Source organism: Aureimonas phyllosphaerae, assembly GCF_900113065.1.
Taxonomy (GTDB): domain Bacteria; phylum Pseudomonadota; class Alphaproteobacteria; order Rhizobiales; family Rhizobiaceae; genus Aureimonas; species Aureimonas phyllosphaerae.
The window spans coordinates 56666-112123 of record NZ_FOOA01000011.1 but is presented as its reverse complement, the minus strand read 5'-3'; the positions used below and the strand labels follow the sequence as shown (position 1 = coordinate 112123).

The 55458-nt window shown below is 66.9% G+C and carries 53 protein-coding genes and 2 pseudogenes (1 of these 55 running past the window's edge); 23 read left to right on the top strand and 32 right to left on the bottom strand.

What is annotated here, in order from left to right; translation table 11 throughout:
* Positions 1-32: 32 nt before the first annotated feature.
* Positions 33-1169: a siderophore-interacting protein gene (locus tag BM175_RS14295; RefSeq protein ID WP_090964141.1), complete on the top strand. Its 1137-nt coding sequence runs from the start codon at positions 33-35 to the stop codon at positions 1167-1169.
* A gap of 3 nt (positions 1170-1172) precedes the next feature.
* On the opposite strand, the gene BM175_RS14290 is transcribed toward BM175_RS14295, so the two are convergent.
* The 6 genes from BM175_RS14290 to BM175_RS14265 form a co-directional block, all read right to left on the bottom strand.
* Positions 1173-2207 (bottom strand): L-idonate 5-dehydrogenase, encoded by a 1035-nt coding sequence (locus BM175_RS14290; RefSeq protein ID WP_090964139.1) that lies wholly within the window; start codon positions 2205-2207, stop codon positions 1173-1175.
* Positions 2204-3610 (bottom strand): TRAP transporter large permease, encoded by a 1407-nt coding sequence (locus tag BM175_RS14285; protein WP_090964138.1) that lies wholly within the window; start codon positions 3608-3610, stop codon positions 2204-2206. Before BM175_RS14285 ends, BM175_RS14290 begins: the two co-directional genes overlap by 4 nt.
* Positions 3611-3613: 3 nt before the next feature.
* Positions 3614-4186, bottom strand: a complete 573-nt coding sequence (locus BM175_RS14280) for a TRAP transporter small permease (protein ID WP_090964137.1) — start codon at positions 4184-4186, stop codon at positions 3614-3616.
* Positions 4187-4290: 104 nt separating this feature from the next.
* Positions 4291-5214 carry a sialic acid TRAP transporter substrate-binding protein SiaP gene (locus BM175_RS14275; RefSeq protein ID WP_244546015.1) on the bottom strand — a complete coding sequence of 308 codons (924 nt, stop codon included), beginning with the start codon at positions 5212-5214 and terminating at the stop codon, positions 4291-4293.
* 47 nt (positions 5215-5261) lie between these two features.
* On the bottom strand, positions 5262-6050 hold the full coding sequence (locus BM175_RS14270; protein WP_090964134.1) for a FadR/GntR family transcriptional regulator: 789 nt from the start codon (positions 6048-6050) through the stop codon (positions 5262-5264).
* 90 nt (positions 6051-6140) lie between these two features.
* On the bottom strand, positions 6141-7181 hold the full coding sequence (locus BM175_RS14265; RefSeq protein WP_090964203.1) for an Ldh family oxidoreductase: 1041 nt from the start codon (positions 7179-7181) through the stop codon (positions 6141-6143).
* Positions 7182-7350: 169 nt separating this feature from the next.
* On the opposite strand from BM175_RS14265, the gene BM175_RS14260 reads away from it, so the two are divergent.
* The 3 genes from BM175_RS14260 to BM175_RS14250 all read left to right on the top strand — a co-directional run bounded on the left by BM175_RS14260 (position 7351) and on the right by BM175_RS14250 (position 10711).
* Entirely contained in the window at positions 7351-8376 is a 1026-nt protein-coding gene (locus BM175_RS14260; RefSeq protein WP_090964132.1) for a hydroxyacid dehydrogenase, read from the top strand.
* Between the two features lie 9 nt (positions 8377-8385).
* Positions 8386-8832, top strand: coding sequence for an RbsD/FucU family protein (locus BM175_RS14255; protein WP_090964130.1), 447 nt, complete (start codon positions 8386-8388; stop codon positions 8830-8832).
* A gap of 124 nt (positions 8833-8956) precedes the next feature.
* Positions 8957-10711, top strand: coding sequence for an ABC transporter ATP-binding protein (locus BM175_RS14250; RefSeq protein ID WP_090964201.1), 1755 nt, complete (start codon positions 8957-8959; stop codon positions 10709-10711).
* Between the two features lie 17 nt (positions 10712-10728).
* On the opposite strand, the gene BM175_RS14245 is transcribed toward BM175_RS14250, so the two are convergent.
* From BM175_RS14245 to BM175_RS14230, 4 genes are all read right to left on the bottom strand, one after another.
* The gene (locus tag BM175_RS14245) at positions 10729-11760 is read right to left on the bottom strand and encodes a carbohydrate kinase family protein (RefSeq protein WP_090964128.1); all 1032 of its coding nucleotides are present in this window, start codon (positions 11758-11760) and stop codon (positions 10729-10731) included.
* 4 nt (positions 11761-11764) lie between these two features.
* Positions 11765-12769 carry a beta/alpha barrel domain-containing protein gene (locus tag BM175_RS14240; protein WP_210185795.1) on the bottom strand — a complete coding sequence of 335 codons (1005 nt, stop codon included), beginning with the start codon at positions 12767-12769 and terminating at the stop codon, positions 11765-11767.
* A 43-nt stretch (positions 12770-12812) separates the two neighbouring features.
* On the bottom strand, positions 12813-13862 hold the full coding sequence (locus tag BM175_RS14235) for an ABC transporter permease (protein WP_090964127.1): 1050 nt from the start codon (positions 13860-13862) through the stop codon (positions 12813-12815).
* 114 nt (positions 13863-13976) lie between these two features.
* Entirely contained in the window at positions 13977-15017 is a 1041-nt protein-coding gene (locus BM175_RS14230; RefSeq protein WP_090964199.1) for a substrate-binding domain-containing protein, read from the bottom strand.
* 506 nt (positions 15018-15523) lie between these two features.
* Here BM175_RS14230 and BM175_RS14225 point away from each other — a divergent pair.
* Positions 15524-16501 carry a malate dehydrogenase gene (locus tag BM175_RS14225; protein WP_090964125.1) on the top strand — a complete coding sequence of 326 codons (978 nt, stop codon included), beginning with the start codon at positions 15524-15526 and terminating at the stop codon, positions 16499-16501.
* A 228-nt stretch (positions 16502-16729) separates the two neighbouring features.
* Positions 16730-17071 (top strand): annotated as a pseudogene (locus BM175_RS23090) (cell wall hydrolase); the annotation flags it as partial.
* Positions 17072-17321: 250 nt separating this feature from the next.
* On the opposite strand, the gene BM175_RS14215 reads toward BM175_RS23090, so the two are convergent.
* Entirely contained in the window at positions 17322-18170 is an 849-nt protein-coding gene (locus BM175_RS14215) for an oxidoreductase (protein ID WP_090964122.1), read from the bottom strand.
* 172 nt (positions 18171-18342) lie between these two features.
* Here BM175_RS14215 and BM175_RS14210 point away from each other — a divergent pair, with 172 nt between their 5' ends.
* Positions 18343-19257, top strand: a complete 915-nt coding sequence (locus BM175_RS14210) for a D-alanyl-D-alanine carboxypeptidase family protein (RefSeq protein ID WP_244546011.1) — start codon at positions 18343-18345, stop codon at positions 19255-19257.
* 4 nt (positions 19258-19261) lie between these two features.
* On the opposite strand, the gene BM175_RS14205 is transcribed toward BM175_RS14210, so the two are convergent.
* Positions 19262-20053 (bottom strand): SDR family NAD(P)-dependent oxidoreductase, encoded by a 792-nt coding sequence (locus BM175_RS14205; RefSeq protein WP_090964120.1) that lies wholly within the window; start codon positions 20051-20053, stop codon positions 19262-19264.
* Between the two features lie 94 nt (positions 20054-20147).
* Positions 20148-20813 (bottom strand): sulfite oxidase-like oxidoreductase, encoded by a 666-nt coding sequence (locus tag BM175_RS14200; protein ID WP_090964118.1) that lies wholly within the window; start codon positions 20811-20813, stop codon positions 20148-20150.
* An 83-nt stretch (positions 20814-20896) separates the two neighbouring features.
* Between BM175_RS14200 and BM175_RS14195 the strand changes: the two genes are divergently transcribed.
* The 4 genes from BM175_RS14195 to BM175_RS14180 all read left to right on the top strand — a co-directional run bounded on the left by BM175_RS14195 (position 20897) and on the right by BM175_RS14180 (position 22960).
* Positions 20897-21316, top strand: coding sequence for a hypothetical protein (locus BM175_RS14195; protein WP_090964116.1), 420 nt, complete (start codon positions 20897-20899; stop codon positions 21314-21316).
* 71 nt (positions 21317-21387) lie between these two features.
* Complete coding sequence (locus BM175_RS14190) at positions 21388-21726, top strand: four-helix bundle copper-binding protein (protein ID WP_090964114.1); 339 nt, start codon at positions 21388-21390, stop codon at positions 21724-21726.
* Positions 21723-22139, top strand: a complete 417-nt coding sequence (locus BM175_RS14185) for a DUF305 domain-containing protein (RefSeq protein WP_090964112.1) — start codon at positions 21723-21725, stop codon at positions 22137-22139. Before BM175_RS14190 ends, BM175_RS14185 begins: the two co-directional genes overlap by 4 nt.
* A 158-nt stretch (positions 22140-22297) precedes the next feature.
* A complete protein-coding gene (locus BM175_RS14180) occupies positions 22298-22960 on the top strand; it encodes a phosphatase PAP2 family protein (protein WP_244546010.1) in 663 nt (220 codons plus the stop codon).
* 85 nt (positions 22961-23045) lie between these two features.
* Here BM175_RS14180 and BM175_RS14175 read toward each other — a convergent pair whose 3' ends face one another.
* The 10 genes from BM175_RS14175 to BM175_RS14130 all read right to left on the bottom strand — a co-directional run bounded on the left by BM175_RS14175 (position 23046) and on the right by BM175_RS14130 (position 33043).
* The gene (locus BM175_RS14175) at positions 23046-24149 is read right to left on the bottom strand and encodes an autoinducer 2 ABC transporter substrate-binding protein (protein ID WP_090964108.1); all 1104 of its coding nucleotides are present in this window, start codon (positions 24147-24149) and stop codon (positions 23046-23048) included.
* Between the two features lie 69 nt (positions 24150-24218).
* Complete coding sequence (locus BM175_RS14170) at positions 24219-25163, bottom strand: ABC transporter permease (protein WP_090964106.1); 945 nt, start codon at positions 25161-25163, stop codon at positions 24219-24221.
* 14 nt (positions 25164-25177) lie between these two features.
* Positions 25178-26131, bottom strand: coding sequence for an ABC transporter permease (locus BM175_RS14165; RefSeq protein ID WP_090964104.1), 954 nt, complete (start codon positions 26129-26131; stop codon positions 25178-25180).
* Positions 26128-27636 (bottom strand): sugar ABC transporter ATP-binding protein, encoded by a 1509-nt coding sequence (locus BM175_RS14160; protein ID WP_090964102.1) that lies wholly within the window; start codon positions 27634-27636, stop codon positions 26128-26130. The genes BM175_RS14165 and BM175_RS14160 overlap by 4 nt, the downstream gene beginning before the upstream one ends.
* On the bottom strand, positions 27626-28351 hold the full coding sequence (locus BM175_RS14155) for an SDR family oxidoreductase (protein ID WP_090964101.1): 726 nt from the start codon (positions 28349-28351) through the stop codon (positions 27626-27628). The genes BM175_RS14160 and BM175_RS14155 overlap by 11 nt, the downstream gene beginning before the upstream one ends.
* A gap of 39 nt (positions 28352-28390) precedes the next feature.
* Positions 28391-29476 (bottom strand): NAD(P)-dependent alcohol dehydrogenase, encoded by a 1086-nt coding sequence (locus tag BM175_RS14150; protein WP_090964099.1) that lies wholly within the window; start codon positions 29474-29476, stop codon positions 28391-28393.
* A gap of 110 nt (positions 29477-29586) precedes the next feature.
* Entirely contained in the window at positions 29587-30522 is a 936-nt protein-coding gene (locus tag BM175_RS14145) for an AraC family transcriptional regulator (RefSeq protein WP_090964097.1), read from the bottom strand.
* Positions 30519-31925 carry an FGGY-family carbohydrate kinase gene (locus BM175_RS14140; protein ID WP_090964095.1) on the bottom strand — a complete coding sequence of 469 codons (1407 nt, stop codon included), beginning with the start codon at positions 31923-31925 and terminating at the stop codon, positions 30519-30521. The genes BM175_RS14145 and BM175_RS14140 overlap by 4 nt, the downstream gene beginning before the upstream one ends.
* Positions 31926-31929: 4 nt before the next feature.
* Positions 31930-32259: an L-rhamnose mutarotase gene (locus BM175_RS14135; RefSeq protein ID WP_090964093.1), complete on the bottom strand. Its 330-nt coding sequence runs from the start codon at positions 32257-32259 to the stop codon at positions 31930-31932.
* On the bottom strand, positions 32243-33043 hold the full coding sequence (locus BM175_RS14130) for a DeoR/GlpR family DNA-binding transcription regulator (RefSeq protein WP_090964091.1): 801 nt from the start codon (positions 33041-33043) through the stop codon (positions 32243-32245). Before BM175_RS14130 ends, BM175_RS14135 begins: the two co-directional genes overlap by 17 nt.
* A gap of 200 nt (positions 33044-33243) precedes the next feature.
* Between BM175_RS14130 and BM175_RS14125 the strand changes: the two genes are divergently transcribed.
* The 4 genes from BM175_RS14125 (at position 33244) to BM175_RS14110 (ending at position 37607) form a co-directional block, all read left to right on the top strand.
* Positions 33244-35331, top strand: coding sequence for a bifunctional rhamnulose-1-phosphate aldolase/short-chain dehydrogenase (locus tag BM175_RS14125; RefSeq protein WP_090964089.1), 2088 nt, complete (start codon positions 33244-33246; stop codon positions 35329-35331).
* A gap of 35 nt (positions 35332-35366) precedes the next feature.
* Positions 35367-36656, top strand: coding sequence for an L-rhamnose catabolism isomerase (gene rhaI, locus BM175_RS14120; protein ID WP_090964087.1), 1290 nt, complete (start codon positions 35367-35369; stop codon positions 36654-36656).
* A gap of 11 nt (positions 36657-36667) precedes the next feature.
* Positions 36668-37222, top strand: coding sequence for an SIS domain-containing protein (locus BM175_RS14115; RefSeq protein ID WP_090964085.1), 555 nt, complete (start codon positions 36668-36670; stop codon positions 37220-37222).
* Positions 37223-37286: 64 nt separating this feature from the next.
* Positions 37287-37607: a plasmid stabilization protein gene (locus BM175_RS14110; protein ID WP_090964083.1), complete on the top strand. Its 321-nt coding sequence runs from the start codon at positions 37287-37289 to the stop codon at positions 37605-37607.
* A gap of 66 nt (positions 37608-37673) precedes the next feature.
* Here BM175_RS14110 and BM175_RS14105 read toward each other — a convergent pair whose 3' ends face one another.
* Positions 37674-38027: a hypothetical protein gene (locus tag BM175_RS14105; protein WP_090964081.1), complete on the bottom strand. Its 354-nt coding sequence runs from the start codon at positions 38025-38027 to the stop codon at positions 37674-37676.
* A gap of 236 nt (positions 38028-38263) precedes the next feature.
* Between BM175_RS14105 and BM175_RS14100 the strand changes: the two genes are divergently transcribed.
* The 3 genes and pseudogenes from BM175_RS14100 to BM175_RS14090 all read left to right on the top strand — a co-directional run bounded on the left by BM175_RS14100 (position 38264) and on the right by BM175_RS14090 (position 42047).
* Positions 38264-39406: an acyl-CoA dehydrogenase family protein gene (locus BM175_RS14100; protein ID WP_090964080.1), complete on the top strand. Its 1143-nt coding sequence runs from the start codon at positions 38264-38266 to the stop codon at positions 39404-39406.
* Between the two features lie 35 nt (positions 39407-39441).
* Positions 39442-40359: pseudogene (mmsB, locus tag BM175_RS14095) on the top strand (3-hydroxyisobutyrate dehydrogenase); the annotation flags it as partial.
* The gene (locus tag BM175_RS14090; RefSeq protein WP_090964077.1) at positions 40356-42047 is read left to right on the top strand and encodes an AMP-binding protein; all 1692 of its coding nucleotides are present in this window, start codon (positions 40356-40358) and stop codon (positions 42045-42047) included. The pseudogene mmsB and the gene BM175_RS14090, both read left to right, overlap by 4 nt.
* A 13-nt stretch (positions 42048-42060) precedes the next feature.
* Here BM175_RS14090 and BM175_RS14085 read toward each other — a convergent pair whose 3' ends face one another.
* The 7 genes from BM175_RS14085 to BM175_RS14055 form a co-directional block, all read right to left on the bottom strand.
* Entirely contained in the window at positions 42061-42447 is a 387-nt protein-coding gene (locus BM175_RS14085) for a response regulator (protein ID WP_175526860.1), read from the bottom strand.
* A 179-nt stretch (positions 42448-42626) separates the two neighbouring features.
* Complete coding sequence (locus tag BM175_RS14080; RefSeq protein WP_090964073.1) at positions 42627-43610, bottom strand: ABC transporter permease; 984 nt, start codon at positions 43608-43610, stop codon at positions 42627-42629.
* An 11-nt stretch (positions 43611-43621) separates the two neighbouring features.
* Entirely contained in the window at positions 43622-45169 is a 1548-nt protein-coding gene (locus BM175_RS14075; RefSeq protein WP_090964071.1) for a sugar ABC transporter ATP-binding protein, read from the bottom strand.
* A gap of 110 nt (positions 45170-45279) precedes the next feature.
* Positions 45280-46260, bottom strand: a complete 981-nt coding sequence (locus BM175_RS14070; protein WP_055883711.1) for an ABC transporter substrate-binding protein — start codon at positions 46258-46260, stop codon at positions 45280-45282.
* Between the two features lie 125 nt (positions 46261-46385).
* A complete protein-coding gene (locus tag BM175_RS14065) occupies positions 46386-46808 on the bottom strand; it encodes an RbsD/FucU family protein (RefSeq protein WP_090964069.1) in 423 nt (140 codons plus the stop codon).
* 11 nt (positions 46809-46819) lie between these two features.
* Positions 46820-47563 carry an SDR family oxidoreductase gene (locus BM175_RS14060; protein WP_090964067.1) on the bottom strand — a complete coding sequence of 248 codons (744 nt, stop codon included), beginning with the start codon at positions 47561-47563 and terminating at the stop codon, positions 46820-46822.
* A complete protein-coding gene (locus BM175_RS14055) occupies positions 47560-48414 on the bottom strand; it encodes an IclR family transcriptional regulator (protein ID WP_090964065.1) in 855 nt (284 codons plus the stop codon). The genes BM175_RS14060 and BM175_RS14055 overlap by 4 nt, the downstream gene beginning before the upstream one ends.
* Before the next feature lie 51 nt (positions 48415-48465).
* Here BM175_RS14055 and BM175_RS14050 point away from each other — a divergent pair, with 51 nt between their 5' ends.
* Positions 48466-49764 (top strand): L-fuconate dehydratase, encoded by a 1299-nt coding sequence (locus BM175_RS14050; RefSeq protein ID WP_090964063.1) that lies wholly within the window; start codon positions 48466-48468, stop codon positions 49762-49764.
* On the opposite strand, the gene BM175_RS14045 is transcribed toward BM175_RS14050, so the two are convergent.
* Positions 49754-51151 carry an MATE family efflux transporter gene (locus tag BM175_RS14045; RefSeq protein ID WP_090964061.1) on the bottom strand — a complete coding sequence of 466 codons (1398 nt, stop codon included), beginning with the start codon at positions 51149-51151 and terminating at the stop codon, positions 49754-49756. The genes BM175_RS14050 and BM175_RS14045 overlap by 11 nt on opposite strands.
* Before the next feature lie 273 nt (positions 51152-51424).
* Here BM175_RS14045 and araD1 point away from each other — a divergent pair, with 273 nt between their 5' ends.
* The 4 genes in view from araD1 to BM175_RS14025 are tightly spaced (at most 49 nt apart) and all read left to right on the top strand, a layout consistent with a single transcriptional unit that may run on beyond the window.
* Complete coding sequence (gene araD1, locus BM175_RS14040) at positions 51425-52423, top strand: AraD1 family protein (RefSeq protein ID WP_090964059.1); 999 nt, start codon at positions 51425-51427, stop codon at positions 52421-52423.
* 8 nt (positions 52424-52431) lie between these two features.
* Positions 52432-53358: a Gfo/Idh/MocA family protein gene (locus BM175_RS14035; protein WP_090964057.1), complete on the top strand. Its 927-nt coding sequence runs from the start codon at positions 52432-52434 to the stop codon at positions 53356-53358.
* A 3-nt stretch (positions 53359-53361) separates the two neighbouring features.
* On the top strand, positions 53362-54432 hold the full coding sequence (locus BM175_RS14030) for an aldose epimerase family protein (protein WP_090964055.1): 1071 nt from the start codon (positions 53362-53364) through the stop codon (positions 54430-54432).
* Between the two features lie 49 nt (positions 54433-54481).
* A protein-coding gene (locus tag BM175_RS14025) for an IlvD/Edd family dehydratase (protein ID WP_425285276.1) crosses the window boundary here: on the top strand, positions 54482-55458 show its 5' portion. The gene runs 883 nt beyond the window's last position; the window shows 977 of its 1860 coding nt (coding positions 1-977); it begins with the start codon at positions 54482-54484; its stop codon lies beyond the right edge, outside the window.

The following is a 55458-nucleotide window of genomic DNA, read 5'->3' as shown; positions in this document are numbered from 1 at the left end:
ATCGTAGGCCGGGGCATAGTAGAGGAGCCGGCATGGACCATATCGAGACGAGCGCTTCGTCGGACACGTCACGGGGACACGTGCGTCCGCTGGTTTCGCGCCTGTCGGCCCCGGTTGCGGATCGCGAAGGCTTCCTGCGCCACCTACTCGAGCATCTCGACGAGGACATGGCGGGCTCGGTCGATCCCGAGGGTGAAACGACGCTCACGATCTACGACTGCGACACGCGGCTGCGGTTCACCGGTGAAACCCTGTCGGTGACCGTCGAGGGGCGCGAGGCTGGGCAGCACGGCGTCGCCAAGGGCGTCGTCGCCTATTACATCCAGCATATCCTCGGCGACGCTTGTCCGCCGCTGGTTTGGTCCGGCGATGGAGCGGATACACGCGAACTCGCCCACTTCCGAGCCCTCCGTGTGGTCTCTGCCCGGCAGATCACACCCCACATGCGCCGCGTCCGACTGTCCGGGCAGGACCTCTCGCGCTTTGCGACCGGGGGCCTCCACATCCGTCTGCTCTTTCCGCCCAAGGGTCGTGTGCCGGTTTGGCCCCATGCGGGTCCCGCAGCGCTGCCGGTTTGGCCGCAGGGCGAGGATGAACTCGTCACCCGCGTCTACACGATCCGCAGCATCGATCCGGCGGCGGGGCATCTCGATGTCGATGTCGTCCTGCATGATCCGCCGGGTGTCGGCTGCCGATGGGCCCGCGAAGCGCAGCCCGGCGATCCCGTCGGGATGCTCGGTCCGGGCGGCGGGGAGGTCCGGTCGCTGGAGCGGCTGCTCCTCCTGGGCGACGAGACGGCGCTGCCCGCCATCGCCCGCACGCTCGAGGAACTCCCCCGAACCGCGATTGGCCATGCCATCATCGAGGTTGATGGACCTGCGGAAGAGCAGCCGCTCCTTCATCCTCCCGGCGTGCAGCTGCGCTGGCTGCACCGGAATGGCGCCCCGGCGGGGACGACGACGCTTCTGCAGGATGCGGCGCGCGCCGCAGCCGATACTGTCGCTTCCGCACCGTTCGTTTGGGCGGGATGCGAGTTCGAGGCCTTCAAGGCGATCCGCCGGTTCTGCCGCAAGGATCTTGGCCTGAAGAAGAACCAGCACCTCGTGGTGGCCTATTGGCGACGGGGTCGCCGGCAGGACGACGAGCCGGCCGGCGACGAAGAGGGTTGAGGCTCAGGCCGTCAGGACGACCTTGACGCTCTGGCTTCGATCGAGCGCCAGTCGGAAGGCATCCGGCGCATCGGTCAGCGGCCGCCGCGCGGTGACGATCGACAGGACGTCGACCTTGCCCTCTGAGATCAAGCCGACCGCTTCGGCAAACTCCACGTCGAAACGGAACGAGCCGAGAAGGTCGAGTTCCTTCGACATGACCGAGTTCGCCGGGATCGGCAGCGGTCCGGCGGCGAGATTGCCGACCTGGACCACCGTTCCGCCGCGCCGCACGTTCTGGATCGCCGAAGACAGGCCCGCCGGCGTGCCGGACACCTCGAACACAACGTCGGGCGGCGTGATCTTCGAGAAGCCCTCGGCATCCTTCGACAGATCAATCACCTCGTCGGCGCCGAGCTTGGTCGCGAAGGCGAGGGGGGCGGCCGCCATGTCGACGACGGTGAGCCGGCCCGCGCCCTTCAGGCGTGCCGACAGGAGCGTGAAGAGGCCGATGGGTCCCGCGCCGACGATCGCGACCGACTTACCCGTCAAATCACCCGCACGCTTTACCGCATGGAGACAGACCGCAAGCGGTTCGGCCAACGCGGCGGCCTCGATCGCGACGTGGTCGGGCACCGGCACGCACTGGCCGGGCGTCGTGTCGAAATAGCTGGAGAAGCCGCCCTGCATGTGCGGGTTCTTCGAGGCGGAGCCCATGAAGAAGACGTTTTCGCACAGGTTCGCCCGTCCCTCGCGACAGCGCGGGCAATGGCCGCAGGGGCGGAACGGGTTCACCGCGACGCGCGTGCCCGGCTGGAGACCGGTCACCTCGGAGCCAACGGCCTCGACGATTCCGGAAATCTCGTGGCCGAGCACCAGCGGCTCGCGCACGACGTAGTCGCCCGTCTTGCCGTGGCGGAAGTAGTGCATGTCCGAGCCGCAGATGCCGCCGGCACCGAAACGGATGCGCACGAGGCCGGAGGCGAGGTCTCCGAGGTCGCGGTCCACGACCCGAAGGTCCTCTGCGCTGAAGATGGTCGCTGCGCGCGCGGTCGTCATTGGATCAGTCCCATCTGAGTCGGAAGCCAGAGCGTTACTATGGGGAAGAAGGTGATGACCAGCAGGGCAAGGAACAATGGCACGAGCCAGGGCAGGATCGCCATCGTCGTCCGCTCGACCGAGAGCTTCGCCACCCGCGACAGGACGAAGAGCACCATCCCAAGCGGCGGGTGAAGCAGCCCGATCATCAGGTTCAGCGTCAGGATCAGCCCGAAATGCACAGGGTCGATCCCAAGGCGGAGCGCGATCGGCAGGAGGATCGGCACGACGATGGTGATGGCCGCGATCGTGTCGAGGAAGCAGCCGATCACCAGAAGCAGGATGTTGACCAGGATCAGAAAGACGAGCGGATTGTCGGTGATGGCGAGGATCGCGTCCGACATCAACTGCGCCGCCTGGCTGACCGTCAGAAGCCACGCGAAGACGGACGCCGCCGTCACGATGAAGAGCACCGAGGCCGTCGTCTCGATCGTGTCGAAGCTTGCCTTGGCCAATGTTCGGAAGGTCATCGTGCGGTAGCGCACGAGGCCGAGGAACAGCGACCAGATCACGGCCGCAACGGCCGCCTCCGTCGGCGTGAACCAGCCCATCGTCATGCCGCCGATCAGGATGACCGGGGTCATCAGCGCCATGACGGCGGAGAAGTCGTAGTACCAGTCGAGCGCCACCAGGGCGGCGAGCGCGATGAGAACCGAAAGGTTCAGTGACAGGCCGAGATGCACGAGGACGTAGACGGAGATCGGGAAGCTCGCGACGACCAGGATTTCGAACGAAGCGGACAGCAGCCGTCGCATCTCGAACGGCGTGTCCGACCCCCAGCCCTTGCGATAGGCGAAGATCGCGACCGTGATCATCATCAGGACGGTCATCACGACGCCCGGGATGATGCCGGCCATGAACAGCGCGCCGATCGAGACATTCGCCATCATGCCGTAGATCACGAAGGGCAGGGACGGCGGGAAGATGGGCCCCAGGGTCGCCGAGGCCGCAGTGACGCCGACGGCGGCCTCAACGGGATAGCCGTGGTCCTTCATCGCCTTGATCTCGATCGTGCCGATGCCGGCCGCGTCCGCGAGTGCGGTGCCCGACATGCCCGAGAAGATCACCGAGCCGATGATGTTGACCTGCGCGAGGCCGCCTTTCATCCAGCCGACGAGAGCCACAGCGAAGGCATAGATGCGGCCGGTGACCCCGGCGATGTTCATCAGGTTGCCGGCGAGGATGAAGAAGGGGACCGCCAGCAGCGGAAAGCTCTCGACGCCCGCCATCATGCGTTGGGCGATGATGATGTCAGGCGCGACGCCGTAGATCGCCAGATAGAGGCCCGAGGCGACGAACATGGATACGGCCACTGGCACGCCGACGACCATAAGGATGAGAAAGGCACCGATCAGGACCAGCATGGCCTACTCCCCCAAGCCGTCGAATGCGCCGGGGCGCTCAAGCACGGAATAGCCCCGCCGCCAGTTGCCCCAGGCGACCTGGATTGCCCTCAGGAGCATGAGCACGAAGGCGGCGAACACGGTCCAGAAGATGATGGAGCGCGGCAGGTCGATCGTGACCATCCGCTCCCGCGAGACGATGTTGACGTAGCGCCACAAGAGGTAAGACGCGTAGGCGAAGAACGCGATGCGCAGGACGTCAACGAAGGTCGACAGCCCGCGCGCCAGCGCCGCGGGAATGTAGTGGTAGAGGACGTCCACCTGGATGTGGCGCGACATGCGCACGCAGGCGACGGCACCCAGGAACACCACCACGATCAGGCAATTGATCGCGATCTCCTCGGTCCAGGCGAGAGAGTTGTTCAGGACGTAGCGCGTGAAGAACTGCAGGAAGACGCAGACCGCCATGCCCCAGAAGACCAGCAGCGTCACCCAGTCTTCGAAGGCATAGGGGCTGAGATCGGCGCTCGGGCCTTCATCCTCAAAGGCGTGCGCGATCTCTTCGGGGGTGGTCTGGGTATGATGCTCGGTGGCCATGACGGTTCCTCGGCGAGCGCTCGGGCCCGGCCTGACGTTCGGCTCTTCGGGAAAGGAGATGGTCCGCCGCGCTCCGGTCGGGTGGCGCGGCGGATCGATGCGGTTTATTGAACGGCGCGGATCGCGTCGTAGTCGGCCTGCCGGTAGCCGTAGCTTTCCAGCGGCGACTTCTCCTTCACGTTCTTCTCGAAGTCGGCCTTGTCGACCTCCACCACGTTCAGCCCCTTGTCCTTGAAGGTCTGAACGAGGTTCGCCTCGCGCTGCTGAACGATCTTGGTGGCGCGCTCGGCGGCCTCGAGCATCACGTCGGTGAAGATCTTCTTGTCCTCGTCGGACAGCGAAGCCCAGCGGCTCTGCGAGACGACCGTATTGAGATGGTCGACGATGTGGCCGGTCAGCGCGATCGTCTTCTGAACCTCGTAGAACTTCTTCGCCTCAATGGCGGTCAGCGGGTTCTCCTGCGCCTCGACCGTGCCGTTCTGGAGCGCGAGATAGACTTCGGCGAAGGCGATCGGCGCGGTGTTGGCGCCGCAGGCGCGCGGCATCGCGAGATAGGCCGGCACGTCCGGCACGCGCATCTTGAGGCCCGCAAGATCGGCGCAGGACTTGATGTCCTTGTTCGCCGTGGTGTGGCGCGTGCCGTAGTAGGTCACGGCGGTGATGTGGTGGCCGGACTCTTCCTCGTAGCCCTTGGCCAGTTCGCGGAAGATGTCGCTCTTCGTGTAGGCGAGAAGATGCTCGGGATTGCGGAAGATGTAGGGGTAGTAGGTCACCCCGATCGGCGTGAACTCGCGCGAGGCGAAGCTCGACCCCGAGATGATGATATCGACCGTGCCGAGCGTCAGGCCCTGGTTGAGATCGGCCTCCTTGCCGAGCTGCGAGGCGGGGAAGACATTGATCTCGTAGCGACCGTCGGTCCGCTTCTTGATCTCCTCGGCCGCCCAGACGGACTCGGTGTGGAAGGGCTCGGTCACCTCATAGACGTGCCCCCATGTCAGCTTGGTCTGCGCGAGCGCCGTGCCCGACATCAGCGTAGCCACGGCGAGGGCGGCGAGCGCCCAGGGTGTCTTCGTCTTCATGCGTCGTTCCTCCCGTTGGACCCGGCGCCGGCTTTCGTCGCGCGCCGCGTTGCAGGCGTGGCCGGCGTCCTCCCGCCGGCCTTCCCGATACCGGCGTCCTCGCCGAAACTGTGCTGGAAACGGATCTGCGACTGGCGAAGGTGCTGTCGCATCGCGGCCTCGGCCGCCGCAGGATCGCCGCCTGCGATCGCATCGCGAACGGTGCGATGCTCGGCATAGGCGACCCGCCACGTCTGTCCGGTCTCGAAATACTCTGACAGCCGGGCGAAGTACGGCGTCATCCGCTGGTCGAAGAGTTCACCGATGAAGCGCGTGATGACCGCGTTGCCCAGGATACCGGCAACGGCTACGTGAAATTCGCGGTCCACGGCGATCGTCTCGGGCGACGGGTGGTTGCCGTTCTCCATGCGGCCGAGGATCGCGTCGAGGGCGTCGACATCCGCGGCCGTCGCCTTGGCTGCGGCCTCGCGAATCAGCGCGCTCTCGATCAGTTCGCGCGCTCGCAGGAGCTCGAACGGCCCCTCGATCTCGGCCGCAACCGGCTCGGTCACTGGCGGCGCCGTGACGTAGATACCCGAGCCGACACGGATCCGGATGCGCCCTTCGACCTCGAGCGCGATCAGTGCCTCGCGCACCGTCGGGCGCGAGATGCCGAGACGTTCGGCCAACTCGCGCTCGGTCGGAAGGCGATCGCCGACCCGGTACTCGCCGGACTCGATCAGGTTTCGCAATTGATCCGCGACCTGACGGTAGAGCCGGCGCGGTTCGATGGTCTCGAGGGGCATGATGCGATGCCCTCCCAAGCCTCGCGCTGGCCAATTGATCTGACCAATTTGCCAGAGTGTGGCCGTGAGCGCTTGTCGCGTCAAGTCGCGTTAGGCCGGATCGCTCAAGCCGAGGAAACGCGCCGTATCTGGATCGACCGGAATGCCTTCCGCCGCGCGACGTGTCTCGACGTCCCATTCGCGATCGCCCGGCGCCATGACTCTGCCGCCTTCGACCGGCGGGACGGACCGCAGGGCATCGAGATAGCGGCGCATTCCGTCGGCGAAGAGCGCGGCGCCGGCAAAGCGCTCCGGGTCGATCGCGAGGAAGAAATGGCCCATGTTGCGCGGCGTCGAGACATCGACGTCGCCGACCATCGGAATGAACTCGTGGTCCAGCGTCGTGCCGTTGAGAATGCCGGTGAAGAGCGTTGCGACTCCTGCCAGCGCGGCGCCCTTGAAGCCATATCCCTCTCCACCGAGGGGCAGGAGCATCTCGGCCGCGTGCGGATCGCGCGTCGCGTGTCCGGATGTGTCGGCCGCGACGCCCTCGGGCAGGGTCTGCGCCAGCGACCGATAGAGGAGCACTCGGTTCATGGGGATCGACGAGGTCGCCATGTCGAGGAGCCACGGCTTCTCGCCGGCGACGGGCGCTGCGAAGGCGAGGGGGTTCGTGCCGTGGAAGGCCTTCGTTCCGTCGAACAGACCGACCACCGAGTCCGTGTTGGTGGTCGCGAATCCGATCATCCCGGCGTCCGCGATCGCCACTGCATAGGCACCCGCAGCGCCGAGATGTGAGGAACGGACCGCCCCCACGGCGCCGATCCCGCCTTCACGCGCGAGTTCGACCGCGAAGGCGGCGGCGCGGTAGCTGGTGAGATGTCCGGGTCCGTTGTCGCCGTCCACCGTTCCGGTTGCCGCCGCCGTGCGCTTGACCGTCACGTTGGGGCGCGGGTTGACCCGGCCGCCCGCCATCACCTTGCAGTAATGCGGGACCAGGCGGACGCCGTGGCTGTCCACACCGACGCGCGAGGCGTGCATCAGCGCGCGGGTCGTGGCGTCGACTGATTCGTCCGATGCGCCGGCGTTTCGGAGTGCCGCCCTCACGCTGGCCTCGAGTTGGGTTGCGTCGACCAGAATGGCGCTCGTCATGTCCGTATCCTCCCGATGGTGCCGAAGATTCCCGCGTAGCGCGATCGCCCGGCGCAGCGCAAACGCTGCGATCATGGGGACGAGCGGAGAAGACGTTTGAGATCATGTGCGTTCGCCGCTATCGGAAGCACGAAGAGGCCGCGCCGTTGCCGGGCCTCCGGGAGGACGAATGAGCGAACGGCCCCTGGTGATCGTCGCGCCGCATCCGCGCGATCTCGACATGATCTTCACGCTGGACGCGCTGTCGGAGTTCCGCGAGCGCTACGAACTCGTCGAGACGACAAGCGGGGAGATCGACGCGTTGCCCACCGACGTTCTGGCACGCGCGCGATACCTCGTCGGTCAGCCCGACATTTCGGATGCTTTGCTGGCGGCGATGACGAACCTTCGGGCCATCGTCAACGTCGAGGGCAACTTCACCGACAACATGCCTTATGCCACCTGCTTCGAGCGTGGCATCCACGTCCTGATCACCAGCTCGGTGTTCGCCGAGCCGGTGGCCGAGATGGGCCTCGGCATGGCGCTCTCGCTGCACCGGCAGATCGCAAAAGCCGACGCGGATTTCCGTCGCGGCGAGGAGGTGTGGGGCCTCGACGGCAACGGTTCGGCCCAGCTCCTGACCGGCTCGCGCATCGGCATCGTCGGTTTCGGCGATCTCGGCCGCTGCCTCAACCGGCTGCTCGCCGGCTTCCGGGCGAAGGTGCGCGTCTATGATCCCTGGCTGCCCGCTTCCACGATTACCGATCACGGCGCCAAGGCGACCGCGCTCGATGATATTCTCGCCAAGTCCGACACGGTGTTCGTGACGGCTTCGGTCACCGCCGACAACCAGCACCTCTTCGACGCCAGGGCCTTCGCCTCGATGAAGCCGGGTGCAGCGTTCGTCCTCCTCAGCCGCGCCGGGATCGTCGATTTCGACGCGATGCGCGAGGCGGCCGCGAGCGGACATATTAAGGTCGCGACCGACGTGTTCCCCGAGGAGCCGCCGGCGGCGGACGATCCGGTCCGGAGTACGCCGAACATGATCCTGTCCGCCCATCGCGCCGGCGCGCTCGATCGGGTCTTCAAGCGGATGGGCGATATCCTTCTCGATGATCTCGAATTGATGGACGCAGGCCTGCCCCCGGTGCGCGCCCGCCGCGCCGAGCGCGAAACCGTCCGCCGCATGCGCTCCAAACCCGTATCGAAAAGTTGAGGTGCTTCCATGCTGAAGAACATTCCGTCCATCATCACGGCCGAACTCCTCACCATCCTTGCCGAGATGGGACACGGCGACGATCTCGTCCTGGTCGATCGTAACTATCCGGCCGAATCGACCGCTGCCGAGACGGTGACAGGCACATGCGTCCAGCTGTCCGGCATCGGCACGACGGAAGCTGCACGCGCGATCCTGTCGCTGCTCCCGCTCGACTCCTATGTCGACGCGCCGGTGCGCCTGATGGCGGTGGTCGGCGATCCCGACGCCGTGCCTGAGGTGCACAGCGAGATGCAAAAGGTCGTCAACGCGGCCGAGGGGAAGGCGATCACCATCGAGCGCGTCGAGCGCTTCGCCTTTTACGAAGCGGCCAAGAGCGCCTACGCCGTGGTGCGGACCAGCGAGGCGAGGCCGCACGGCTGCTTCATCTTCAAGAAGGGCGTCATCTTCGACTGATGCCATCCGCGGAAATTTGACGCCGAGAGTCAGGTTTCCTACAGCAAGCGCGAGGGGCCTTCGGGTCCGCAATAAGGAGACCGGGCGTCGGCCAACCATGGTGCGCCCGGCTCATGAGGATGCCATGCTCGCGCGTTTCTTTTCCTACTACGCCCCCTGGCGCGGGCTTTTCCTGCTCGACTTCTCCTGCGCCGTGCTGGCCGGTCTTCTCGAACTCGGCTTTCCCATCGCGGTGAAAGTTTTCGTCGACGACCTTCTCCCCAGCGGCAACTGGGGGCTGATCGTCCTCGCCTCGGCTGGACTGCTGGCGATCTACGTCCTCAACACCGGTCTGATGGCGGTGGTCACCTACTGGGGCCACATGCTCGGCATCAACATCGAGACCGAGATGCGGCGCAAAGCGTTCGAGCATCTTCAGACGCTGTCGTTCGGCTTTTTCGACAACCAGAAGACCGGCCATCTCGTGGCCCGCCTGACCAAGGATCTCGAAGAGATCGGCGAGGTGGCCCATCATGGGCCGGAAGACCTTTTCATCGCCGTGATGACCTTCATCGGCGCCTTCTTCCTGATGCTCGCCGTGCATGTCGAACTGGCGTTGATTACGGCCGTCGTGGTGCCGGTCGGCTCCTGGCTCACGACGCGCTACGGCAGCCGCATGACGGCGACCTGGCAGGCGATCTACGGCTCGATCGGCGACTTCAACGCACGTATCGAAGAGAATGTCGGCGGCATCCGCGTCGTGAAGAGCTTCGCCAACGAGGAGCACGAGCGCGCGCTCTTTGCCCGCAACAACGTGGGCTATCGCGCCCGAAAGCTCGACGCCTACCGGATCATGGCGATCAGCCAGTCGCTGAACTACCTGACCATGCGCCTGACGCAGGTCATCGTGATGCTGGCCGGTACCTGGTACGTCATGAAGGGCGAGCTGAGCTACGGCGGCTTCGTCGGCTTCCTGCTCCTCGTCGGCGTCTTCTTCCGCCCGGTCGAGAAGATCGCGGCCGTTCTGGAGACCTATCCGAAGGGCATCGCGGGCTTCCGCCGCTATACCGACTTCCTCGACACAAAGCCCGAGATCGCCGATGCGCCGGGTGCGCGCACGCTGACGGGTGTCACTGGAGCGATCGCATTTCGGGACGTCCGTTTCGCGTACAAGGACTCCCGTCCTGTCCTGAAGGGAATCGACCTCGAAATCCGAGCCGGCGAGACGGTCGCCTTCGTCGGTCCGTCCGGCGCCGGCAAGACCACGATCTGCTCGCTGGTCCCGCGCTTTTACGACGTCAGCGCCGGCGCGATCCTCGTCGACGGTCAGGACATTCGCTCCCTGACGCTCGCCTCGCTGCGCCGTCATATCGGCATCGTGCAGCAGGATGTCTTCCTGTTCGGCGGGACGGTGCGCGAGAACGTCGCCTATGGGCGTCTCGACGCCGGCGAGGCGGAGATCGCCGACGCCGTCGAGCGCGCGCACCTCACCGAGACCATCGCGGCTCTGCCGGACGGGCTGGACACGGTCGTCGGCGAGCGCGGCGTCAAGTTGTCGGGCGGACAGAAGCAGCGCCTGTCGATCGCGCGCATGTTCCTGAAGAACCCGGAAATCCTCATCCTCGACGAGGCGACCTCGGCGCTCGACACGGAAACCGAGCGGGCGATCCAGGCCTCGCTCGCCGAACTCGCCGAAGGGCGGACGACGCTCGTCATCGCCCATCGCCTGTCGACCATCCGCCATGCCGACCGCATCGCCGTGGTCATCGACGGACGGATCGCGGAACTCGGCAGCCACGCCGAACTCATGGCCCTTGGCGGTGCCTATCGCCGCCTGAACGATGCGCAGGAGCGACTGCACGGCGGCGTAGGACTTGGAGAGCGCCCGGCGGCCGAGTAGCCGCCGGGGCATGGCTCTCAGGTGTTCGGCATCGCGCGCCAGCCCCAGCCTTCAGCGAGAGCGAGACACCGCTCGGCCGTCTCGACGCTGCCCGTCGTTCCAACGCTGCGGAGCGAGGCGGCGGCGCTGGCATGGGCCAGCTTGAGGCAGTCCGGCACCGGTCGGGCCTCGTGGTAGCCGTACATGAAGCCTGCGGCGAACGCGTCGCCCGCGCCGTTGGCACCGCGCACCTCCGATTGCGGCACGTTGACGGACGGGTGGCGGTAGACCGCTCCGTCCCGCGTGAAGGCGATGGCCGCCCGCGGGAAGTGGATGGCCAGCACCTTGACCGCGCTGCGCTCCATGATCTGGCGCCCCGCCGCCTCGCAGGCCGCAATGTCGGTCTCGCCGTCGCGCGTCGTCTGCGTGCCGGTGATCGCGCCGATCTCGTAGTCGTTGATGACGAGCGTATCGAGATGGGGCAGGCACGGCTCGGCGAGTTCGCGCAGGCGCTCCGGCGCGATCTGCAGGAGTTCGAAGTTGGTCTCGAGACCCGCCGCGCGCGCCGCCTTCAGCGTCGCCACCCAGCCGTTCACCTCGCCCTTCCAGGCATTGTCCATCACGTCGTGGATGCCCGGCAGCCCGAGATGGAAGATCCGCGCCGTCGTACCTGCGAAGTCGAAGTGGTCGGGCGAGAGGAGGGCGCTCGTGCCCTGGTGAAAGATATGCGTGCGCTTGCCGGTGTCGCGCGCGCTGTAGGCGTCGGTGTAGTTGGTGCGCCCGCCCGCGATCACCCGCATGCCTTGGCGATCGATGCCGTTGTCGTCGGCGTAGCGCAGGAGGATGCGGCCGTCCTCGTCGTCGCCGACGCAGCCGATGGTCGCCACCGGCATCGACGGGTCGAGCCGGCGGATGTCGATGCCGAAGTTGCAGGCCGAGCCGCCGCCCTCGACGCTCTCCTCGAGGATGCGCGTCACGGTTTCCTCGACCGGCCAGCGGTCGAGAAGCTTGTTGTGGTCGGCGCACCAGGTTCCCCCGGTCAGGAAGCCGCGCCGCTGCCCTGCGGACATGGGGTCAGGCTCCCATCTTCAGCGACGGATCGGTGATCTCGAGATCCTCTTCGAGCGACTTCTTCGGCCGGATGCCGTTCTTCTGCAAGTGGTCGTGGTAGGCCTTCGTCGCCTCTTCCGACGAGACGTCGTCCTCGATCACCGAGCGCATGGCGCGCACGATGGCCTTGGAGTCCTCGGCGAAGAAGATCTTGCGGCCGAACAGGGCGACCCGCGCGCCGTACTTCTCGGCCTGCTTCACCATCTCCAGCGTATCGCGGTTGGTGGACGAGGCGCCGCCGAGAATGCCGACGATGAGGTTGCCGGGATCGAACGAAGCGAGCTCCTCCGTCGCCTTCGGGCCGTTGTAGACGACCTTGAGGAACTCCGGCCGGTCGTGCTTCGAGACGCCGGCGAGGATCTTGGCGATGAAGTCGTTGTTGTAGGTGTAGAAATCCGAGCCCGGCGCCTTCACCTCGAACTGTGGGTTGAACACTTCGAGGAAGTGCCGCACACCGGCCGCCGACGCCTCGTCGCGGAACTTCGAATAGGCTTCGATCGTGCGCAGGTCCTGATCGAGGTCGTTGAAGAAGGTCACGGCATAGAGGCCGAGGTCGGAGACCGGCTTCACGCGGTCGAGGCGCGCCGTGCGGAAGGGCACGGTCGGAAGATGCTTGTAGTTGGCGCCGCGCCAATGCCAGATGTCGCTGCCGTCGTTGAGGCGTACGGCGGACGTGACGTCCGTATCGGCATAGACCCCGCGGGATGCCAGATGCTCGGCCGAGGAGAGCGAGGTCAGCATGATGTCGACGAGGCCCGACTTCACCATCTCTTCCATCGCGTCGCGATAGACCTTGAGCGGGCGCATCTTGCCCGTCGGCTTGCCGTCGGCATCGTGCTCCGGGCCGGAGACGCCGACGCCGAGCGCCATGTCGCCGTCCTTGGCGTCGGCGATGATGAAGTCCTTCGGCGTGTATTCGCCGCGCCGGATGCGGGCGAGCTTGAGGTCCATGGTCTTGGCGGTGGTCATGGGGATGGGCTCCGAGGAATGCAAATGAGCGGGCGAGGGGCGGTCAGGCCGAGACCTTGCGGATCCACTGATCCAGGCCGACGGCGACGATGATGAGGATGCCGACCGCGAACTCCTGCCAGAGGGCGTCGAGACCGGAGAGGGCGAGGCCGTTGCGGAAGACGCCGACGATCAGCGCGCCGATGAGCGTGCCGACGATCGAGCCGCGCCCGCCGAAGAGCGAGGTGCCGCCGATCACCACGGCGGTGATGGAATCGAGGTTCGCCTGTCCGCCCGAGGTCGGGCTGATGGCGCCGACGCGCCCGATGAGCACCCAGGCCCCGAGGGCGCAGATGACGCCGGACAGCGAGTAGACGGCGAGGAGAACGCGGCGCGTGTCGATGCCCGAGAGACGCGCGGCTTCCGGGTCGTCGCCGGTCGCGTAGACGTGGCGGCCGAAGGCGGTGCGGTTGAGAATGTACCAGGCCACCGCGGCGACGAAGAGCGTGAACACCGTGCCGAATGTCAGCCGGGCCCCGCCGCCCTGGATGGCGGTCGCGGTGAGCTGAAGGAACGGCGCTTCGGCGGCCACCTCCTGCGCGCGGATCGTCTGCGAGCCGCTGTACCAGAGGAAGACGGCGCCGAAGATGCTCCAGGTGCCGAGCGTGACGATGAAAGGCGGCAGCTTGACGTAGGTGATCAGGAGGCCGTTCAGGAAGCCGCAGGCGAACCCGACGCCGAGGCCGATGCAGAACGCGAGTTCCGCCGGCACGCCCATCATCACCGCCAGCCGGCCCATGACGACGGTCGCAAGGATCATGATCGCGCCGACCGACAGGTCGATGCCTGCGGTGAGGATCACCAGCGTCTGCGCGATGCCGATCACGGCGATGATCGTGACCTGCTGCATGATCAGCGACAGGTTGAACGGCTGGAAGAAGCGCGGGCCGACGATCGCGCTGAAGATCAGGAGACCGACCACCAGCACCACGAAGGGCACGATAGTCGGATACTGGTGGAGGAGGTGCTGCAGCCGCCGCAGCGGCGAGCGCCGACCCTCGGCGAAATGGGCCACGGCGTCCGCGTTGTTCGCGGTCGGTTCGACGCTGGACATGATTTCCGACCCTCTCTGTGCGCCTGTCGATGCGGTCGGTGCGAAAGGGGTTTTCGCACCGACCGCGGATGGCGGCGCCGCGAGCGGCGCGCGCTTGGTCTCAGCGGGCGGCGATCAGCCCCAGCACTTCTTGAGGGCTTCCTCGGAGGTGATCGACGGGACGCCGTCCACCGGCTTGTCGGTGACGAGATCGACGCCGGTGTTGAAGAAGTCGAGGCCCGGCGTCACCGCCGGCTTCTCGCCCGTCTTCTTGAAGTTGACGATGGCCTCGACGCCCTTGGAGGCCATCAGCAGCGGATACTGCATCGAGGTCGCGCCGATGACGCCCGCCTTGACGTTCTGGACGCCCGGGCAGCCGCCGTCGACCGACGTCACGACGACGGAACCTTCCTTGCCGGCCGCCTTGATCGCCTCGTAGGCACCGGCCGCCGTCGGCTCGTTGATCGTGTAGAAGACGTTGAGGTCGGGGTCCTTCTGGAGGAGGAGTTCGGCGCCCGTGCGCCCGCCTTCCTCGGAACCCGCGCCCCACTGGTGGCCGACGATGCGCGCGTCGTCCTCGTCGAGGTAGCGGCTCATGTCCTTCGGATCGATGCCGAAGCCCTTCATGAAGCCCTGGTCGCGCGCGACGTCGACGGTCGGCTGCGTCTCGATGGCGTCGAGGAAGCCGACCTTCGCGGTCTTCGGATCGGACACCGTCTTGGCGGCCCACTGGCCGATCAGCTCGCCGGCCTTCACGTTGTCGGTGGCGAAGGTCTGGTCCGCCGAGTTGGCGGGGTCGAGCGGCGTGTCGAGGGCGATCACGAGGATGCCGGCCTGACGGGCCTGCTCGAGGACCGGTACGATGGCCTTAGAGTCGCTGGCGACGATGAGGATGCCGCTGGCACCGGCCGAGATGAGGTTCTCGACGGCCGTGACCTGGCTGTCGTGATCACCGTCGAACTTGCCCGCGAAGCTCTGGAACTTGACGCCGAGCTCGGCGGCCTTCTCGCTGGCGCCCTGGCGCATCTTGGCGAAGAAGGGGTTGGCTTCGGTCTTGGTGACGAGGCCGATCAGGATGTCGTCCTGGGCGCGGGCGGGCGCGGACGCCATGAGGCAGGCTGCGATGGCGGTGCTGGCGACGAGGCCGGCGATGCGGTGGACGGTGCTGCGCGACATCATGTTCCTCCCGTTGATGTTCGGCGGGCCCTCCTGGCCGACGCCGTTTCGCTGGCCGGGCGATTCGCCCCCGGCGATCCCTCGAGGCGGCGATCGGGCCGATCGATGCCTCGTTTCTCTTCCCCGCCGGTTCGCACCGGACGGTTTCGGCGTCTCTCTCCCCAGAGGCGCCGCGTTCGAACGGAGTAAAAGCGCGATCGATCGAAAACACAATCGTCCGATGCGCGTCGTCAGAACTTTTTGCGCAGAATTGGAAGATGATGGACCTAAATCGATATGGCAGTCATACGAACCGATCCAATCCGGGGTTGGTCCGTTATCGAACTGCGCAAAATCTTCCGACCGGCGTCAGCATTCCCAGAAGCCCGATGATCGAGCCCCTCCACAGACCGGCCGAAGCCGAAGTTCGGATCGTCGCGCGCAATTTCGCCGTGGATTGCCGGACCGGATCGCGCTAGGGCAGGGCCGCATGCTCGCCTCGACCGCAAGGTAGGAAAGGTTATTCCATGAAGCAGCCCAAACGCATCGCCGTCACCGGCGCGGCCGGCCAGATCTGCTACTCGCTCCTGTTCCGCATCGCCAACGGCGACGTCTACGGCAAGGACACCCCCGTCGCGCTTCAGCTTCTCGACCTGCCGCAGGCCCAAAAGGCCGTGAAGGGCGTCGTGATGGAACTCGAGGACTGCGCGTTCCCGCTCCTGCAGGACGTCGTCATCACCGACGATCCGAAGGCGGCCTTCCGCGACATCGACGCCGGGTTCTTCGTCGGGTCCCGCCCGCGCACGCAGGGCATGGAGCGCCGCGACCTCCTTAATGCCAACGCCGAGATCTTCCGCACGCAGGGCCAGGCTCTCAACGAGGGCGCCAAGCGCGACGCCAAGGTGATCGTCGTCGGCAATCCGGCCAACACCAACGCCATGATCCTGGCCGCCAACGCCAAGGACTTCCCGACCGAGAACATCACCGCGATGCTCCGGCTCGACCACAACCGCGCCCTCACGCAGTTCGCGCAGAAGGCCGGCGTCTCGGTCGACGCGATCAAGAAGTTCGTCGTGTGGGGCAACCACTCGCCGACCATGTTCGCCGACTGGACCAACGCCACGGCGGACGGCCGCAAGCTCTCCGAGGTGATCGGCGACGAGACCTGGTACAAGGAGACGCTGATCCCGACCGTCGCCAAGCGCGGCACGGCGATCATCGAGGCGCGCGGCGCGTCGTCGGCCGCCTCGGCTGCGAACGCTGCGATCGACCACATGCGCGACTGGATCCAGGGCTCGGACGGCGACTGGGTGTCGATGGGAGTGTCGTCGGACGGTTCCTACGGCATCCCCGAAGGGCTGATGGCCGGTGTGCCGGTCATCTGCGAGGGCGGCTCCTACAAGCGCGTCACCGGGCTCGAGATCGGCGACTTCCAGCGCCAGATGATCGATCGCACGGTGGCCGAGCTGTCGGAAGAGCGCGAAGCCGTTTCGGCGCTCCTCTAGTCTCTCGCCTCGTTCAGGGTCTCGAAGGGCCGCCCCGCCACCCGGCCGGGCGGCCCTTTCGCATCCGAAAGGTCTAACGCCTTCTTAAGCTTCCCGCGCGAAATTCGACCGACGTTGCAAGCGGGCCGCAGGATGTCTCGGAGCCGAAGCCTTTCCCTCATCCTCGCCCTTGGCGCGCTCGGCGTGGCCGGCGGCTGCGCGCGGATGGAGCCGCGGATGAGCGCCGAAGAGTGCCTCGCGCGCGCCATGTACTTCGAATCCAATCGCTCGTCCGAAGCCGGGATGCTGGCGGTCGGAACGGTGGTGATGAACCGGCTCGAGTCCGGCAAGTACCCGAAGTCGGTCTGCGGCGTCGTCGGGCAGAAGAACCAGTTCGCGCCCGGTGTCCTGTCGAAGCCGATGGGCAAGGGCCGGGACCTTGCGACGAGGACCGCGCGTCAGGTCCTGCGCGGGGCTCGGCATGCCGAGGTGCAGAAGGCGATGTTTTTCCACACGGCCGGTTACTCCTACCCCTACTCGAACATGCACTACGTCACGATCCAGGGCGGCAACTCCTTCTACGAGAAGCGCAAGAACGCGACGTCGACGCAGTCGATGGTGGCCGAGCGGATCGCGGCCGAGAAGGAAGGCCGTCTGCCGTTCACGCCGCCCGAGCGGACCCTCGCCGCGGCGCAGGCACCGGCGCCCGCCGTGATGCGCGCGCCGGTTCGCGAAAGCCGCATCGCGCGGCAGATGGCGCAGCCGGCCCCGGCGTCGCCGCCTGCTCTCGACACGATGAGCATCGAGGATCTGATCCGCCAGAACGGCGGGTGAGCCGCCCTCAGGCGTCCGGAAAGTCGGCGGACAGGCTGAGGTCCTTTAGCCCTTCGATTTCGGCAAGCCGCTGCTTCAGCTTCGCCGTCACGCCGTCATAGGCGATCTTGCCGAGAACGAGGTGCCGCGGCGCCTTGTCCATCTCCGTGATGCGGATCATGGCTTCGCCCGCGCGCACGGGATCGCCGGCCTGCTTGCCGCTGATCTCGGAGGTGGACTTCAGGCGGGCGCCGGCCGTGTCGGCATATTCGGCGATCTCGTTCGGGGTCTGGCGCAGCGAGCGACCGGCCCAGTCGGTGCGGAACGGACCGGGTGCGACGCACGTCACCTGAATGCCGATCGGCGCACCTTCGGCCGCCAGCGCATCGGAGAAGCCCTCGACCGCGTGCTTCGTCGCGGCATAGTAGCCCGAACCGGGGAAACCGATGAACCCGGCCTGCGAGGTGAGGTTGAGGATCCGGCCGGACCGCTGACGGCGCATGATCGGGAGGACCGCGCGCGTCATCGCGAAGAGGCCGAACACGTTGGCGTCGAACTGCTCGCGGATCTCGGCGTCGTCGCCTTCCTCGATCGAGGCCTGGTAGCCGTAGCCCGCATTGTTGACGAGGACGTCGATCCGCCCGAACCGCTCTTCCGTCGCTTTCACGGCGGCATCGATCGCCACGCGATCGGTCACGTCGAGCGACAGGGCCAGGACACGGTCCTCGGCGAGATCGGTCAGGCTTTGGAGGCGCGCCTTGTCGCGCGCGGTGGCGACGAGGCGCCAGCCGCGCGCGATCACCAGCTTGGCGAGTTCATGGCCGAAGCCGGTGGAGCAGCCGGTGATGAACCACACGGGGGACTCGATGGAGGACATGGGCGGGTCTTTCGATCGCGAAAAATGAAAACCGTTCGTTCGATGCCGGTATCTGGGACCACCGTGCGCGACGGCCAGCGGCATCGGGTCATCCGGCTGCTACGGCAAGCTTACTGAAACGTTTGCCGTGCTACTCGATATCGAAAGATTGGATTCAGCCGGATTTCCGCCCTTGTCGTCGAACCGTTCCGGCCGCCCGGCCTTCGTCCGCCGCCTGCGCATCGCATCCGCCCTCGTCCTGTCCGTCGCGCTGGCGTCGTGCCAGTCGATGGACCTGTCGCGCAGCGACGTGCGCGCCGGTCTCATTCCGCCCACCAAGGCTCCAACCCTCATGGTCGGCGCGGAGGCCGTCGCCGAGCGGACGCCGGCCTCGATCGTGGTCGACATGGATACGGGACGGGTCCTTCAGGCCGACGACCCGGATGGCCTCCGCCATCCCGCGTCGCTGACCAAGCTGATGACCCTCTACATGCTGTTCGAGGCGATCGAGGCCAAGCGCATCGGGCTCGACGACGCCATGCCGGTCACCGCCTATGCGGCGGCTCGCGCGCCCTCGAAGCTTGGGCTGCGGCCGGGCGACACGATCCGGGTGCGCGACGCGATGTTCGGGTTGGCTGTGAAGTCCGCCAACGACGTGGCATCGGTCGTCGCCGAAGCCCTCGGCGGCACCGACGACGCCTTCGCCCTTGCCATGACCCGCAAGGCGCGTTCGCTCGGGATGACGCGCACCAACTTCGCCAATCCGAGCGGCCTGCCGGACGAGGCGCAGATCTCGACCGCCCGCGACATGGCCCGCCTCGGATACGAGATCCGCAAGCGTTTTCCGCAATATGCCTCGCTCTACAAGACCGAAGGCTTCGACTATGGCGGGCGCCACTACACGGCGACCAACAAGCTGCTCGGCCGGGTGGCCGGCGTCGACGGAATGAAGACCGGCTTCGTCAACGCGTCCGGTTTCAACCTAGTCGCCAGCGCCCGGCGCAACGGGCGCGGCGTCATCGTCGTGGTCCTCGGCGGACGGACGGGGCGCGAGCGGGATGCCAGCGTCGAGGCGCTGATCGACACCTATCTCGGCCCCGCGAGCTGACGGCTCAGAGACCCTTCTGCATGCCGCCGTCGACGAAGTAGGTCGATCCGATCGAATAGGTCGCCTTGTCGGAGCACAGGAAGACGAAGAAGTTGGCGAGCTCCTCCGGCGTGCCGAAGCGCTTGATCGGCGCGTGCTCGTCGGCGACGCCCTGAAGGTATCCCTCCCAGTCGCCCCCGGAATTCTCGGTCAGCTGGCGCGCCGTCTTCTTCCAGTCGGGCGTCAGGATCAGGCCGGGGTTGATGCAGTTGACGCGGATGTTGTCGCCGACGACTTCCGTCGCCAGGCATTTCGAGAACATCATCAGCGCCGACTTCGTGACGTTGTAGATCGGCTCGTACCAGAGCGGCTGCACCGCGCAGATCGAGGCGTTGTGCAGGATCACCCCGCCGCCGCGCCGGCGCATCTGCGGGATGACGCCGCGCGCGAGGCGCACCGCGGCCATGACGTGGAGGTCCCAGTAGGCCTGCCACTTGTCGTCGGGCGCGTCCATCACCGTCTCGTTGGAGCCGGTGCCGGCGTTGTTGATCAGGATGTCGGTCCCGCCGAAGCGCTCCTCGGCGGCCCGGATGACGGCATCGACCCCATCGGTGGTCGACACGTCGGCTTCGACGCCGATGGCCTTCACGCCGTGCGCACCGGCGATGCGTTCCGCTTCCGCCTCGGCCCGTTCGCGCCCACGCGCGGCCAGGATGACGTTGGCGCCTTCCGCCGCCAACCCATCCGCCACCGCCAGCCCGATGCCGACCGAGCCGCCGGTGATGACCGCGACCTTGCCCTTCAGACCCATGTCCATTCGTCTGCCCTCCCGTGCGGCCCTCCCGGCCGAATCGTCGGGCGATTGTGGGCCGGGGAGGGGCCGGAAGGCCAGCGCGAAGCCGCGGACTTCCTTAGTCGGAGTATCGCTCTTCCGTCCACGGATCGCCGCGGTTGTGATAGCCCCGCACCTCCCAGTAGCCGGGCTGGTCGGCCGTGCGGAACTCGATCGACCGCAGCCACTTGGCGCTCTTCCAGAGGTAGAGATGCGGCACCAGAAGGCGCACCGGGCCGCCGTGCTCCTTCGTGATTGGACGCCCCTCCCACGAATGGACGAGCATCGCATCCGGGGCGGCGAAGTCCGACAGCGGCAGGTTGGTGGTGTAACCGTCGTAGGAGCCGAGCACCACGAAGGCCGCGTCCTCGCGGGGGCGGACGGCCGCCATCAGGTCGCGTGTCGACACGCCCGCCCAACGGTTGTCGTAGCGCGACCAGGTGGTCACGCAGTGCATGTCGGTCGTCTCTTCGGTCTGCGGTTGGCTTTGGAAACGCGCCCAGTCCCAGATCTGCGGCTCTTCGACCGCGCCGTTGATCTGCAGCCTCCAACGCTCGGCCGAGACGTCCGGCTGAAGGCCGAGGTCGAGGACCGGCCAGTTCTTGACGAGATGTTGGCCCGGCGGGAGGCGGTCGCTCTCGGGGCGCTCCTGCCGCCCCGTCAGAAAGCGCCCGAGGCGCGCCCACTCCTGCTTGGTGCGGGTCAGTTTCGATTCAGGCGGGGTATCGTCCGGCGTATCGGCCATCGCGGCCTCCGTTGATAAGGTTGGCGGGAAGATGGAGTGCACGCGTCGCAAGTTCAGCCTCATGCGGCGAACTTCTCGCCGACATGACGTCCCTTGAAATGGCTCGCGCCCTTGGCACCTTCTCGGACATGAGCGGTGACGATGCGACGAGGATTTCCGGTTGGTGGCGGCACGTGCTGTCGTCGCTGGTGCTGCTCGTGTTCGCATTCACCTACGGTATGCCGACGGTTCAGGTCGCACACGCCCACGCCGTCGAGGCCGCGTCGCACGACCGGTGGCTGGACGCGACGGGCATCCACGAGTGGAGTTCGCCGCCTGACCGAGGGGATGCCACCGCCAGCTGCTGCGTCGCGCACTGCCTCCCGGCACTTCCCCTGCTGCCGATGGACGAGACGGTCGACCGTTGGCCGATGACGGTCAGAATGTCGGTGCCGAACGAGGCCGGAGAGGGGCGCGTCGTCGCGGTGCCGCTGCGGCCGCCGCGAGGGCACGGGCGCACCTGACGACCGCTGCCGGTGGGCGCGAAACGCGTCCGACAACCGGCGTCCCGAATTTTCGATTGGAAAGCGAAACCATGACCCATCATTCGCAAGACATGCAGGCCTGTATCGACGCCTGCCTCGCCTGCTATCGAACGTGCCTGTCGACCGCCATGCATCACTGCCTCGAAGCGGGCGGCGACCATACGGAACCCGCGCACTTCCGCCTGATGGCGGCCTGCGCCGAGATGTGCCGGGCGTCGGCCCATATCATGCTGACGGGATCGGATGCCCACCGCCATTCCTGCACGGCCTGCGCCGCCATCTGCTCGGCCTGCGCAGACGACTGCGAACGGGTGGGCGGCATGGCCGAATGCGTCCGCGCATGCCGGGAGTGTGCGGAGCACTGCCGCCGGATGGGAGCGATGCAATGAGCCGCGCACCTCTGCTTCTCGCTCTTGCCCTTGCCGCGGCGATTCCGCTCGACACCGCGCAGGCCCAGGATACGCCCCAACCCGGTACGGGTCATGGTGCCGCGGACCATGATGCGATGGGCCATGGCGCGGCGGCGCAACCCGGCAGCCCGACGGCGAGCCAGCGGATGATGCAGGCGATGGACACGATGCATCAGGCGATGGCAACGGAGCCGATGACGGGACGTCCGGGGCTCGATTTCGCCCGCATGATGGTCCCCCATCACCAGAGCGCGATCGACATGGCGCGCGCCTATCTCGACAGCGGCGAGAACGATCCGACGCTGACCCGGATTTCGCGTGACGTCATCTCCTCGCAGGAGAAGGAGATCGCCGAACTGCAGGCCTGGATCGACGCCAACAAGGGACGATAGGGTCCCGACCGAGTGGGCGGATCGATGGGTCCGTCCGCCCACTCGCCCGACCCAGCGAGCGACATATGTTGCCGGGTATGGAACCGACCCCGCCCGCCTCCCGCCTGTCGTCTCGGCGTCCCGACTTAGGGCGCATCCCGATCCTCCGGAAGGTGGAGGTGCGGGGCCTCGCGTTCTTCGGCATCATCTCTGCATCGCTCTTCGGGTTCCTCACTATCGCCAGCGAGATGCGGGAGGGGGAAACCCACGCGTTCGACGATGCGATCCTGCGGGCGCTCCGCAGCCCCACCGATCCGGCGGACCCGATTGGCCCGTTCTGGATCGAGGCCATCATGCGGGACCTCACGGCGCTCGGCGGCTACACGGTCCTCTCGCTTATTCTCGTTCTGGCGGTCACCTACCTCCTGATGAAGGGCAAACGGGCGTCGGCCCTGATGATGGCCGTCGCCGTCGTGGGAGGCGTGATCCTGTCCAACCTTCTGAAGATCGGATTCGACCGGCAGCGGCCGGACGTCGTGGCCCACCTCGTCGATGTCCACAGCCTCAGCTTCCCCAGCGGTCATGCGATGCTTTCGGCCGTCACCTATCTGACGCTCGGTGCGCTGCTTGCCCGGTCAGAGCGCGGGATCGTGATGCGCGCCTATTTCATGGGTGTCGCGATCGTGCTGACGCTCCTGATCGGATCGAGCCGCGTGTATCTCGGTGTGCATTACCCGACCGACGTTCTGGCGGGATGGTGTGCCGGGTCCGCCTGGGCCTTCATCTGCTGGTGGGTGGCGCGATGGCTGCAGCATCGCGGCAGCGTCGAGCCGAGCTCCTGACGCGTAGTCGTCGCAGCGTTCTCCGAACGGGAAACGGCGCCTGCTCCCGGGGGAACCGACGCCGCCTTGGTCATTTCACTTCGGCTCAGAAGTCAAAGTTGTTGATGTCGGCCTTGGTGAAGACCTTCGGTGCGCCGAGCAGGATCTGGCTCTGGTTGACGACCTGCAGGTCGCCGAGGCGGCCGGCCTTGAACGTCGTGTCACCCGGCTTCAGCGTGCCGTCGGCGACCGCCCGCATCGCCATGCCGGCGGCATAGCCGAGGTCGACCGTCGACCAGAGGATGGTCGACTTGATGCAGTCGTTGTTGATGTAGGGCTTCATCGCGTTGGGCAGCGCGAGGCCGACCACCGAGACCTTGCCACACAGGTTCTGCTGCTGCACCGCTTCCGAAGCGGCCGGCGTCGCGACCGACGTCATGCCGAGGATGCCCTTCAGCTCGTCGCCGTACTTGTTGATCAGCGTCTGCGCCTGGTTGAAGGACAGGATGTTGTCCTCCTGCGCCTCAACCGTCTCGAGGAACTTGATCTTCGGGTGGCACTTCTCGGCATAGGCGGCCATCTCGGTGATCCAGCGCGCCTGGTTGGGCGTCGTGAAGGTCGAGGTGACGATCGCGAACGAGCCTTCCTCGCCGATCTCGGAGGCGAGCTGGTCGATCATCGACTTGGCGACGCCGTTCGGCTCGGCCTGGTTCACGAACCACTGGCGAGCGTCGGCCTCGGCGTCGGCGTCGTAGCCGACGACGTTGATGCCGGCTTCCAGAGCGCGCTTCAGCACCGGCGCGATCGCGACCGGGTCGTTCGCGGCGAACAGGATGCCGTCGACGCCCGACGTGATGTAGTTGTCGATGAAGGTGATCTGCTCGTCGATGTTCGCCTTGGTCGGACCGTCGGTTGTGACGGTCATCGAGCCGAGCTCCTTGGCCGCTTCCTGGATGCCCGCAGCGGTCGAGTTGAAGTAGCCGACGCCGACGAGCTTCGGAATATCGACGACCTTCAGCGGCTTGCCCTTGCGGTCGGGCGCGCCGGTCGGCTCGCCGCCGTTGTAGTCGCCCGGCGGCACGGCCGTGACGCTGGCGTCGCAGGCGAGGGGGTTGGCCGGCTGGTCGTCGCCGCCCGTCCAGGCGCTCTGCGCCATAGCCGGTGCGGTCAGAAGGCTGGTGCCGACGAGAAATGCCAGAAGGGTGCGCATGCCGTTGTCTCCTCCACGATGACGTTGGGCTGGTCTTCAGTCCCGGCCGCTGCCGGCCGGAGCAGTGCCTCAGTCGCCGGAATAGCGGCTGAGGAAGTTCGAGATGAGCACGGCCGCGATCAGCACGGCTCCGATGATGACGATGGTGCCGTCGCCGCGCACGCCCGACAGGGCGAGGCCGTTCTTCAGGACCTGAACGAGGCAGAGGCCGAGCAGCGTGCCGACGACGAGGCCGCGTCCGCCGAAGATCGATGTGCCGCCGAGCACCACGGCCGTGATGACATCGAGCTCGATGCCCGACCCCATGTCCGAACGCGTGGTCGAGACGCGGCTGACGAAGACGACGGCCGCGAGCGCCGATACGAAACCGGAGGCCGAGTAGATCCAGAGCTTAGTCTTGGCGACGTCGATGCCGGAAAAGGCTGCGCCCGCCTCGTTGTTGCCGATGGCGTAGGTCGCGCGGCCGAAGGCCGTGTAGCGCAGGATGAAGAAGCCGGCGAAGGCGACGATGGCGAGCAGCCAGAGCTGCGTCGGGATTCCGAAGACGTCGCCCTGTCCGAGTTCGAAGAACCACTTCGGATAGCCGCGGATCGACTGCGCCTGGCTGATGCCTTCGGCGAGGCCGCGATAGAGCGCGAGCGTCGCTAGTGTCGCTATCAGCGGCGGCACGCGGAAGCGGGTGATGATGAGCCCGTTGACGAAGCCCGCGGCGGTTCCGACCACCATGGACAGGCCGATGGCGACGGGCAGTGGCAGGCCGAGCGTCTTCCAGAAGACGCCGATCAGGATGGCGCAGAGGCCGAGGATGGATCCGACCGACAGGTCGATGCCGCCGGTGACGATCACGAACGTCATCACCACCGCGATCAGGCCGACCTCGGTGAGCAGCCGCCCCTGGTTGAGGAGGTTGGCCGCGGTGAAGAAGCGCTCGTTGTCGACGGCGAGGACCGCCAGCGCGAGCGCGAGGATCAGCGCGAGGATTGCCTCGTGGCGGAGGAGGGAGCGAAAGGTCATGGTTCTCTCCTCCCTCAGCTCGCTCGCCCACGGCGCGCCATGTCGGCGAGCACCGTTGCGAGGATGAGGATGCCCTGCACCGCGCGAAGCCAGTAGGCCGACACGTTGAGGAAGATCAGCGACGAGCCGATGGCGGCGAAGAGGATCGCGGCGAGCGTCGAGCCTACGACGGTGCCTATGCCTCCGAGGATCGACACGCCGCCGACGACCGACGCGGTGATGACGATGAGTTCGAGGCCGTTCGGTACGGTGGACTGGATCACCTGAAGCTGCGTCGCAAAGAGGATCGCGGCGACGCCGGCGATGAGCCCGTGCAGCGCGAAGACCTTCACGATCGTCGCCTTGTAGGGAATGCCGGACGCCTCGGCCGCTTCCGGGTTGCCGCCGACGGCGTAGATGGCCCGACCGAACGCGGTGGAGCGCAGCATGAAGGCGAAACCGATGGTCATGACGATCATGAACCAGACCGGGGAGGGCACATCGAACAGGCGGAACTGGGCGAGCTGGAACTCCGGCGGCAGGCCGGAGATCCAGGCACCGCCCGTCACTGTGATCAGGCCGCCTCGCAGGATCGAGAGCATCGCGAGTGTCGCGATGATCGACGGCACCTTGAGGTAGGCGATCAGGGCGCCGAGCCCCGCGTTCACGACGCCGCCGATCAGGATCGGCAGAAGCCAGGAAAGCCAGACGGGATAGCCACTGGTCACGAGGATGCCGGAGACCGTCGCCAGGACGCCGATCAGCGCGCCCACCGAGACGTCGATATGGCCCGAGATGATGACCATCGACATGCCGATCGCGGCGACCGCGATGTAGGCGTTGCCGACGAAGATCGAGGTGAGGTTGTTCTGCGAGACGAAGCGCGGATTGATCCAGCCGACCACGAGAAAGAGCGCCGCGATCGCGACGACCAGCAGCAGTTCCTGGCCGGACGACGACAGGCGGCGCGAGAGCGTCGGACCCTTCATGCCGCGTGTCCCGTCATCATGGCGGTGCCGACGGCATCGGGCGTGGCGTCGGCGCGATCGAGGATCGCTGTCATGCGCCCGCCGTTCATCACGAGCACGCGGTCGCTCATGCCGAGCACCTCGGGCAGTTCGCTCGAGATCATGATGATGGCGAGCCCCTGGCGCGCGAGCTGGTTCATGAGCTTGTGGATCTCGGTCTTGGCGCCGACGTCGACGCCGCGCGTCGGCTCGTCGAGGATGAGGATGCGCGGGTCGGTGGCCAGCCACTTGGCGATGACGACCTTCTGCTGGTTGCCACCCGAGAGCTGGGCGACGACCTGGCCGGGACCGCGGGCACGGATGGAGAAGCGCTTGATGGCGTCTTCGGCCAGCGCCTTCTCGCGCGCCGTATCGACCACCGAGCGGCGCGTGAGGCGATCCAGGATCGCCATCGAGACGTTCTCACGGATGGTCTGGGGTCGGACGAGGCCGTGCTGCGCCCGGTCCTCGGGCACGTAGGCGATGCGCTTGTCGATCGCCTCCCGCACGCTGCCGACCTTCACCGGCTTGCCGTCTATCAGGATTTCGCCCGACGTCGCGGGGGTCACCCCGAAGATCGTCTGCGCCAGTTCCGTGCGACCGGAGCCGACGAGGCCGGCAATCCCGAGGATCTCGCCAGCGCGCACGGAGAAGGTCACGTCGCGCACCTTCCCGGCGTAGGCGAGATCGCGCACTTCGAGCACCGTCTCGCCGATCGGGATGTCTTCCTTCGGAAACAGTTCGTCGATGTCGCGACCGACCATCATCGAAACGAGGCTGGCTTCCGTCACCTCGCCAACGGGCTTGGTGGCGATCGTCTTGCCGTCGCGCAGCACGGTGACGCGGTCGGAGATCTCGAAGATCTCGTTCATGCGATGGCTGACGTAGATGATGCCTACCCCTTGCGCGCGAAGCGAGCGCACGACGTCGAGGAGGCGCCGGACGTCGGCCTCGGCGAGCGCCGCGGTCGGCTCGTCCATGATCAGCGCGCGCGCGTTCTTCGACAGGGCGCGCGCGATCTCGACGCGCTGGCGGTTGGCGACGGACAGCCTGGAGACGGTCTCGTCGACGTCGAGGTCGGGACAGTCGAGGCGGTCGAGGATCTCCCGCGCCCGGCGCCGCATGGTCGCCCAGTCGAGGGTCCCACGGCCGGTGCGGGGCGCATGGCCGACGAAGATGTTTTCGGCAACCGTCAGCGCAGGAAACAGAAGCAGTTCCTGATGGACGACGGCGATGCCCTGGTCCTGCGCGTCCCGCGGGCCGTCCAGCTTGCGCGCCTGCCCGTCGATCTCGACTGCGCCGGCGTTCGGCTGGTGCGCACCCGACATGATGCGGATCATGGTCGATTTGCCGGCGCCGTTCTCGCCCATGAGGGCGTGGACTTCGCCGGGACGAAGGTCGAAATCGACTCCCTTCAGCACCGAGACCGGCCCGAAAGCCTTCTCGATCCCGCGCAGCGCGATGATGGGCGGGGCCTCAGTTGACAAGGAAGCCCCCCTCGATGGGCATGGCGTGGCCGTGAATCATGGCGGCGGCGTCCGAGAGCAGGAACAGGATGGTCTCGGCGACATCGCCGGTCTCGGCAAAGCGGCCGACCGGGGTGCGGGCCAGCATCGGACCGCCCTTTTCCGGCGCGCTCCAGGCGACGCGCGCAAGTTCCGTCAGCGTGATGCCCGGGTTCACGGCGTTGACGCGGATGCGATGCGGACCGAGTTCGTTGGCCATCACGCGCGTCAGCCCGTCCAGCGCCCCTTTCGAGGCGCAGTAGGCGGCATGGTCGCGGAAACCGAGGAAGGACGAGATCGAGGACACGTTGACGATCGCGGCCGGCACCGAGCGCCGGATGACGTCGCGCGCGAAGACCTGAGCGACGATGGCGGCTGCGCGCACGTTGATCGCCTGAACCTCGTCGAAGGACTCGTCCTTCATCTCGAGGAACGGCTCGAGGATGTTGATCCCCGCGCAGTTGACCAAAAGATCGGCCGGCAGGGTCTCCTCCGCTGCCCGGCGTGCCGCCACGGCATCGCCGAGATCGACTGTGATCGTGCGGCAGCCGATCTCCGCCGCCAGCGTCTCGAGGTCCGCGGCCGTGCGACCAAGCGCCACCACCTCGGCGCCGCGCTCCCGCAGGAGCGTCGCGACGTGCCGGCCGATGCCTTTTCCGGCACCGGTGACGATGGCGGTCCTACCCTTGAAGTTCATCCTCGTTCCTCCCGAACGCGGTGGATGGTGCGGGGTGGTTCAGTCCCCGATGCCCATCTCGATCTGCATCTTGACCTCGCCCTTGGGCGCCTTCGCCGCGAGCTCGAACGCCTCGACGCTCTGGTCGAACGTGAAGGTGCGGGTGATGAGCGGCGACACGTCGACGGCGCCGGACGCCAGCATCGCGACGCAGCGCGGGAACACGTGCGCGTAGCGGAACACGTGCTCGACGCGCGCTTCCTTCAGCATCGCCTGCGAGACGTCGTAGGATGGGTTCGACAGCGGGATGCCGACGAACACCACGACGCCGCCGGGGCAGAGCGGCTCGAAGATCGTCGCGATCGCCTTTTCCGAGCCTGCGCATTCGTAGATCACGTCGGCGCCCCAGCCTTCCGTGCGCGCCTTGACGGCGTCGACGAGGCTCTCGCGCGATACGTTGACCGTCGAGACCGAGCCGAGCTTGCGGGCGATCTCGAGCTTCGTATCGTCGATGTCGGACACGATGACATGCGCGCAGCCGCCGGCGAGCGCCGCCAGCACCGTGACGAGACCGATCGGCCCGGCACCGATGACCACCGCGACGTTGCCGGGTGCCGCCTTGGCCTTCGTGACGGCGTGGACGCCGACGGCCAGCGGCTCGACCATTGCTGCGGCCGCGAAGGACACGTTGTCCGGCAGCTTGAAGGTGAAGGCTTCGGGGTGGACGACGCTCGGGCGCAATACGCCGTGCACCGGCGGGGTCGCCCAGAACTGGACGGCGGGGTCGAGATTGTAGAGCCCGAGGCGCGTCGCGCGGCTGTTGGGGTCGGGGATGCCCGGCTCCATGCAGACGCGGTCGCCGGGCTTCAGGGTCGTCACGGCCGAGCCGATCTCGGTGACGATGCCGGACGCCTCGTGGCCGAGGATCATGGGCTCGCGCACCACGAAGGGGCCGATGGCGCCGTGCGTGTAGTAGTGAACGTCGGAGCCGCAGATTCCGACCGTGTGAATCGCGATGCGCACGTCGTGGGCGCCGAGCGTCTCCTGCACGGGGCAATCGCGCAGAGCGAGCTTGTCCTTGGCTTCGAGGACCAGTGCCCGCTGGTCGCCCGCCCTGCTCGCCTTCAACGCGTCGATGTTCCGCATGACCGACTCTCCCCCCTTGATCCTCGTCCGTGCTGCCGAGACGCTAGGTGGCTTCCGATCAGCCCGCGACGCCTCAATGCACGACATTGCAAACTTTTTTGGCCGATATATTAGGCAGCCCGCGTCTCGCCGGTGCGGTGGGTCCGGATGCGGCGAGACTCGTCCCGGTAGGCTGATGGCGTCTGCTGGCATACGGCGTAGAACTGCCGGTTGAAGTTGGCGGTGTTGTTGTAGCCGACGTCGTAACAGATGCGCGTGACGGGGAGGTCGGTCCCGGTCAGAAGCGCGCAGGCCTGCTGGACCCGCATCCGGTTCACGTAAGACGTGAAGTTATGGCCCGTCTGGTGCTTGAAGAAACGGGAAAATGCCGTCACTTCCATGTTGCAGACCGCCGCGGCCTCGCCGAGCGAGATGTCGGTGGCGAAGCGCTCGCTGATGAAGGCGATGACGCGGTCGAGGCGCCGCGAGGCCGAGGTGTGCAGCCCGAGCGACGGGGCGTAGCGTGCGAGGACCCGCCGCTCGTCCGGCCGGGCGGCCAGACCTGCCAGAAGCGAGAGGAAGGCGACCAGTCGTCCGGCACCCCGCTGATGTTCCATGGCGCAAAGTTTTCTGCGTCCCTGCTCGGCCGTCTCGCCGTGGAACTCGACGCCGAACGCCGCGTCCCGGAGCAGGGCACGAAGATCGGCGAACTCGCTGAAGCCGTTCACCAGCGTCTCGCAGACCGCCGCGTCGAACTGGACCAGCACATCGCGGTTGGGCAGCCGTCCTCCGGGGTCGAGATCGCTGATCCAGTTGTGCGGCAGGTTGGGTCCGGCCAGCACCAGACAGCCTTCCTGGAACGGGCCGACATAGTCGCCGACCATCATCCGCCCGCGCCCGGCCGTGACGAGATGCAGCTCGTACTCGGGGTGGCGGTGCCATTTGGCGAGATGATGCGGGTAGTCGTGCTTGGCCCAGCGGATGCTCTCGCCGGGCCCGCGCAGGATGATCTCGAGCGCAGGGTCGTTGCCGGTGGCGGGCGCGGCGTCCGGGCGGTCGCAGGTCATGCCGTCTCCTCCAGACGAGATGCTTCGGCCGTCGCGCTCCACGCCGCACGATACCGCTCGAGGTTCGGCAGGGGCCGATCGGGAAGGGCGCGCTCGGCAGACGGTTGTATCGCGGCATCGGGGCCGAGCGCCAGAAGCGCCGCCCCGGCGCTCGTGCCGGTTCCCTCAGCGGGCGCTGCGACCGGCCGGCCGGTCAGCTCGCGCAGTGCCGCGAGATAGAGGTCGTTCCGCGAGAACGGTCCCTCGACGATGGTCGGACCGTCCGCGCCGATGTTGCGCAGGACCGCCTCGGTCGAGAGCGCTGCGTAGAGGCTCGCAACCGCCGTGCGCTCGGCGTCGGTCAGCGAGCAGGGGTCGACCGACCAGCCGCCCGGACCATCGGGGAAGGGGCCGCTGCCGCGCGTCTGGCCCGGCAGGGCCATGATGCCGCGCTCGACCACGGAGGCGATGGTCGCTTCGTCGGGCGCCTCCGGCCGGCTTTCGGTCAGCAGGTCGAAGTCACGTCCGCCCATGAATATGCCCGACGGCACGGTGCGCCCGAAGGCGTCGGCATTGCCGAGCGTGCTAAACGCGGGATCGAGCCGCACGTCGCGGCCCCCGATCGCGAAGCTCACGATCCAGGTTCCGGTGGAGACGACCGAGAACGGTGTCGATCGCGACAGGAGATGCGGAAGGAGCGAGGCGTTGGAATCATGGATGCCGCACGCCACGGGGATACGCCCCCTGTCTCCAAGGCCCGCGCGGTCGGCGATGTCCGGCAGGAGGGGCCCGAGCGTCTCGAAGGCCGACCGCCGCTTCGGAAAAAGGTCGCGCCAGCCCATCTCGTCGACAAGCGAGGAGTAGTCACCGCGCTGCGGCGACCAGAGATCGGAGTGGCATGCCAGCGATGTGGTTTCGACGGCGGCAATGCCGGTCAGTCGCCATGCCCAATATTGCGGGTAGGTGAGGATCCAGCGCGTCCTCGCAAAAGCGTCGGGAAAGCGCTTCTGCAGCCAGAAGAGCTGCCGCCCGACATTGAGGCCTTGCTTCATCGGCGGCGACAGGGTTTCGGAAAACGGCGGACGCACGGTGTCGTAGGCGTCGCTTTCCGGACCGGCGATGTCGAACTCGTAGTCGATCATCGGTAGGGCGAGGCCGTCGTCGTCCACAAGCACGATCGAGGCGCCGTGCGTCGTGATCGCGATGGCGTCCAGCTCGTGTCCTTCCGCCACCTCGCCGAGCGACGCGACGACGAAGGCGAAGAGGCGGTCGAGATCGTAATGTGGAAAGGGTCCGTCGCGCCGCACCGCGTTGGTCGTCGATCGAAATGCCAGATCGCGCCGCTCGGCGAGATCGTGCATCACCACCTTGGCGTTGGTCTTGCCGATATCGATCACGGCGACATGACGGGCAGGGCGATCCATGCGCTCAATCCATCCGGAACATCGGTTCGAGGGGCGTGACCACGGGCGAAGCGTCCGGGTTGGTGTCCATGATGTCGGCCATCATCGCCCACCAGCGCTTCATCACCTCCTGCTGCGGCAAGGCATCCATGCCGTGGTCGGCCGGTCGCTTCAGGATGGCGAAGAGGTGGTTCGTCTCGGGGTCGAGATGGATCGAATAGTCGCGAATGCCGGCCTCGCGCAGGAGCGCCACCAGATCGGATGGGATTGCGTCGTGCCGGCGGCGATAGGCTTCCGCCTGCCCCGGCTTCAGGACCATGCGGAAGGCGAGCGTTTCGTCAGGCGCGTTGGCCATTCATGCCTCCCTCGACCCTGGCGACGACAAGTTGGACACCCGCTGCCTCGACCATCGCCGCATCCTTGTCGGAGACGGCTTCGTCCGTGACGAGGATCTGCGCGCGCTCCAGCGGCGCCAGAAGCAGGCTCGAGCGATTGCCGAACTTCGAATGGTCGGCGAGGATCACGAGTTCGTCCGCCTGTCGCATCAGACGCTGCTCCGACTGGATGATCAGGGGATCCGTCTCGGCCAGACCCAGCGCCGAAACGCTCTGGACGCCCATGAACATGCGCCGTGCACGAAAATGCGCGGTACCGTCGGCCTCGAACGGCGACAGGATCAGCCCCTGCGCGCGGTAGACGGCACCCGCCGGCAGGAGAACCGTACAGCGCGAATGCTGCATCAGGTGCTCTGCGATCGGAAACGAGTTGGTCATCACCTGCAGGCTCGCGTCCGTCAGGAAATGGACCATCTGGAACGTAGTCGAGCCGCCGTTGATGATCGCGGCGTCGTCATCCTCGCAGAGGCGGGCGGCTTCGCGAGCGATCGCCCGCTTCTCCGCCACGTTGACGGTCCGCGCAAGCGCCAGATCGGATCCGCCCGGCAGTCCCGGCACGGACGATGACATTGCCTCCGCGCCGCCGCGCACCTTGCGAAGCCGACGGGCTGCCGAGAGCGCCTGAATGTCACGACGGATCGTGGCCTCGGAGGCGCCCGTCAAGGCCGCGAACTCCTGCACGGTACCGACCGAGCGCCCCTTGAGGGCACTCAGAATCATCCGCTGGCGTTCGCGTTCGTGCATGCTCGTCCTCCCGACGCAGACCATCGAACGACGCCACCCCGTTGTCAATCATGCTCGATCATATTCGATCATTGTGCGTTGCATCATGATCGGTTGTGATCGTTTCTGTTGACATCGCACCGCATGGGGAGGATGGTCCGCGCGCCGATCCGGTGCGCAGGACGCAAGGGGCGGGCGGCGATTCCGAAAAGAGGTTGGCGATGAGCGCGGCGACGAAACTGCTGGAAAACCGCTGGGACGATGCGCGCGCGGCAGCGATGAGCGAGCCCGAGCGTCTGCTCTATCGCTCCAACCTTCTGGGTTCCGACAAGCGCATCACCAACTACGGCGGTGGCAACACGTCTGCCAAGGTCCAGCAAAAGGACCCGCTGACCGGCGAGGACGTCACCGTCCTCTGGGTAAAGGGCTCGGGCGGCGACGTCGGCACCATGAAGCTCGACGGCTTCGCCACGCTCTACATGGACAAGCTGGAGCAGCTGCGATCAATCTACCGCGGCGTCGAGCAGGAGGACGCGATGGTCGGCCTCCTCAACCATTGCACCTTCGATCTCAACCCGCGCGCGGCCTCGATCGATACCTCACTCCATGCCTATCTGCCCTACCGCCACGTCGATCACATGCACCCTGATGCGGTCATCGCGATCGCCGCGACCAAACGGTCCCGCGAGCTGACGCAGGAAATCTACGGCGACGAGATTGGCTGGCTCGGCTGGCGCCGCCCGGGCTTCGAGCTGGGGCTGGAACTCTCGCGTTTCGCAGCCGCCAATCCGAACGCCACGGGCGTCGTCCTCGAGAGCCATGGTCTATTCACCTGGGGCGACACAGCCAAGGACTGCTATGAGACGACGCTGCGCATCATCAATCGGGCTATCGAATGGTTCGACGGCCAGCTCGCGGGCAAGACCGCCTTCGGTGGCGAGGCCATGGCGCCGCTTGCACCGGACGAGCGCCGCCGCATCGCGGCCCAACTGATGCCGGAAATTCGGGCGCGCATCGGCCAGGACGAGCGCAAGATCGGCCATTTCGACGATTCCGATGCGGTGCTGCAGTTCGTCGGATCTCATGATCTCGACGCCTTGGCCGCGCTCGGCACCTCGTGCCCCGACCACTTCCTGCGCACAAAGATACGGCCGCTGGTCCTGCCCTTCGACGGCGATGTCGACGCCGTTGTCGCCGGGCTCGACGCCTCGATCGAGGCCTACCGCGACGGCTATCGCGCCTATTACGAGCGATGCCGTCACGACGACAGCCCGGCGATCCGAGACCCGAACGCTGTGATCTACCTCGTGCCCAGCGTCGGCATGATGTCGTTCGCCAAGGACAAGGCGACGGCTCGCATCGCCGCCGAGTTCTACGTCAACGCGATCAACGTGATGCGCGGCGCTTCCGGCGTCGACGTCTATCAGGGGCTGGACGAGCAGGAAGCCTTCGACATCGAGTATTGGCTGCTTGAAGAAGCGAAGCTCCAACGGATGCCGAAGCCGAAGTCGCTCGCCGGGCGCGTCGCCTTCGTGACCGGCGGGGCGGGTGGCATCGGCCGCGCGACCGCCGAGCGGCTTCTTCGGGAGGGAGCCTGCGTCGTGCTAGCCGACATCGACGCAGCCGCCCTCGACGGTGCGAAGGCCGACCTGTCGAAGAGCTTCGGGGCCGATCAGGTTCGCGGCGTTCTCGTCAACGTGACGGACGAGGCGGCGGTGGCCAAAGGCTTCGTCGATGCCGTCGCCGAGTTCGGCGGGCTGGACATCCTCGTCTCCAACGCCGGCATCGCGTCTGCCTCGCCGATCGAGGATACGACGCTGGAAGTCTGGAACCGCAACATCGACATTCTCGCGACTGGCTACTTCCTGGTCTCCCGCGAGGCCTTCCGGCTCTTCCGCCGTCAAAAGCTCGGCGGCGCCGTCGTCTTCATCGCGTCGAAGAACGGTCTGGCGGCCTCCGCCGGCGCTTCAGCCTATTGCGCGGCAAAGGCCGCCGAGATCCATCTCGCGCGCTGCCTGGCGCTGGAGGGGGCGGAGGCCGGCATCCGCGTCAACACGGTCAACCCCGACGCGGTGCTGCGCGGGTCGAAGATCTGGAACGGCGAGTGGCGCGAGCAGCGAGCCGCTTCCTCGAAGATCGGCGAGGACCAGCTGGAGGAGCACTACCGCGCGCGTTCGCTGCTGAAGCGCTCCGTCTTTCCCGAGGACATCGCGGAAGCCGTCTACTTCCTGGCCAGCGACCTGTCCGCCAAGTCGACCGGCAACATCGTCAACGTCGACGCCGGCAATCAGATATCGTTCACGCGCTGACGCATTCATCCATCCGGCCGCCGGGAGGGCAAGCCATGAGAATCCATAAGGACGTCATCGAGGCGGCCAACGAGCGGCTGCGCGCCGACCATGAGGCGGACTACGCCGCGCTGGGGCAGAAGCTGGAGCGCCGCGGCGTCTCGATCGACGAGGTGACGCGCAAGGTTTCGGCCTTCTCGGTCGCCGTTCCGTCCTGGGGCGTCGGCACGGGCGGCACGCGCTTCGCACGCTTTCCGGGCGCTGGCGAGCCGCGCGGCATCTTCGAAAAACTCGACGATTGCGCGGTCATCAACGATCTCGGTCGGGCGACCCCGGCCGTTTCACTGCACTACCCTTGGGATAAGGCGGACCCGACCGAACTGCGCGCCAAGGGCGAGGAGCTTGGCCTCGCCTTCGACGCGATGAATTCCAACACGTTCCAGGATCATCCGGACGACCCGCGCCAGCCGCTCTCCTACAAGTTCGGCTCACTCTCTCACGCCGATGCCGCCGTTCGCGCGCAGGCCGTCGAACACAACCTCGAGACGGTCGATCTCGGTGCCGCCATCGGCTCCAAGGCGCTGACGGTCTGGGTCGGCGACGGCTCCAACTTCCCCGGCCAGAGCGATCTCGGGCGCTCGTTCGAGCGGTACCTCGACGCCATGAAAGGCATCACCGGGCGGCTGCCAGACGACTGGCGCATCTTCTCCGAGCACAAGATGTACGAGCCGGCCTTCTACTCGACCGTGATGGCGGACTGGGGCACGAGCCTGATGACCGCCATGGAACTCGGGCCGAAGGCGTTCTGCCTCGTCGATCTCGGACACCACGCGCCGAACGTGAACATCGAGCAGATCGTCTCGCGGCTGATCCATGCCGGGAAGCTCGGCGGCTTCCATTTCAACGACTCCAAATACGGCGACGACGACCTCGACGCCGGCTCGATCGATCCCTTCCGCCTGTTCCTCGTCTTCAACGAACTGGTCGAGGCCGGGGGGCGGCTCGATGCGCTTCATCCGTCCTACATGATCGACCAGTCGCACAACGTCACCGACCCGATCGAGAGCCTGATCCGCTCGGCGAACGAGATCCGACGCGCTTACGTGCAAGCGCTGCTTGTCGACCGGCAGGCGCTGCGCGGACACCAGGACGAGAACGACGTCATGATGGCCTCCGAAACGCTGAAGGCTGGCTTCCGCCTGGACGTCGAGCCGATCCTGGCACAGGCCCGGCTTGATGCGGGCGGGGCTATCGATCCCGTCGCGGCCTACCGGACGAGCGGCTATCGTGCCCGCGTCGCCAGCGAGCGCCCGGCTGCGCGGGCGTCTGGCGGCGGCATCGTCTGAAGGAGCCGAGCATGACCAATCTCTACCGCACCGCCATCGAGGAACTGGCGCGCGTCGCGGACAATATCGACGATCGTGCCGTGGACGAAGCCTGCCGGCGCATCGCCGAGGCACGGCATGTCAGCGTCTATGCGGGAGGACGCGAAGGTCTGCAGGTGAAGGGCTTCGCAATGCGGCTCTTTCATCTCGGCCGATCGGTCTCGGTGGTCGGCGACATGACGACCCCGGCGCTCGGGCCGGGCGACGTGTTCTTCGTCGTTTGCGGTCCGGGTGAGATTTCGACGGCGGTCGCGCTGGTCGGGGTCGCGAAGGCAGCAGGGGCCGAGGTGGTCGTCGTGACCGCGCAGCCGCTGGGACGGGTGCCGGGCATGGCCGACTACGTGCTCACCGTTCCGGCGCAGACGATGGCCGACGATCAGGGCGCTGCCGCCACCTCCGTCCTGCCGATGGGATCGCTGTTCGAAGGCGCGTTGTTCGTGCTGTTCGAGGTCATGGTCCTGAAGCTGAAGACCCGCCTCGGCGTCACCCCCGAGGCCATGCGCGCCAACCACACAAACATGGAATAGCCAGGCGGAACCGCCGCGCGCGGCGATCGGTTCTCCTGACGCAAGCGATCGACAGGAGGTTTCGATGCCGCAGGGCGACAAGTCGAAATACACCGACAAGCAGAAGCGCAAGGCGGAGCATATCGCCGAGGGCTACGAGGAGCGCGGCGTTCCCGAAAAGGAAGCCGAGGCGCGGGCTTGGGCGACCGTCAACAAGGACAGCGGCGGCGGCAACAAGAGCGGCTCCGGTCGTGGACACGCCGAGTCGCACGCCTCCGCTCGAAAGGGCGGCGAGAAGGGTGGAAAGGCGTCCGCATCCCGCACCGCTGCACAGCGGTCCGAGTCGGCCAAGAAAGCGGCCGCGACGCGCAAGCGGAACGCCGAAGCGCACGCATCCCACGCCTGAACGTCGAACCATACGAAAGGACGCCGGAGGATGGGTCCGGCGTCCTTTTCTTCACCAAGCTTTCGTTCAGTTCGTCTTGACGCTGTCGTCGCCGGCGCTCGTACCGGGGACGGGGACGCTGGTATCCGCGGGGACCGGCGTCGCGTCCGTCGGGACGACGACGGTGCTCGCGGCGTCGGCCGGCATCGTCGAGGCGACACCCGTGCCGTTGCCCGGAACCGGCACCTTGCTGGTGTTGGCATCGGTCGAGGCGGGAGGCGCATCCGTCGGCGTCGTCACGGTGCTGGCGGCGCCCGCCGGCATCGCGGACTCTTCGCCGGCGCTGGTGCCAGGAACCGGATTGGTCGTCTCGGACGACTGGGCGAATGCGGCGGTGGAAAGGGCAGCCGTGGTGGCGAGGGCGAGAATCAGGCGGTTCATTGCATACTCCCCAGAAACTACCGAACACGCCGGTTGCAACGCTCCAGACGCTGCACGCTTCGGCACATCATCAGAACTCCGACGTTCAAGTTTAGTTCCTCTTGCGCGAAACCGCGATCGGCGGCGATATCCTGCCACCGGCCCGTCGAACGCGCTTGGTCGACGGACGTGTCGAGGCTATCGTTGCCGGGGAATCGCCAAAGGCCGACGCAGATGCGGCCAGGCGGGAGGATGCCATGAATGCTTTCGCACTCGGTGCGGACCGGGAGGCCATCCGCGCGGTGGCGCTGGAGTTCGCGGCGGAAAAGATCGCGCCGTTTGCGGGCGCCTGGGACCGCTATCGGGAATTGCCGATCGGGACGCTGCGCGAAGCCGCCGCGCTCGGAATGGGTGCCATCTATGTCGAGGAAGCGCTCGGCGGTTCCGGCTTGGGCCGGCTTGACGCCGCGGTGATCTTCGAGGCGCTGGCGACGGGATGCCCGAGTGTCGCGGCCTTCCTGTCGATCCACAACATGGCGACCTGGATGATCTCCCGGCATGGCCCGCCCGCCCTGCGCGACGTCTGGCTACCGCGCCTCGCGTCCATGGATGCGATCGCGGCCTACGCGCTTACCGAACCGGATGCGGGGTCCGACGCCGGATCGCTGCGCACCCGAGCGCTGCCGGACGGCGATCACTACCGCCTCGACGGTACCAAGCAGTTCATCTCGGGTGGCGGACTGGCTGATGTCTATGTCGTCATGGCGCGGACAGGCGGCGAGGGGCCTTCCGGCATCTCCGCCTTCCTGGTTCCGGGCGATACGCCCGGCCTGACCTTCGGCTCCAACGAGCAGAAGATGGGTTGGAACGCCCAGCCGACCCGCGCGCTGATCTTCGAGAACTGCCGGATTCCCGCGGCCTACCGACTCGGCGTTGAGGGACAAGGGTTTGCGATCGCGATGGCCGGCCTCGACGGCGGGCGGCTCAACATCGCGGCCTGCTCCCTCGGCGGTGCCTGGGCCGCGCTTGACAAGGCGATCGCCTACATGAGCGAGCGCCGGACCTTCGGCAAACGACTGGCCGAACATCAAGCCCTGCGTTTCCGGATGGCGGATGCGGCGACCGATCTGGAAGTCGGCCGCAGCATCCTCTGGCGTGCCGCAGCGGCGCTCGATGCGGGGGACGTGGACGCGACCACGCTCTGCGCCATGGCCAAACGGGTCTGCACCGACAAGGGCTTCGCGATCGCCAACGAGGCGCTGCAAATGCACGGCGGCTACGGCTATCTCGCCGACTATGGGCTGGAGAAGATCGTCCGCGACCTTCGGGTCCATCAGATTCTCGAGGGAACCAACGAGATCATGCGTGTGATCGTCTCCCGGCAGGTCATGGGCCGCTAGAAGCCCGAACGCCAGCCGAACGACGCGGGAAGGGAACCATCATGACGACACCGACCATCGCCTTCATCGGCCTCGGCAACATGGGGCGGCCGATGGTCTCCCGGCTTTCCGTTGCCGGCGCGAGCGTTCGCGCTTTCGACGCCGCACCCGCCGCACTGGAAGCGGTTCGATCGGCCGGCGTGGTGACGGCCGGCTCTCTGGCGGAAGCGTTGAACGGAGCCGACGTCCTCGTCACGATGCTGCCGGCTGGTCGCCATGTCGTCGCGGTTTGCTCGGAGGCCTATCCGCAGCTGCCGAAGGGTGCCCTTCACATCGACTGCTCTTCGATCGACATCGCCAGCGCGCGGTCGATCCATGCGTCCGCCCTCCAGCATGGGTTGCAGTCCGTCGACGCCCCGGTGTCGGGTGGGACGGGCGGCGCCGAGGCCGGGACGCTGACCTTCATGCTCGGCGGGGAGGACGCAGCGGTCGATCGGGCGCGGCCGATCCTCGAACCCATGGCCGGCCGGATCGTCCATTGCGGCGAGCCGGGGACGGGCCAGGCCGCGAAGATCTGCAACAACATGATCCTCGGAATTTCGATGATCGGGGTCTGCGAGGCCTTCACGCTGGCCGAGAAGCTCGGGCTCTCGCATCAGGCGCTGTTCGATGTGGCCTCGAAATCCTCCGGCCAGTGCTGGTCGCTGACGAGCTACTGCCCCGTCCCCGGTCCGGTGCCCGCTTCGCCTGCCAACAACGGATATCGGCCGGGCTTCGCATCGGCGCTGATGGCGAAGGACCTTGGCCTGTCGCAGGCGGCGGCTGGCGATGCCGACGTTGAGACCCCGATGGGCGCGCTCGCTCGCGCCCTCTACGACCGTCTGGTGGAGGAGGGGGGCGGCGATCGCGACTTCTCCGGCATGATCGAGTTTCTACGCGGCATGTCGCCGACCGGCGGGGAGACCGCACGATGACGTCGCTTCTGGAAGCGCGCGACTTCCTTCTGGCTCACCGGGACGATCTCGATGCCGCGCGCGCCGGTTTTCGGTGGCCGGAAGCGGAGACCTTCAACTGGGCGCTGGATTGGTTCGACGGTGTTCTGGCTGCCGATCCCGACGTCCGGGATCGTCCCGCACTTCGGATCGTGGACTGCGCGACGGGTTCGGAGGAGAGTGTCAGCTTCGCGGAGCTCTCCGAGCGGTCGAACCGCTTGGCCAATATGCTTCGCGCCGAGGGCCTTGGGCGCGGCGACCGTCTGCTTCTGCTGATGGGAAACGAGCCGCTGCTCTGGGAAGTTATGCTCGCCGCGTTCAAGCTCGGCGTCGTCGTGATCCCGGCAACGCTCCTCCTCACCGCGAGCGAACTCGCGGACCGGATCGAGCGGGGCGCGGTCAAGGCGGTCGTCACCGACCCTCTCCAATGCGTCAAGGTCGACGAGGCCGGGTTTGGGGGCCTCCGGCTCGTCGCCGGTGCACCGGACCGCGCGGGGTGGACGTCGCTCGATGGGCGGTCGGATGCCCCCTCGACGTTCGTTCCGGAGGGGGAGACACGCGGCGACGATCCGCTGCTGCTTTATTTCACCTCGGGCACGACGGCCAAGCCGAAGCTCGTGATGCACACGCATCGCAGCTATCCGACCGGCGCCTTGTCCACGATGTACTGGCTGGGGTTGCGGCCGGGGGACGTGCATCTCAACGTGTCGTCGCCGGGCTGGGCGAAACACGCCTGGAGTTCGTTCTTCGCGCCCTGGAATGCCGGGGCATGCGTCCTCATCATCAATCAGGCGCGCTTCGATGCGAAAGTCCTGCTGGCCGCGATCGCCAGCGCGGGGGCGACCACCCTTTGCGCACCGCCCACCGTATGGCGGCATATCGTGCAGGAAGATCTACGCGCCACCCGGCACTCTCTGCGCGAACTCTGCGCGGCCGGCGAGCCGCTGAACCCCGAGATCATCGAGCAGGTTCGTGCGGCCTGGGGTTTGCGGATCCGCGACGGCTATGGCCAGACCGAGACCACCGCCATGGTGGCCAACAGTCCAGGTCTTCGAACCACGCCGGGCTCCATGGGTCGGCCGCTGCCGGGCTACGAGATTGAGATTCTCGATGCCGACGATCGTCCTGCGGAAGAAGGCGAGGTCTGCGTTCGTATCGGGGGTGCGAGGCCCGCGGGCCTGATGGCCGGCTATCTCGGTGCCGACGGATCATTGTTCGGGGCGGACGGTGATGTCTACCGGACCGGAGACGTGGCGTATCGCGATGATGGAGGCGGGCTCACCTTCGTCGGGCGATCGGACGACGTCTTCAAGTCGTCGGACTACCGCATCAGCCCGTTTGAGCTGGAAAGCGTCCTGATCGAACACGAACTCGTTCGTGAGGCTGCGGTCGTGCCCCTTGCCGATCCCTTGCGGCTTGCCGTTCCACGCGCCTTCGTGGTGCTGGTGGACGGGGCACGGGCCGATATCGACAGCGCCCGAGCGATCCACGCTCACGCCGTGCAACGGCTCGCGCCGTTCAAGCGCATCCGCGAACTCGTGATCGTGTCGGACCTGCCGAAGACGGTGTCGGGGAAGATCCGCCGCGTGGAACTGCGTCGTCAGGCGAGCGGCGAGATCACCGATGATATGGTGCTGGCCCAGTTCACGGAGCGCCAGCTCGGCGCCTGAGGCCGAGGCGCAGTCAGGCGTGGCGCGCTGTCCGCAGGACGCGCCCGAGCATCGAGACGAGCGCGGTGCCGTCGCAGGGCTTGTTGCACACTTCCACACCGGGGTAGCGCTCGGTCAGCACGCGCTTCTCTCCTTGTCCCGTATGGAAGAGGAAGGGAACGTCGACCTGCCTGAGGTAGTCGGCGACCGGATAGGACGCCTTGCCATGAAGGTTGACGTCGAGAATCGCGGCGTCGAAATGCTCGTTCTTTGCGCAAGCCTCGGCGACCGCGAGCGTCGCCGCACAGGTGACGCGCGCTCCGTTGTCCTGCAGTTCCGCCTCGATGTCGATGGCGACGAGGAACTCGTCTTCGACGACCAGCACGTGCTTGCCCGCCAGTGTCGAACTTGTCGCTGCCACGAAAACCGACCTCACTCAACTCGAACCGAAGTCGCCGGGGGCGACCGCAGAGGGCGCGGCGGCATGCCTTCGAGCACCGCCTTCGTCAAAGCCGTAGTATGGGGCGGAAGTTCCTTCCGAACAGATAAGCGGCCGGGAACCAGCGGAGGTTCCCGGCCGCCTGTCACCCGCGTGTCACATCAGCTGCGGCGTCGGCGAAGCTGATCGAAGTAGACGATGACGATGATCAGGCCGCCGGTGATGATCCGCTGCCAGAACGAATTGACGTTCAGGAGATTGGCGCCGTTGTTGATCGTGGCGAGGATGAAGGCGCCGATCAGCGGGCCGTGGATCGAGCCCACGGCGCCGAAGAGACTGGTGCCGCCGATGACCGACGACGCGATCGCCTGAAGCTCCCAGCCCTCGGCCTGCGTCGCGTTGCCGACGCCGATGCGGGTGGCGAGCAGCACGCCGACGAAGGCGGCACAGATCGCCGACAGCGAATAGGCCATGTAGATGGTGCGCGAGACGTTGACGCCGGACAGGCGTGCGGCTTCCGGGTTGGAGCCGACCGCGAAGAGGTAGCGGCCGAACCGCGAGCGGTGCAGGAAGACGAAGGCCGGCACCGCCACCACGATCACCATCCAGAAGAGGTTCGGGATGCCGAGGAAGCTGTTGCGCGAGAACTCGTTGAAGGCCGGATCGGTGATCGAGATCGTCGAGCCGTTGGTGATGACGAGGCCGATGCCGCGCAGCGCGGTCAGCGTCGCCAGCGTGATGATGAAGGGCGGCAGGCCCATCTTCACGATGCCGAACCCGTGGAATAGGCCGATCGCCAGACCCATCACGAGGGTCAGGATCACCGATAGCCAGACCGGAAACCCGGCCTGCAGCAGATAGGCGATGACGGTCGTCGAGAAGCCGACAACGGCGCCGACCGAGAGGTCGATGCCGGCGGTGATGATGACGAAGGTCTGGCCGATCGCCAGGATCGCGATCATCGAGCCCTGACGCAGAAGGTTCGAGATGTTGTTGGCGGTGGCGAAGGTCGGCGTCGCGAAGGCCAGGAAGACCCAGAGCGCGACCAGGAGGCCGAGAAGGGTCAGCGCGAACAGGAAGCCGAAGTTGCGGCGCGGCTTCTTCAGGGCGGCGACGGCATCGGCGTTGGAGCTTTGAATGGTCATGTTCGCCTCGTTCAGACGCCGATCGCCTGGGTGAGAATGTCCTCGTGCGTGGACTGGTGGAAGCCGTGCGAGCCGACGAGGCGGCCGCCACGGAACACGTGCAGCGTGTCGGCCAGTTCGTAGACTTCCGGCAGATACGACGAGATGAGGAGGATGCCGGCGCCGTTCTTCAGGAGCTGGCCGAAGAGCCGGTAGATCTCGGCTTTGGTGCCCACGTCGACGCCGACCGTCGGCTCGTCGAAGATGAAGACTTCGGCCCCGTGGTTGAGCCACTTGCCGATGACGATCTTCTGCTGGTTGCCGCCCGACATGGACGACGCCAGCGACCGGCGGCTGGGGGTCTTGATCGACAGGTTCTTGATCTGCCGGTCGGCGTGCTCGGCCTCCATCCGCGAGGAGATCGTGATCCCCTTCGTCAGCCGGTCGTAGATCGGAAGGTTGAGGTTCAGCCCGATCGGGAGATTGAGGGCGAGACCCTGGTCGCGGCGGCTTTCGGGCGCGAGCGCGATGCCGAGATCGATCGCCTTGCGCTCGGTCGCAATGTCGACCGGCTGCCCCTTCCAGAGGATCTGCCCGTCGGTCTTCGGATTGCGCCCGAAGAGGCTGAGCGCGAACTCGCTGCGACCCGCGCCGATCAGGCCGTAGAGCCCGACGATCTCGCCCGCCCGAACGGTGAGCGAAACGTCGGAGAAGCCGGCGCCTGAGAGGTTGCGCGCCTCGATCAGCGGGGCGCCGATCGGCACGTCGTCCTTGTGATAGATCTGATCCAGCGAGCGGTTGATCATCATCGCGACGAGTTCGGCGTCGTTGGTCTCGCCGATCAGCCGGGTGCCGACATGGGTGCCGTCGCGCAAGACCGACACGCGGTCGGCGAGCTCGAAGATCTCCTCCATGCGATGGCTGATGTAGACGATCGTCACGCCTTCGGACTTGAGGCGGCGGATCAGCGTGAAGAGCTGGGCGGCCTCCTGACGCGTCAGGTAGGCGGTCGGCTCATCGAAGATCAGGAAGCGCGTCCCGCGCAGCGAGGCGCGGGCTGTGGCGACCAGCTGCTGCTGGCCGATCGTGAGCGAGCCGAGCTCGGCCTCGGCCGGCAGATGGAAGCCGAGATCGTCGAGGATCGCCTGCGCGGCCTCGTTCATCTTGCGCTTCTGAAGGAGGCCGAAGCGAACGCTCTCGTCGCCGAGGAAGATGTTGGCGGCGACCGACAGGTGCCGGCACAGCACCACTTCCTGGTGCACGGCGTTGATGCCGTGATCGATCGCTTCCTGCGGGGTCGCGAGATCGACCGGCTTGCCCTGCCACAGGACCTCGCCGCTGGTGCGACGGATCACGCCGGTGAGGAGCTTGATCAGCGTCGACTTGCCTGCGCCGTTCTCGCCGACGATCGCGTGCACTTCGCCGGCCTTGAAGGCGAGCGAGGCGGGCTTCAGCGCAAGCACCGGGCCGTAGCTCTTGGCGAGCTGGCGCAGTTCAAGGATCGTCGTGCCCGCGGCCGGAAGCGGGTCCGACGTGGGATGAAGATCGACGGGTAGGGGATCGTGATGCGTGGGGGACATGTCACCCTCCGAAGCGCTGCGTCGAAGCGCGCCGTCCGCGGGGCAGACGACGGGCGCGAGCCTGCATCAGGCGAGGCGGGCGACCGGAGCCGCCCGCCGACCGATGGTCGTTACTTGACCTTCGGGTTGAGCAGCTCCTGCGAGCGCGGCTCGTTCATGTTCTCGGTGGTGACGAGGTTGGCGCCGGTGTCAACGTTCTTCTCGACCGTCTCCTTCTTGGAGGCGGCGAGCGCCGTCTTGATGCCGTCGTAGCCCATCCGGTACGGATCCTGGACCACGAGACCGGAGATCACGCCGTCCTTCAGGAAGCCGACGAGACGGTCGTCGCTATCGAAGCCGATCAGCGCGACCTTGTCCTTCACGCCGTTCTCGGCGACCGCCTGACCGGCGCCCTGCGCCATGATCAGGTTGGAGGCGAAGATGCCGACGAGGTTCGGGTTGGCGGTCAGAAGGTCGGTCGTGATGTTCAGGCCGGTCGCGGCCTGGCCGTCGGCGTAGCGATCGGCCACGAGCTTCAGGCCGGGGTGCTTGGCGAGCTGTTCGATGAAGCCCTTCTTGCGCTCTTCCAGCGAGCCGGCGTTCGGCGCGTTGGTGATGAGGGCGACTTCACCCTCTTCCTTGCCCGTCTTCGCCTTGATCGCAGCGGCCAGACCGTCGGCAGCGATGCGGCCGCCCTGGACGTTGTCGGTGGTGAGGAACGAGGTGAAGGCGGTGGATTCGGCCGAGGAGTCGATGCCGATGATCGGAACCGACTTGGCGGCTTCGGTGATCGGGGGGCCGAGGGCAGTGCGCTCGGTCGGCGCGATCACGATGGCGGCCGGGTTGCCGGCGACGGCGTTCTCGAGGATCGAAATCTGGCCGTTGATGTCGGTCTCGGCTTGCGCGCCGAGCTCGGGCACGTTGACGCCGAGATCCTGGCCCGCCTTGCGGGCGCCGGCTAGAACGATCTGCCAGTAGAAGGACGTCGTGTCCTTGACGATGATCGGAATGGTCGGCTGCTGCGCCAGCGCCGGTCCGCTCGGCAGGCCGAGGGCGAGAGTGGCTGCGGCGATACCGGCGAGTGCGAGCCGGCGGGTAAGCTTCAGAGACATCTGGGTTCCTCCCAAAAATGGACCGTTTATTCCGGTTCTTCTTATGATTGGCATAATCATACCGTATCGGCGGTGGAACTGGTTGGCAAGGGCCTCGCAGCTCGAAGTCGCTGGAATACGGCGGTTCAGAGCACCCCCGTCTTCAGGATGAGGTTGCCGTAATGGCGGGTCTCACCCGTGGCGACGATCAGGGATGCCGTTCTGGCGCGCTCGTAGAACGCGAAGCGTTCCAGCGAGCGGATCGGGAAGTCGCCCGCGCGCCGGCGGACGACCTCGGCGAATTCTTCGGCAATCGGCGTGACAGCGTCGGGATCGCCGACGACCTCCATGCGGAACGCGGCGGCTTCGACGAACGTGTCGAGCGGCAGGTGGGCGAGGATCGCGTCCGCGGCGGCGACGGCGTCGATCCCGTCGAGACGCACGACGCGGGGCCCGAGCGAATGCGAGGGGAAGTTCGCGTCGGAGATGACCAGTTCGTCGCCGTGTCCGAGCGAGCGCAGGGCATGCAGGAGGTCGGGCCCCAGCATCGGATGGATGTTGCGCAGCATGACGTCCCCGCTCAGATGTTGGTCCAGCCGCCGTCGATCGAAATCGCCTGGCCCGTCACGAAATCCGATTCGTGCGAGGCGAGATAGACGGCAAGGGCTGCGATTTCTTCGGGACGCCCGAGACGGCCCATCGGCTGGCGGGCCGCGAAGGCGACGCGCGCCGCCTCGAGGTCGCCGGTGGCCCGCATGCGATCCTCCAGCGACGGACTTTCCACCGTGCCCGGGCAGATCGCGTTGGCGCGCACGCCCTTGGCCACGAAATCGGCCGCGACGGACTTGGTGAGGCCGATCACCGCCGCCTTGGACGCGCCGTAGACGAAGCGGTTGGGCGCGGCGATCACGGACGAGGCGACCGACGCGATGTTGACGATCGATCCACCGCCGCCGTCGATCATCGCCGGCAGAAAGGCGCGGACCATCCGGAACATCGAGCGTACGTTGAGATCGAAGGCAAAATCGAACTCCTCGTCGGTGCAGTCGAGGATGGTGCCCGCGTGGACGAAGCCCGCGCAGTTGAAAAGAATGTCGGCACGCCCGACTTCTCCCGCAAAGGCGCTGACGGCCGCCGCGTCGCGCACGTCGAGGCGGCGCGTCGTGATGCCGGGTTCGGAGGCAAGGTCGGCCAAGCGCTCTTCGTTGATGTCGGACGCGATGACCTCGGCACCTTCGCGCGCGAAGGCGAGTGCCGTCGCGCGGCCGATGCCCTGCGCGGCGGCCGTCACCACTGCACGCTGTCCGGCAAGACGTTGGGTCAAATGCGGTCTCCTTTGTTGGTCCCGCTCCCTACTGCTACCGCGACCGCGTCCTCGAACGGCGCAGCTACGGGGGCGGCGAGCGCCGCGGTGATACGATCGGCAGCCTTCGCCACCTCGTGGCCGAGGGTTTCGGGCTCCACCGGATCGCTCAGGATGCGAAGGTGCGGGCAGGTGAGCGCGGCAACCGCGCCCGTGTCGTCGGGGTCGAAGATCGGCAGCGAGACATCGGTGACGCCTTCGGTGATGCCGGAGGCACGGACGACGCGCCCTGCCTCGCGGAACGCTTCGAGGCGAGCGCCGAGCGCCACGAAGTCGAAATCGGGATCCTCGGCCGCGATGGCCTGAAGCGTCCGCTCGCGGCGCCGCTCGCTCATGAACGCGAGGAGGCAGTGGCCGGAGCCGGTGCGCACGAGCGGCTGTCGGTAGCCGATGCGCACGGAGAAGCCGATGTGCGAAACGCTCTCCACGCGGGCGATCACCACCATCTGCGTACCGCTTGGCACGGCGAGATGGCAGGAATAGCCGCTGGTCTCGGCGAAGTCCCGCATGACGGGGAGGGCGGCTTCGGTAAGGGACCTGTGGAGCGGACGATTCAGTCCGAGGCGGAACAGCTTGTCCGCGACGACGAACCGGTCGGTCCCCTCGCGGTCGAGATAGCCGCGTGCTTCCAGCACCGCCACCATCCGGAAAATCTCGCTTCGCGTGCGCCCCAGGGCATCGGCAAGTTCGCCGAGGTTCAGGGCTGCGCGCGTCGACGATAGATGCTCGAGGATGTCCAGCCCCTTCTCCAGCGCCGGGGCGCTGTAGCGGGCGGCATCTTCGGCCGAGGCATCGTTGCGCGCGATTGACATGCAGTTCCGCTGGTGATTTCAGTTTTCATATATGAACAGGGATCATCGGGCATGTCCACCACAATTACGAGCTTCGAGACATTCGACATTCGCTTCGCCACGTCGATGAAGCTCGACGGGTCCGACGCCATGAACCCGGACCCGGACTACTCAGCGGCCTACGTGGTCCTGCGCACCGACGGCGATCTCGAAGGGCATGGCCTCGCGTTCACGATCGGGCGCGGCAACGATCTCGTCACATCCGCCATTCGCGCCGCCGCCGAGCGCGTTGTCGGGGTGTCGATCGGCGATGTCGCCGCCGATATGGGCGGCTTCTGGCGCCGGATCACGGGCGACAGCCAGCTGCGCTGGCTCGGTCCCGACAAGGGCGTGATGCACATGGCGATCGGCGCCGTGGTCAACGCCGTCTGGGATCTGTGGGCCAAGCGCGAAGGCAAGCCGGTCTGGCGGTTGATCGCCGACATGACGCCGGATCAGGTCCTCGATCTCATCGATTTCCGCTACCTGTCGAACGCGTTGACCCGCGACGAAGCGCACGCGATTCTTCAGCGCGCCGAAGAGGGCAAGGCCGAGCGGATCGCGATCCTTTCGCAGAAGGGCTACCCGACCTACACGACCTCGGCCGGCTGGCTCGGCTATGACGACGAGAAGATGCGACGGCTCTGCCGCGAGGGGATGGCGGAGGGCTGGACGCACTTCAAGCTGAAGGTCGGCCGCGACCTCGAGGACGACATCCGTCGCTGCCGGATCGTGCGCGAGGAGATCGGGCCGGACCGCACCCTGATGATCGATGCCAATCAGGTCTGGGAGGTCGGCGAAGCGATCGACTGGGTGAGGAATCTCGCCGAGTTCCGCCCCTGGTTCATCGAGGAGCCGACGTCGCCGGACGACGTTCTCGGCCACGGCGAGATCAGGGCCGGCGTCGCGCCGATCAAGGTCGCGACCGGCGAAATGTGCCAGAACCGGATCATGTTCAAGCAGTTCCTGCAGGCCGACGCGATCGACGTAGTGCAGATCGATGCCGCGCGGGTTGGCGGGCTGAACGAGAACCTCGCGATCATGCTGATGGCGGCCAAGTACGGGAAGCCCGTCTGTCCGCATGCCGGCGGCGTCGGCCTCTGCGAGTATGTGCAGCATCTGTCGATGATCGACTACCTCGTCGTCTCCGGCACGATGGAGGGACGCGTGGCCGAGTATGTCGATCACCTCCACGAGCATTTCGTCGAGCCCTGCGACGTGCGCGGCGGTCGCTACATGCCGCCGCAGGCGCCGGGCTTCTCGATCGAGATGAAGCGCGCCTCGATCGAGGCTCACATCTATCGCGGCGAGGCCAGCGCGATCAGGCCGTGACCTGGCCGCTCCGCTCGCGCTGGAGATAGCGGGCGGTCATCGAGAAGGCAGCGACCGCCAGACCCGCGGCGAGGCCCCACCAGACGCCGATCCCTTGCCATCCCAGCGGGAAGGCGAGGGTGTAGGCGATCGGCATGCCCACCGCCCAGTAGCTGCCGACGGCGATCAGCATCGGCGTGCGCGTATCCTTCAGGCCGCGCAGCACGCCGCTTGCCGTGACCTGCATGGCGTCGATGAGCTGGAACGCGGCGGCGACGAAGAGGAGCGGGATCGCGGTCGTCAGCACGCGCGCCGCGTCCGGCTGGCCCAAGTCGAGGTAGAGGCCGATCAGGCGCTCGGGGAACATCCAGAACAGGAGGGCGGCGAAGAACGCGATGCCGATCGCGACCATCATGGCGACACGGGCGGCCCGCGACACGTCCTCCGCGCTGCCGCGGCCATAGGCCGAGCCGACGCGCACCGTGGCGGCGCTGGAGAGGCCAAGCGGGACCATGAACGAGATCGAGGCGAGCTGGAGGGCGATCCCGTGGGCTGCCAGCTCCACAGTCCCGATCCAGCCCATCATCACGGATGCGGCGGTGAACAGCCCGACCTCGGCGACGATCGTCGCCCCGATCGGCCAGCCGAGACGCGCCACCTCGGCAAACGCCTCCCAGTCCGGCAGGTGGAACCGCCGCCAGAGATCGTAAGGGGCGAGAGCCGGAAGCACGCGCGTGTAGACGACGAGCGCGGCGAGGATGAAGACCGAGGTCGTGACCGACGCGATGCCCGAGCCGGTCAGCCCGAGCGCTGGAAGGCCGAAATTGCCGAAGATCAACGCGTAGTTGGCGAGCGCGTTGATCAGCGCGCCCAGCACCGTGATGACGAGCACCGGGCGCGGGCGCTCCAGCGCGCTGAGATAGGATCGCAGCACGAACGTCGCGAGGTAGGGCAGCATCGACCACTGCAGGATGCGCATGTAGTGGCCGCCGAGCTCTGCGACGCGCGGGTCCTGTCCGAGGGCCACGAAGATGTCATGCGTGAACCACAGCGGGATCATCACGACGGCGCTGTAGGCTGCGACCACCCAGAGGCCCATGCGCACCGAGCGACGCACTGCGCGCGTGTCGCGCCGACCGTTGGCGGCCGCCGCCATCGGCATCACCGCGTAGGCGAAGCCCGAGCCGAACATCCAGAAGACGTAGAAGGTCTGCGACGTGAGGACGGCGGCGGCGAGTTCCACCGGGCCGAGCCGCCCGATCAGGATCGTATTGGTGACGTTGATCGACATCTGCGCGAGCTGCGCGCCGATCAGCGGAAGGCCGAGCAGCAGCATGCCGCGCAAATGCGCGCCCCACGAGGTCGGGGCCCCGGCGCCGCCTTCGACATTCGCCCCGAGCGACACCATGACCCGAACTCCCCCATCACCCGCCGAACGGGTAGCGCGTGGGTAGCGCCCGCCCGGCCACCTGTCCAGATTGGCAAGGCAGGCGAACGAGCCCGCGCGTGCTGCAGCGCAGCGACGAATTCGTGCGCGCTTTGGAACGGCTGCAAGGTACTCGATTGACAAGAATGGAGCGGTTCGAAATAACGCAGACAATTGGGTTGTCGAACGTCCGAACGGCGAAGCGCTCCTGCCGCCGACGACCCTGCGAACGATCTCTAGTTGCGTGGAACGGCCATGGCTCTGCGAATCCTCCAGGTGAAAGACGGCAACGGCGCGGTGCAGGTCGTGGCGGCCGGAGACGAGGGCGCGGGCCATGTGGTGCCCGGCTATTTCTCGTCCTACGACCTTGCGCAGGCGACCGTGGCGCGTGGCTCGACGCTGGCGCAGGAAGTTGAGCGGGCCGGTCGCGGCGCGGCGGTGGATCTGGAGGCGGCGCTGGCCGAGGGGCGCGTCCTCATGCCGATCCATCATCCAGACCCGGCGCACTTCATCGTCGCCGGTACGGGCCTCACGCATCTCGGCTCGGCCGATGGTCGCGACAAGATGCATAAGGCGCAGGCCGGCGAGCAGCTAACGGATTCCATGCGCATGTTCCGCATGGGTCTCGAGGGCGGCAAGCCAACCGACGGCGAGATCGGCGTGCAGCCCGAGTGGTTCTACAAGGGCGATGGTTCCTGCCTCGTCGGCCCCGGCGAGCCGCTGACATCGCCCGTCTTCGCCAAGGATGGCGGGGAGGAGCCGGAGCTCGCCGGCATCTACCTGATCGGGCCGAACGGCACACCGTTTCGCCTCGGCTTCTGCCTGTCGAACGAGTTCTCCGACCACGTGATCGAGCGCGGCAACTATCTCTGGCTCGCCCATTCCAAGCTCCGTCAGGCTTCGCTCGGTCCCGAGCTTCTGGTCGGCGCGCTGCCCGACCACGTCGAGGGCACCTCGCGCATCCGCCGCGACGGCGAGCTGGTGTTCGACAAGCCGTTCCTGTCAGGCGAGGCGAACATGTCGCATACGATCGCCAACCTCGAGCATCACCACTTCAAGTACGACCTGTTCCGTCGCCCCGGCGACCTGCACGTCCACTTCTTCGGTACGGCGACGCTGTCGGTGACGCATGGCGTGAAGACGCAGGCCGGTGATCGCTTCGAGATCGACGCGCGCCCCTTCCGTCTGCCGCTGGTGAACCCGCTTGCTGAAACCGCCGGCAGCGAGACCCCTGTCGCCGTCCGCTCGCTCTGAGACCTGCCATGACCCTTCGCGTTGCCATCGTCGGTCTCGGCAAGATCGCCCGCGACCAGCACGTCCCCTCGATCGCCACGGTCGAGGGCGTCGAGCTGACCGCCGTCGCCAGCCGCAACGCCTCGCTCGATGGCGTTGCGTGCTTCTCGACCCTCGATGAGATGCTCGGCCACGCCGATCTCTTCGAGGCGGTCGCGCTCTGTACGCCCCCGCAGGGCCGTCATGAGTTGGCGCATGCGGCGTTGTCCGCCGGCAAGCACGTGCTCCTCGAGAAGCCGCCGGGCGCGACGGTGAGCGAAGTTCGGCCGCTCGAAGCGCTGGCGCGCGAGAAGGGTGTCTCGCTCTTCGCGACCTGGCATTCGCGCTTCGCGCCCGCCGTCGAGCCGGCCCGCGCCTTCCTGGCCCAGAGCCGGATTCGCTCGGTTCGGATCGAGTGGAAGGAAGACGTGCGCAAGTGGCATCCCGGCCAGGAATGGATCTGGGAGCCCGGCGGTCTCGGCGTCTTCGATCCGGGCATCAACGCCTTGTCGATCCTCACGGCCATCTTGCCGCGTCCCGTCTTCCTGACGAAGTCGGATCTGTCCTTCCCGGAGAACCGCGCGGCCCCCATCGCGGCGGCGCTCGCCTTCTCCGACGGCGCGGGCGTGCCGGTGGAGGCCGACTTCGACTGGCGCGAGACGCGTGGCGAAATCTGGAACATCATGGCCGAAACCGACGCCGGCTCGCTGACCGTCGCCGACGGTGGCAAGCGCATGCTGGTCGACGGGCAGGTGCGCCTCGACGAGCCCGACCGCGAGTATGCCGCGATCTACCGTCGCTTTGCCGAGCTGGCGGCGACCGGGGGGATCGACGTCGACCTGTCGCCGCTCCAGCACGTCGCGGATGCCTTCCTCCTCGGACGGCGGCATGTCGTCGAAGCCTTCGTGGAAAGCTGATCGATGACGACGCGCGCGACTCTGGAGCGACGCGACTTCGGCTTGCTGCCGGATGGCCGCCGGGTCGAACTGGTATGCCTGCGCGCCGCGGGGATCGAGGCGCGCGTCATGACGTACGGCGCAACGCTTCAGGCTCTCCTCGTCCCCGATCGCGATGGGCGTATCGAGGATGTCGTGCTGGGGCATGACGACCTTGGCGGTTATGTCGAAACGCGCAGCTTCTACGGGGCGACGATCGGGCGATACGCCAACCGCATCGCGCGCGGTACTTTCCAGATCGACGGTAAGACGTTCTCGGTGCCGGCGAACGATGGCGATAACGCCCTGCATGGCGGTGCCGAAGGCTTCGACCGGCATCTGTGGGACATCGCGGAGACCGGGGAGGGCGCGGAGCCCTTCGTGCGCTTCACCCGCACCAGTCCGGACGGCGAGGGCGGGTTTCCCGGCGAACTCGCCACGAGCGTCACCTATCGCCTGCGCGCCGGCGAGCTCGAAATCGAATTCGAGGCCCGCGCGGACCGGACGACCGTCGTCAACCTGACGAACCATGCCTTCTTCAACCTCGGCGGCACCGAACGGTTGACCGACATTCTCGGCCATGAGCTGACGATCGAGGCCGACGAGTTCCTGCCTGTCGGCAACGGGGCGATCCCGCTCGGTGCACGCGCTCCTGTCGAAGGCACAGCCTTCGATTTTCGCACGCCGCACCCCATTGGTGAGCGCATCCGCGCGCCGGAGGAGCAGATCCGGCAGGGGCGGGGCTACGATCACAACTGGTGCATCCGGGGCGCATCGAACGGCGAACCGCGACTGGCCGCCACGGTCCGCAACCCGGCGAACGGGCTCGCGATGCAGCTTCTGACCGATCAGCCGGGCGTTCAGTTCTATTCCGGCAACTTCCTCGACGGGACGTCGGTCGGAAAGAACGGGTTGGTTCATCGCATGGGCGACGCCTTGTGCCTCGAGCCGCAGCGCTACCCCGACAGCCCCAACCGGCCGGACTATCCCTCGGCCCGGCTCGAGCCCGGCGCGACCTATCGCCACCGCTCGACCTATCGCTTTACGCATGCCTGACGTGTCAGGTCTCGCCCCCAAGGGCTCCGAGGCCGAAGGAGAAATGACCATGTCGAACGACCTGACGAAGATCGAAGGAACGGACGAGCTGAAGACCGCCGGCGGCAGCCGCGGCCACGGCCGCGCGGGCACGACGCTCCGCTCGCGCGCCTGGTTCGACAATCCGGACAACGCCGACATGACGGCGCTCTACCTCGAGCGCTACATGAACTTTGGCCTGAGCCAGGAAGAGCTTCAGTCCGGCCGCCCGATCATCGGCATCGCGCAGACGGGCTCCGACCTCTCGCCCTGCAACCGCCACCACCTCGAACTCGCGAACCGCTTGCGCGAGGGCATCCGCGAGGCCGGCGGCATCGCCATCGAATTCCCGGTCCACCCGATCCAGGAGACGGGCAAGCGCCCGACCGCGGGCCTCGACCGCAACCTTGCCTATCTCGGCCTTGTCGAGATTCTCTACGGCTATCCGCTCGACGGCGTGGTGCTGACGATCGGTTGCGACAAGACGACGCCGGCCTGCCTGATGGCGGCCGCGACCGTCAACATTCCCGCCATCGCGCTGTCGGTCGGCCCGATGCTGAACGGCTGGTTCCGCGGCCAGCGCACGGGCTCGGGCACGATCGTCTGGAAGGCGCGTGAGCTGATGGCCAAGGGCGAGATCGACTATGCCGGCTTCGTGAAGCTCGTGGCGTCGTCGGCCCCGTCCACCGGCTACTGCAACACGATGGGCACGGCGACCACGATGAACTCGCTGGCCGAGGCGCTCGGCATGCAGCTGCCGGGCTCGGCCGCGATCCCCGCGCCCTACCGCGACCGCCAGGAAGTCGCCTACCGCACGGGCCTTCGCATCGTCGACATGGTGCGCGAGGACCTGAAGCCGTCGGACATCCTGACCAAGGACGCCTTCGTCAACGCGATCCGCGTGAACTCGGCAATCGGCGGCTCGACCAATGCGCCGATCCACCTCAACGCGCTCGCGCGCCACATCGGCGTCGAGCTGACGGTGGACGACTGGCAGGAGTTCGGCCA

Excerpts from the sequence above, each read along its gene's own strand:
- rhaI (WP_090964087.1), top strand. The coding sequence starts at position 35,367 with ATGAGAATCCATAAGGACGTCATCGAGGCGGCCAACGAGCGGCTGCGC.
- BM175_RS14285 (WP_090964138.1), bottom strand. The coding sequence starts at position 3,610 with ATGCTGGTCCTGATCGGTGCCTTTCTCATCCTTATGGTCGTCGGCGTG.
- BM175_RS14050 (WP_090964063.1), top strand. The coding sequence starts at position 48,466 with ATGTCCACCACAATTACGAGCTTCGAGACATTCGACATTCGCTTCGCC.
- BM175_RS14245 (WP_090964128.1), bottom strand. The coding sequence starts at position 11,760 with ATGTCCGCAGGGCAGCGGCGCGGCTTCCTGACCGGGGGAACCTGGTGC.
- BM175_RS14090 (WP_090964077.1), top strand. The coding sequence starts at position 40,356 with ATGACGTCGCTTCTGGAAGCGCGCGACTTCCTTCTGGCTCACCGGGAC.
- BM175_RS14290 (WP_090964139.1), bottom strand. The coding sequence starts at position 2,207 with ATGACGACCGCGCGCGCAGCGACCATCTTCAGCGCAGAGGACCTTCGG.
- BM175_RS14030 (WP_090964055.1), top strand. The coding sequence starts at position 53,362 with ATGACGACGCGCGCGACTCTGGAGCGACGCGACTTCGGCTTGCTGCCG.
- BM175_RS14295 (WP_090964141.1), top strand. The coding sequence starts at position 33 with ATGGACCATATCGAGACGAGCGCTTCGTCGGACACGTCACGGGGACAC.
- BM175_RS14275 (WP_244546015.1), bottom strand. The coding sequence starts at position 5,214 with ATGTCGGGCACGGCGCTCGCGCAGACCAAGCTGACATGGGGGCACGTC.
- BM175_RS14265 (WP_090964203.1), bottom strand. The coding sequence starts at position 7,181 with ATGACGAGCGCCATTCTGGTCGACGCAACCCAACTCGAGGCCAGCGTG.
- BM175_RS14065 (WP_090964069.1), bottom strand. The coding sequence starts at position 46,808 with ATGCTGCGCAACATCCATCCGATGCTGGGGCCCGACCTCCTGCATGCC.
- BM175_RS14070 (WP_055883711.1), bottom strand. The coding sequence starts at position 46,260 with ATGTCTCTGAAGCTTACCCGCCGGCTCGCACTCGCCGGTATCGCCGCA.
- BM175_RS14145 (WP_090964097.1), bottom strand. The coding sequence starts at position 30,522 with ATGACCTGCGACCGCCCGGACGCCGCGCCCGCCACCGGCAACGACCCT.
- BM175_RS14115 (WP_090964085.1), top strand. The coding sequence starts at position 36,668 with ATGACCAATCTCTACCGCACCGCCATCGAGGAACTGGCGCGCGTCGCG.
- BM175_RS14035 (WP_090964057.1), top strand. The coding sequence starts at position 52,432 with ATGACCCTTCGCGTTGCCATCGTCGGTCTCGGCAAGATCGCCCGCGAC.
- BM175_RS14190 (WP_090964114.1), top strand. The coding sequence starts at position 21,388 with ATGACCCATCATTCGCAAGACATGCAGGCCTGTATCGACGCCTGCCTC.
- BM175_RS14075 (WP_090964071.1), bottom strand. The coding sequence starts at position 45,169 with ATGTCCCCCACGCATCACGATCCCCTACCCGTCGATCTTCATCCCACG.
- BM175_RS14270 (WP_090964134.1), bottom strand. The coding sequence starts at position 6,050 with ATGCCCCTCGAGACCATCGAACCGCGCCGGCTCTACCGTCAGGTCGCG.
- araD1 (WP_090964059.1), top strand. The coding sequence starts at position 51,425 with ATGGCTCTGCGAATCCTCCAGGTGAAAGACGGCAACGGCGCGGTGCAG.
- BM175_RS14045 (WP_090964061.1), bottom strand. The coding sequence starts at position 51,151 with ATGGTGTCGCTCGGGGCGAATGTCGAAGGCGGCGCCGGGGCCCCGACC.
- BM175_RS14170 (WP_090964106.1), bottom strand. The coding sequence starts at position 25,163 with ATGACCTTTCGCTCCCTCCTCCGCCACGAGGCAATCCTCGCGCTGATC.
- BM175_RS14155 (WP_090964101.1), bottom strand. The coding sequence starts at position 28,351 with ATGAACTTCAAGGGTAGGACCGCCATCGTCACCGGTGCCGGAAAAGGC.
- BM175_RS14105 (WP_090964081.1), bottom strand. The coding sequence starts at position 38,027 with ATGAACCGCCTGATTCTCGCCCTCGCCACCACGGCTGCCCTTTCCACC.
- BM175_RS14100 (WP_090964080.1), top strand. The coding sequence starts at position 38,264 with ATGAATGCTTTCGCACTCGGTGCGGACCGGGAGGCCATCCGCGCGGTG.
- BM175_RS14150 (WP_090964099.1), bottom strand. The coding sequence starts at position 29,476 with ATGCGGAACATCGACGCGTTGAAGGCGAGCAGGGCGGGCGACCAGCGG.
- BM175_RS14130 (WP_090964091.1), bottom strand. The coding sequence starts at position 33,043 with ATGCACGAACGCGAACGCCAGCGGATGATTCTGAGTGCCCTCAAGGGG.
- BM175_RS14165 (WP_090964104.1), bottom strand. The coding sequence starts at position 26,131 with ATGAAGGGTCCGACGCTCTCGCGCCGCCTGTCGTCGTCCGGCCAGGAA.
- BM175_RS14225 (WP_090964125.1), top strand. The coding sequence starts at position 15,524 with ATGAAGCAGCCCAAACGCATCGCCGTCACCGGCGCGGCCGGCCAGATC.
- BM175_RS14215 (WP_090964122.1), bottom strand. The coding sequence starts at position 18,170 with ATGTCCTCCATCGAGTCCCCCGTGTGGTTCATCACCGGCTGCTCCACC.
- BM175_RS14175 (WP_090964108.1), bottom strand. The coding sequence starts at position 24,149 with ATGCGCACCCTTCTGGCATTTCTCGTCGGCACCAGCCTTCTGACCGCA.
- BM175_RS14255 (WP_090964130.1), top strand. The coding sequence starts at position 8,386 with ATGCTGAAGAACATTCCGTCCATCATCACGGCCGAACTCCTCACCATC.
- BM175_RS14260 (WP_090964132.1), top strand. The coding sequence starts at position 7,351 with ATGAGCGAACGGCCCCTGGTGATCGTCGCGCCGCATCCGCGCGATCTC.
- BM175_RS14200 (WP_090964118.1), bottom strand. The coding sequence starts at position 20,813 with ATGGCCGATACGCCGGACGATACCCCGCCTGAATCGAAACTGACCCGC.
- BM175_RS14125 (WP_090964089.1), top strand. The coding sequence starts at position 33,244 with ATGAGCGCGGCGACGAAACTGCTGGAAAACCGCTGGGACGATGCGCGC.
- BM175_RS14055 (WP_090964065.1), bottom strand. The coding sequence starts at position 48,414 with ATGTCAATCGCGCGCAACGATGCCTCGGCCGAAGATGCCGCCCGCTAC.
- BM175_RS14205 (WP_090964120.1), bottom strand. The coding sequence starts at position 20,053 with ATGGACATGGGTCTGAAGGGCAAGGTCGCGGTCATCACCGGCGGCTCG.
- BM175_RS14195 (WP_090964116.1), top strand. The coding sequence starts at position 20,897 with ATGACGTCCCTTGAAATGGCTCGCGCCCTTGGCACCTTCTCGGACATG.
- BM175_RS14135 (WP_090964093.1), bottom strand. The coding sequence starts at position 32,259 with ATGGCCAACGCGCCTGACGAAACGCTCGCCTTCCGCATGGTCCTGAAG.
- BM175_RS14235 (WP_090964127.1), bottom strand. The coding sequence starts at position 13,862 with ATGTCCAGCGTCGAACCGACCGCGAACAACGCGGACGCCGTGGCCCAT.
- BM175_RS14280 (WP_090964137.1), bottom strand. The coding sequence starts at position 4,186 with ATGGCCACCGAGCATCATACCCAGACCACCCCCGAAGAGATCGCGCAC.
- BM175_RS14230 (WP_090964199.1), bottom strand. The coding sequence starts at position 15,017 with ATGTCGCGCAGCACCGTCCACCGCATCGCCGGCCTCGTCGCCAGCACC.
- BM175_RS14250 (WP_090964201.1), top strand. The coding sequence starts at position 8,957 with ATGCTCGCGCGTTTCTTTTCCTACTACGCCCCCTGGCGCGGGCTTTTC.
- BM175_RS14110 (WP_090964083.1), top strand. The coding sequence starts at position 37,287 with ATGCCGCAGGGCGACAAGTCGAAATACACCGACAAGCAGAAGCGCAAG.
- BM175_RS14185 (WP_090964112.1), top strand. The coding sequence starts at position 21,723 with ATGAGCCGCGCACCTCTGCTTCTCGCTCTTGCCCTTGCCGCGGCGATT.
- BM175_RS14240 (WP_210185795.1), bottom strand. The coding sequence starts at position 12,769 with ATGACCACCGCCAAGACCATGGACCTCAAGCTCGCCCGCATCCGGCGC.
- BM175_RS14140 (WP_090964095.1), bottom strand. The coding sequence starts at position 31,925 with ATGGATCGCCCTGCCCGTCATGTCGCCGTGATCGATATCGGCAAGACC.
- BM175_RS14080 (WP_090964073.1), bottom strand. The coding sequence starts at position 43,610 with ATGACCATTCAAAGCTCCAACGCCGATGCCGTCGCCGCCCTGAAGAAG.